This is a genomic window from Campylobacter concisus (assembly GCF_002165775.1).
Lineage (GTDB): Bacteria > Campylobacterota > Campylobacteria > Campylobacterales > Campylobacteraceae > Campylobacter_A > Campylobacter_A concisus_E.
In genome coordinates this window covers 112,868-170,538 of sequence record NZ_NDYP01000007.1, presented here as the reverse complement: position 1 = coordinate 170,538, position 57,671 = coordinate 112,868, and the positions used below count along the sequence as shown (strand labels likewise).

General features: G+C 38.2%; 55 protein-coding genes (2 of these 55 running past the window's edge). 42 read left to right on the top strand and 13 right to left on the bottom strand.

The genetic code is table 11. The annotated features are described in order from the left end of the window. From ruvC to B9N66_RS07360, 4 genes are all read left to right on the top strand, one after another. Positions 1-452 carry the 3' portion of a crossover junction endodeoxyribonuclease RuvC gene (ruvC, locus tag B9N66_RS07375; protein WP_180382088.1) on the top strand. 28 nt of this gene lie to the left of the window's left edge, so only the last 452 of its 480 coding nucleotides appear in the window; the start codon falls outside the window, past its left edge; its stop codon occupies positions 450-452. A gap of 17 nt (positions 453-469) precedes the next feature. Further along, entirely contained in the window at positions 470-1,159 is a 690-nt protein-coding gene (locus B9N66_RS07370) for an MOSC domain-containing protein (protein ID WP_087580503.1), read from the top strand. A gap of 134 nt (positions 1,160-1,293) precedes the next feature. Then, positions 1,294-1,809, top strand: a complete 516-nt coding sequence (gene luxS / locus B9N66_RS07365; RefSeq protein ID WP_072595298.1) for an S-ribosylhomocysteine lyase — start codon at positions 1,294-1,296, stop codon at positions 1,807-1,809. 1 nt (position 1,810) lies between these two features. Continuing rightward, the gene (locus tag B9N66_RS07360; RefSeq protein ID WP_087580502.1) at positions 1,811-2,917 is read left to right on the top strand and encodes a DNA adenine methylase; all 1,107 of its coding nucleotides are present in this window, start codon (positions 1,811-1,813) and stop codon (positions 2,915-2,917) included. Positions 2,918-2,969: 52 nt separating this feature from the next. Here B9N66_RS07360 and thyX read toward each other — a convergent pair whose 3' ends face one another. From thyX to B9N66_RS07345, 3 genes are all read right to left on the bottom strand, one after another. Beyond that, positions 2,970-3,599, bottom strand: coding sequence for an FAD-dependent thymidylate synthase (gene thyX / locus B9N66_RS07355; RefSeq protein WP_087580501.1), 630 nt, complete (start codon positions 3,597-3,599; stop codon positions 2,970-2,972). A 118-nt stretch (positions 3,600-3,717) separates the two neighbouring features. After that, the gene (flgE, locus tag B9N66_RS07350) at positions 3,718-6,192 is read right to left on the bottom strand and encodes a flagellar hook protein FlgE (protein WP_072595320.1); all 2,475 of its coding nucleotides are present in this window, start codon (positions 6,190-6,192) and stop codon (positions 3,718-3,720) included. Positions 6,193-6,313: 121 nt separating this feature from the next. After that, positions 6,314-7,681 (bottom strand): Na+/H+ antiporter NhaC family protein, encoded by a 1,368-nt coding sequence (locus tag B9N66_RS07345; RefSeq protein ID WP_087580500.1) that lies wholly within the window; start codon positions 7,679-7,681, stop codon positions 6,314-6,316. 119 nt (positions 7,682-7,800) lie between these two features. On the opposite strand from B9N66_RS07345, the gene pyrE reads away from it, so the two are divergent. The 15 genes from pyrE to B9N66_RS07270 all read left to right on the top strand — a co-directional run bounded on the left by pyrE (position 7,801) and on the right by B9N66_RS07270 (position 23,449). Next, complete coding sequence (gene pyrE, locus B9N66_RS07340; protein ID WP_087580499.1) at positions 7,801-8,409, top strand: orotate phosphoribosyltransferase; 609 nt, start codon at positions 7,801-7,803, stop codon at positions 8,407-8,409. Positions 8,410-8,652: 243 nt separating this feature from the next. Next, positions 8,653-9,342, top strand: a complete 690-nt coding sequence (locus B9N66_RS07335; protein ID WP_072595294.1) for a response regulator transcription factor — start codon at positions 8,653-8,655, stop codon at positions 9,340-9,342. Continuing rightward, the gene (locus tag B9N66_RS07330) at positions 9,332-10,759 is read left to right on the top strand and encodes an ATP-binding protein (RefSeq protein ID WP_087580498.1); all 1,428 of its coding nucleotides are present in this window, start codon (positions 9,332-9,334) and stop codon (positions 10,757-10,759) included. Before B9N66_RS07335 ends, B9N66_RS07330 begins: the two co-directional genes overlap by 11 nt. Positions 10,760-10,854: 95 nt before the next feature. Then, positions 10,855-12,921: a multiheme c-type cytochrome gene (locus B9N66_RS07325; protein WP_021090404.1), complete on the top strand. Its 2,067-nt coding sequence runs from the start codon at positions 10,855-10,857 to the stop codon at positions 12,919-12,921. A 44-nt stretch (positions 12,922-12,965) separates the two neighbouring features. Beyond that, entirely contained in the window at positions 12,966-13,724 is a 759-nt protein-coding gene (locus B9N66_RS07320) for an FKBP-type peptidyl-prolyl cis-trans isomerase (protein ID WP_072595292.1), read from the top strand. Positions 13,725-13,745: 21 nt separating this feature from the next. Further along, positions 13,746-14,417, top strand: a complete 672-nt coding sequence (locus B9N66_RS07315; protein WP_072595319.1) for a 4Fe-4S dicluster domain-containing protein — start codon at positions 13,746-13,748, stop codon at positions 14,415-14,417. Between the two features lies 1 nt (position 14,418). After that, positions 14,419-15,384, top strand: coding sequence for an NrfD/PsrC family molybdoenzyme membrane anchor subunit (nrfD, locus tag B9N66_RS07310; RefSeq protein ID WP_087580497.1), 966 nt, complete (start codon positions 14,419-14,421; stop codon positions 15,382-15,384). Positions 15,385-15,398: 14 nt separating this feature from the next. Next, on the top strand, positions 15,399-18,014 hold the full coding sequence (gene ccsA / locus B9N66_RS07305) for a cytochrome c biogenesis protein CcsA (protein WP_087580496.1): 2,616 nt from the start codon (positions 15,399-15,401) through the stop codon (positions 18,012-18,014). 8 nt (positions 18,015-18,022) lie between these two features. After that, a complete protein-coding gene (locus B9N66_RS07300; protein ID WP_087580495.1) occupies positions 18,023-18,847 on the top strand; it encodes an SEL1-like repeat protein in 825 nt (274 codons plus the stop codon). A gap of 73 nt (positions 18,848-18,920) precedes the next feature. Continuing rightward, the gene (locus B9N66_RS07295; RefSeq protein WP_087580494.1) at positions 18,921-20,042 is read left to right on the top strand and encodes a nitrous oxide reductase accessory protein NosL; all 1,122 of its coding nucleotides are present in this window, start codon (positions 18,921-18,923) and stop codon (positions 20,040-20,042) included. Between the two features lies 1 nt (position 20,043). Then, a complete protein-coding gene (locus B9N66_RS07290) occupies positions 20,044-20,229 on the top strand; it encodes a hypothetical protein (RefSeq protein ID WP_084109948.1) in 186 nt (61 codons plus the stop codon). Then, entirely contained in the window at positions 20,219-21,328 is a 1,110-nt protein-coding gene (locus tag B9N66_RS07285) for an ABC transporter permease (protein WP_084109947.1), read from the top strand. The genes B9N66_RS07290 and B9N66_RS07285 overlap by 11 nt, the downstream gene beginning before the upstream one ends. Then, positions 21,325-21,993, top strand: coding sequence for an ABC transporter ATP-binding protein (locus B9N66_RS07280; protein ID WP_087580493.1), 669 nt, complete (start codon positions 21,325-21,327; stop codon positions 21,991-21,993). Before B9N66_RS07285 ends, B9N66_RS07280 begins: the two co-directional genes overlap by 4 nt. Then, the gene (locus tag B9N66_RS07275) at positions 21,990-22,943 is read left to right on the top strand and encodes a hypothetical protein (RefSeq protein WP_087580492.1); all 954 of its coding nucleotides are present in this window, start codon (positions 21,990-21,992) and stop codon (positions 22,941-22,943) included. Before B9N66_RS07280 ends, B9N66_RS07275 begins: the two co-directional genes overlap by 4 nt. Further along, positions 22,940-23,449: a hypothetical protein gene (locus tag B9N66_RS07270; RefSeq protein ID WP_087580491.1), complete on the top strand. Its 510-nt coding sequence runs from the start codon at positions 22,940-22,942 to the stop codon at positions 23,447-23,449. The genes B9N66_RS07275 and B9N66_RS07270 overlap by 4 nt, the downstream gene beginning before the upstream one ends. Positions 23,450-23,498: 49 nt before the next feature. Here B9N66_RS07270 and B9N66_RS07265 read toward each other — a convergent pair whose 3' ends face one another. The 6 genes from B9N66_RS07265 to rsmA all read right to left on the bottom strand — a co-directional run bounded on the left by B9N66_RS07265 (position 23,499) and on the right by rsmA (position 29,131). Beyond that, positions 23,499-24,047, bottom strand: coding sequence for a tetratricopeptide repeat protein (locus B9N66_RS07265; protein WP_257639805.1), 549 nt, complete (start codon positions 24,045-24,047; stop codon positions 23,499-23,501). Further along, positions 24,022-24,228 carry a hypothetical protein gene (locus B9N66_RS09970; protein ID WP_257639804.1) on the bottom strand — a complete coding sequence of 69 codons (207 nt, stop codon included), beginning with the start codon at positions 24,226-24,228 and terminating at the stop codon, positions 24,022-24,024. The genes B9N66_RS07265 and B9N66_RS09970 overlap by 26 nt, the downstream gene beginning before the upstream one ends. A 200-nt stretch (positions 24,229-24,428) precedes the next feature. After that, positions 24,429-25,202, bottom strand: a complete 774-nt coding sequence (locus B9N66_RS07260) for a pseudouridine synthase (RefSeq protein WP_087580490.1) — start codon at positions 25,200-25,202, stop codon at positions 24,429-24,431. A 1-nt stretch (position 25,203) separates the two neighbouring features. Next, positions 25,204-26,157, bottom strand: a complete 954-nt coding sequence (locus B9N66_RS07255) for a KpsF/GutQ family sugar-phosphate isomerase (protein ID WP_087580489.1) — start codon at positions 26,155-26,157, stop codon at positions 25,204-25,206. Positions 26,158-26,166: 9 nt separating this feature from the next. Further along, the gene (locus B9N66_RS07250; protein ID WP_180382086.1) at positions 26,167-28,323 is read right to left on the bottom strand and encodes a ribonuclease J; all 2,157 of its coding nucleotides are present in this window, start codon (positions 28,321-28,323) and stop codon (positions 26,167-26,169) included. Further along, entirely contained in the window at positions 28,289-29,131 is an 843-nt protein-coding gene (gene rsmA / locus B9N66_RS07245; protein WP_087580517.1) for a 16S rRNA (adenine(1518)-N(6)/adenine(1519)-N(6))-dimethyltransferase RsmA, read from the bottom strand. Before rsmA ends, B9N66_RS07250 begins: the two co-directional genes overlap by 35 nt. 106 nt (positions 29,132-29,237) lie before the next feature. Here rsmA and B9N66_RS07240 point away from each other — a divergent pair, with 106 nt between their 5' ends. The 4 genes from B9N66_RS07240 to rlmN are packed head-to-tail and all read left to right on the top strand — an operon-like array spanning position 29,238 to position 35,087. Continuing rightward, complete coding sequence (locus B9N66_RS07240) at positions 29,238-32,522, top strand: DEAD/DEAH box helicase (RefSeq protein WP_087580488.1); 3,285 nt, start codon at positions 29,238-29,240, stop codon at positions 32,520-32,522. Next, entirely contained in the window at positions 32,519-33,274 is a 756-nt protein-coding gene (gene hisF / locus B9N66_RS07235) for an imidazole glycerol phosphate synthase subunit HisF (protein WP_087580487.1), read from the top strand. The genes B9N66_RS07240 and hisF overlap by 4 nt, the downstream gene beginning before the upstream one ends. Further along, positions 33,274-33,954 carry a purine-nucleoside phosphorylase gene (locus tag B9N66_RS07230; RefSeq protein ID WP_087580486.1) on the top strand — a complete coding sequence of 227 codons (681 nt, stop codon included), beginning with the start codon at positions 33,274-33,276 and terminating at the stop codon, positions 33,952-33,954. The genes hisF and B9N66_RS07230 overlap by 1 nt, the downstream gene beginning before the upstream one ends. Next, entirely contained in the window at positions 33,951-35,087 is a 1,137-nt protein-coding gene (gene rlmN / locus B9N66_RS07225) for a 23S rRNA (adenine(2503)-C(2))-methyltransferase RlmN (protein WP_087580485.1), read from the top strand. The genes B9N66_RS07230 and rlmN overlap by 4 nt, the downstream gene beginning before the upstream one ends. Positions 35,088-35,361: 274 nt before the next feature. Here the strand turns inward: rlmN and B9N66_RS07220 are convergent, their stop codons facing one another. Further along, positions 35,362-36,276 carry a pseudouridine synthase family protein gene (locus B9N66_RS07220; protein WP_087580484.1) on the bottom strand — a complete coding sequence of 305 codons (915 nt, stop codon included), beginning with the start codon at positions 36,274-36,276 and terminating at the stop codon, positions 35,362-35,364. Positions 36,277-36,463: 187 nt separating this feature from the next. Here B9N66_RS07220 and purB point away from each other — a divergent pair, with 187 nt between their 5' ends. From purB to B9N66_RS07150, 17 genes are all read left to right on the top strand, one after another. Further along, on the top strand, positions 36,464-37,795 hold the full coding sequence (purB, locus tag B9N66_RS07215) for an adenylosuccinate lyase (RefSeq protein ID WP_087580483.1): 1,332 nt from the start codon (positions 36,464-36,466) through the stop codon (positions 37,793-37,795). Positions 37,796-38,116: 321 nt separating this feature from the next. Further along, positions 38,117-40,492, top strand: a complete 2,376-nt coding sequence (locus B9N66_RS07210) for a ribonucleoside-diphosphate reductase subunit alpha (protein WP_087580482.1) — start codon at positions 38,117-38,119, stop codon at positions 40,490-40,492. A 56-nt stretch (positions 40,493-40,548) separates the two neighbouring features. Continuing rightward, the gene (locus B9N66_RS07205) at positions 40,549-41,664 is read left to right on the top strand and encodes a hypothetical protein (protein ID WP_087580481.1); all 1,116 of its coding nucleotides are present in this window, start codon (positions 40,549-40,551) and stop codon (positions 41,662-41,664) included. Positions 41,665-42,054: 390 nt separating this feature from the next. Beyond that, entirely contained in the window at positions 42,055-44,157 is a 2,103-nt protein-coding gene (locus tag B9N66_RS07200; protein WP_087580480.1) for a ribonucleoside triphosphate reductase, read from the top strand. Positions 44,158-44,167: 10 nt separating this feature from the next. After that, positions 44,168-44,338 (top strand): anaerobic ribonucleoside-triphosphate reductase, encoded by a 171-nt coding sequence (nrdD, locus tag B9N66_RS09600; RefSeq protein ID WP_021091903.1) that lies wholly within the window; start codon positions 44,168-44,170, stop codon positions 44,336-44,338. Between the two features lie 84 nt (positions 44,339-44,422). Beyond that, positions 44,423-45,097, top strand: coding sequence for an anaerobic ribonucleoside-triphosphate reductase activating protein (locus B9N66_RS07195; protein WP_087580479.1), 675 nt, complete (start codon positions 44,423-44,425; stop codon positions 45,095-45,097). A 74-nt stretch (positions 45,098-45,171) separates the two neighbouring features. Continuing rightward, positions 45,172-46,317 (top strand): iron-containing alcohol dehydrogenase, encoded by a 1,146-nt coding sequence (locus B9N66_RS07190; protein WP_087580478.1) that lies wholly within the window; start codon positions 45,172-45,174, stop codon positions 46,315-46,317. A 29-nt stretch (positions 46,318-46,346) separates the two neighbouring features. Next, on the top strand, positions 46,347-46,988 hold the full coding sequence (locus B9N66_RS07185; RefSeq protein WP_087580477.1) for an NAD(P)H-binding protein: 642 nt from the start codon (positions 46,347-46,349) through the stop codon (positions 46,986-46,988). Further along, on the top strand, positions 46,985-47,641 hold the full coding sequence (locus B9N66_RS07180; protein WP_257639803.1) for an SDR family NAD(P)-dependent oxidoreductase: 657 nt from the start codon (positions 46,985-46,987) through the stop codon (positions 47,639-47,641). The genes B9N66_RS07185 and B9N66_RS07180 overlap by 4 nt, the downstream gene beginning before the upstream one ends. Before the next feature lie 172 nt (positions 47,642-47,813). Continuing rightward, positions 47,814-49,250: a subtype B tannase gene (locus B9N66_RS07175; RefSeq protein ID WP_087580476.1), complete on the top strand. Its 1,437-nt coding sequence runs from the start codon at positions 47,814-47,816 to the stop codon at positions 49,248-49,250. Positions 49,251-49,265: 15 nt separating this feature from the next. Next, the gene (locus B9N66_RS09965) at positions 49,266-49,622 is read left to right on the top strand and encodes a putative quinol monooxygenase (RefSeq protein WP_257639802.1); all 357 of its coding nucleotides are present in this window, start codon (positions 49,266-49,268) and stop codon (positions 49,620-49,622) included. Positions 49,623-49,654: 32 nt separating this feature from the next. After that, positions 49,655-49,945 carry a putative quinol monooxygenase gene (locus B9N66_RS09960; protein WP_257639801.1) on the top strand — a complete coding sequence of 97 codons (291 nt, stop codon included), beginning with the start codon at positions 49,655-49,657 and terminating at the stop codon, positions 49,943-49,945. A gap of 7 nt (positions 49,946-49,952) precedes the next feature. Further along, a complete protein-coding gene (locus B9N66_RS09720) occupies positions 49,953-50,111 on the top strand; it encodes a hypothetical protein (protein WP_180382077.1) in 159 nt (52 codons plus the stop codon). A gap of 119 nt (positions 50,112-50,230) precedes the next feature. Then, positions 50,231-50,791 (top strand): NAD(P)H-dependent oxidoreductase, encoded by a 561-nt coding sequence (locus B9N66_RS07165; protein WP_087580475.1) that lies wholly within the window; start codon positions 50,231-50,233, stop codon positions 50,789-50,791. Continuing rightward, a complete protein-coding gene (locus tag B9N66_RS07160; RefSeq protein WP_087580474.1) occupies positions 50,788-51,012 on the top strand; it encodes a DUF2798 domain-containing protein in 225 nt (74 codons plus the stop codon). The genes B9N66_RS07165 and B9N66_RS07160 overlap by 4 nt, the downstream gene beginning before the upstream one ends. A gap of 93 nt (positions 51,013-51,105) precedes the next feature. Beyond that, a complete protein-coding gene (locus B9N66_RS07155; RefSeq protein WP_002940712.1) occupies positions 51,106-51,750 on the top strand; it encodes a ferritin family protein in 645 nt (214 codons plus the stop codon). Between the two features lie 111 nt (positions 51,751-51,861). Further along, positions 51,862-52,152, top strand: a complete 291-nt coding sequence (locus tag B9N66_RS07150) for a DUF5339 domain-containing protein (RefSeq protein ID WP_002940734.1) — start codon at positions 51,862-51,864, stop codon at positions 52,150-52,152. Positions 52,153-52,181: 29 nt separating this feature from the next. Here B9N66_RS07150 and rmuC read toward each other — a convergent pair whose 3' ends face one another. Together rmuC and ilvD are read right to left on the bottom strand one after the other, a co-directional pair. Next, positions 52,182-53,750, bottom strand: a complete 1,569-nt coding sequence (rmuC, locus tag B9N66_RS07145) for a DNA recombination protein RmuC (RefSeq protein WP_087580473.1) — start codon at positions 53,748-53,750, stop codon at positions 52,182-52,184. 80 nt (positions 53,751-53,830) lie between these two features. After that, on the bottom strand, positions 53,831-55,504 hold the full coding sequence (gene ilvD / locus B9N66_RS07140; RefSeq protein ID WP_087580472.1) for a dihydroxy-acid dehydratase: 1,674 nt from the start codon (positions 55,502-55,504) through the stop codon (positions 53,831-53,833). 243 nt (positions 55,505-55,747) lie between these two features. On the opposite strand from ilvD, the gene B9N66_RS09595 reads away from it, so the two are divergent. Both B9N66_RS09595 and B9N66_RS07135 read left to right on the top strand, forming a co-directional pair. Further along, positions 55,748-55,951: a hypothetical protein gene (locus B9N66_RS09595; protein ID WP_141083438.1), complete on the top strand. Its 204-nt coding sequence runs from the start codon at positions 55,748-55,750 to the stop codon at positions 55,949-55,951. A 76-nt stretch (positions 55,952-56,027) separates the two neighbouring features. Beyond that, on the top strand, positions 56,028-56,378 hold the full coding sequence (locus tag B9N66_RS07135; protein ID WP_087580471.1) for a hypothetical protein: 351 nt from the start codon (positions 56,028-56,030) through the stop codon (positions 56,376-56,378). A gap of 35 nt (positions 56,379-56,413) precedes the next feature. On the opposite strand, the gene B9N66_RS07130 is transcribed toward B9N66_RS07135, so the two are convergent. Continuing rightward, a protein-coding gene (locus tag B9N66_RS07130) for an aryl-sulfate sulfotransferase (protein ID WP_087580470.1) crosses the window boundary here: on the bottom strand, positions 56,414-57,671 show its 3' portion. It continues 512 nt past the right edge of the window; 1,258 of the gene's 1,770 nt are visible here — the last part of the coding sequence; its start codon lies off the right edge, out of view; the stop codon is at positions 56,414-56,416.

The window sequence follows — 57,671 nt, the reverse complement described above, 5'->3', positions numbered from 1 at the left end:
CAGGCACGAAGAATTGTGGTTATGCAATACTTGAAAAAAATAAATTTAAAACTACTCTTCTTGAAGCAGGACTCATAAAAATAAAACCAAACACACTTCAGTATCAGATTACCGAGCTTTGCGAGGGGCTTGATCTCATCTTTAAAAATCATAAATTTGACGAGGTTGCGATCGAAGATATATTTTTTGCTTACAACCCAAAAACGGTTTTAAAGCTCGCTCAGTTTCGTGGAGCACTTAGCCTTAAAATTTTACAGCTTCATGGTGATTTCGCCGAATACACACCGCTTCAGGTGAAAAAAGCTGTCACTGGCAAGGCCAAAGCTGATAAAGAGCAAGTGGCGTTTATGGTGAAGAAAATTTTAGGTATAAACAAAGAGATAAAACCACTTGATATCACCGATGCGATCGCGATCGCGCTAACTCACGCAAATAATTTAAGAATAAGCTAAATTTTGACAGGAAAAATATGGCAATAGTAAAAGCATTATTAATCGGCGAGGTAAAAAACTATGGCTCGCAAAGTGCGACTGACAAGCTAAATACACCTTGGAGCTCAGCTATATTTAAAGTAGCTCAAAATGGTGAAATTTTTGCAAATGAGCTTGGCTTTGTGGGCGATAGCGTCGCTGATACGAAGCATCATGGCGGCCCAGAAAAAGCTATATTTGCAAATTCGTTTTCAAACTATGCTCAGTGGGAGAAATTTTTAGGATTTAAAAATATGGCTTACGGAGCTATGGGTGAGAATTTGTGCATTGATGGGCTTGACGAGAGCAATGTCTGCGTGGGCGATATCCATAAGGTCGGCTCACTAGTCCTTCAAGTATCGCAGCCAAGAAAGCCATGCTTTAAGCTCTCAAGAAGATGGGGCAATGAAAATATGGCTACTCACATCTTTGAAACAGGCCTTACAGGCTGGTACTACCGCGTAATAACACCAGGATCGTGTAAAGTGGGCGACGTAATAGAAGTTGTAGAAAAAGATCCAGTTCATATGAGCATTTTAGAGATAAACAGGCTCTTTTACTCGCCAAATAAAAATTTAAATTTACTTGAGAAATTTAACTCTCTTACCACTCTTCCAAAAAGTTGGTATGGTGACATGGAAAGACGTATTCAAGGTATTTATAGTACGGAATATATGAGAAATTTATAATATTAAGTAAAATTTTTATTATTTTAATACCCACAAACATTCAAATATTACAAGGCTTATGTAAAATTTTATATGAGCCTTTAAATTTTAAACATTTTTTACGCTAGAATTACCAAAAATTTAAAGGAGAATATATGCCACTACTTGATAGTTTTTGTGTAGATCATGTAAAAATGCAAGCCCCAGGAGTAAGACTAGCAAAAAGTATGAAAACGCCAAAGGGCGATGATATCAGCGTTTTTGACTTGAGATTTTGCAAGCCAAATGAAGAAATTTTGCCAGAAAAGGGCACTCACACTTTAGAGCACCTATTTGCTGGCTTTATGAGAAACCATCTAAACGGCAACGGCGTAGAGATCATTGACATTTCGCCGATGGGCTGTAGGACTGGCTTTTATATGAGTGTCATTGGCACACCTAGTGAAGAAGCCGTAAAAAAGGCATGGCTTGCTTCTATGAAAGACATCTTAGAGGTCAAAGACCAAGATAAAATCCCAGAGCTAAATAAATTTCAATGTGGCACTTACAAGATGCACTCACTTGATGAAGCTCATGCCATAGCAAAGAAAATTCTTGATCTTGGTTTAGTCATCATAAATAACGATGAGATCAAGCTTGATGTTGATGCTATGGGACTAAAAAAGCACTGATTTGAAGCCAGTAAAACAAGAAAATCAAGCCTATCTAAAAGAGCAAATTTTAACCTATCTTGGTAACAAGCGCTCTCTTTTAGGCTTTATAGATCTAGGCGTAAAATACGCAAAAGACGAGCTTAAAAAAGAGAAGCTTAGCTGCTGTGATCTCTTTAGTGGAAGTGGCGTGGTGGCTAGATTTTTAAAGCAAAATAGCGAATTCCTAGTCGCAAACGACTTGGAACTTTACAGCTTCATCACAAACTCATGCTATTTGCAAAACGCCACAAATGAGCTAATAGATGAGATAAATTTCTGGCAAAAAAGACTTGAAAAAGAGATAGAAGATAATCTTTCTGAAGGCTTTATAACAAGGCTTTATGCCCCGCAAGATGATAAAAATATCGCTTTTGGCGAGCGGGTCTTTTACACAAGAAAAAATGCTATCTTCATTGACACTGCTAGAAGGCTTATAGATGAGCTAATGCCGGCTGAGATGAGAAAATTTTTCATAGCTCCACTTCTTTATAATGCAAGCGTGCATGCAAATACAAGTGGAATTTTTAAAGGTTTTCATAAAAATAAAGAGGGTATCGGTCAGTTTGGTGGACGAGGGCAAAATGCCATATCAAGGATCACTTCTGATATAAATTTGACTAAGCCTATTTTTTCAAATTTTAGTGTGCCTTTTGAGGTCTATCAAAAGGACGCAAATTTGCTCGCAAAAGAACTTGACGACCTTGATCTAGTCTATCTTGATCCACCTTATAATCAGCACCCATACGGCTCAAACTACTTCATGCTAAATCTCATCGCAAGCAACACTGAGCCAAGTAAAATTTCAAAAGTTTCAGGCATTGCAAAGGACTGGAACAGATCAGTCTTTAATAAAAAATCATCAGCAAGCGAGGCATTTTTCGAGTTGATAGCAAATTTAAAGGCAAAATTTGTACTAATTTCGTTTAACTCAGAGGGCTTTATCAACCAAGATGAATTTGATCAAAATCTAAATAAAATGGGCAAGGTTCAACTATTGCGCCAAAAGTATAACGCCTACCGTGGCAGCAGAAATTTAAAAGCTAGAAACATCCACGTAGACGAGCTTCTTTACGTTTTACAAAAGTAAATTTAGCGCTCGTTTCATCACTTCTAAATCACAAATCGCGCTAACTCAAATATTAGTTTTGCTCATCTTCTGGCAAGCATTTTTCAAAGATAAATTTATGCTCTTCGGGTAGCACAGCATAGATAGCATTTGCTAAATTTCTTATCTCCCAAAGGGCTGATTTTGAGCTTCTTAGAGAGATGAAATTTTGCAAGCTTCTAGCATTTATGCTCCATGTAAGCTCTGTCTTATAGCATTCTGGCAAGCAGTATTTGACGATGTCAAGGCTTTTTGTAGTTGAGGCTAAAATTTCACGCAAATTTTCAAGTGCTTTTATACTTGCGTTATCGACTAGTTCGTCATTTGTTAGTACAATAAATTTAGCTGCACGCTCAAACTGCCCTACTTCAAATTTTTCCTCTTTTTTTAGCTCTTTTAGCGTGTAGCGAGTTGATTTGACGCTTAGACTTGCCAAGCGGTGACGAGCTAGCTCTTGAAGTAGCGCACGAGAGATACCTTGGATGTAGAAGTTGTAGTATAGGTGCTCTAAGGTCGAGGCGTGTTTAAATTTATTGCCTACTCTATCTATTAGCTCAACATCTTTTTCACCACCGTTGTCGCCTTTGTCAAAGCTTTGCCAGCATGTGCGGATCGCGTGAGAGCAGATATTTAGTGGAGTGTGATTTAGTAGTGTTACTTGCATTTTTTCTCTTTTGTAAAATTTTTTAACATTTTACAAAAAGAAGGCTGATTTTATTTGTAAATTTAAAGCATAAATTTCAAAGGGAGACAAACGCTCCCTTTTGTAAAAGTCTTAGTTATTATTGTTTTAATTGAAGAAGTGTATTTAGCATCTCGTCACTTGTTGTGATCGTTTTTGAGTTTGCTTGGAAACCTCTTTGGATAACAATAAGATCTGTTAGCGCACGGCTTAGATCGACGTTACTAGCTTCAAGTTTTGAAGCTGCGATCGTTCCCTTATCGCCTGTACCAGCTGCACCGATAACTGCTTCACCTGAGTTTGCAGTTTGTGAAAAGACATTTCCGCCCTCGCTTTGAAGACCTTCGTTGTTTGTAAAGGTAGCAAGTGCTACTTTAGCCAGACCAAAGCTTTGGCCATTTGAAAATGAGCCTATTATCGTTCCAGTCTCATCTATTTTTATGCCGTTTAGAGTGCCACCTGTGTAGCCATCTTGTGAGATTGACTCAGTTGATGAGTCTTTATCAAAGCTTGTTAAGCCGTTAAAGTCAGTTCCCAGACCAAAATTTAAGCTAATGTTTTGGCCACTTTGTGAGCCGTTGTTAGCTGAAAATGTTATCGTTGCTGGATGAAAACTTGCAAGTGAGCCATTTGCGTTAAATCTAGCTGTTCCAGTTATAACATTATCCGGACCTTCACCTGTGTAGTTTATCTTAGCTGGCTCTGGCACTTGTATAACCATGCTCCACTCAGTTCCACCATCTGTTGTAGTGCCTGTCTTTGTCCATTTGATACTAACTGTGTGTTTTGAACCAAGTGAGTCAAAAATTTCTGCCGTTGAGCCGTGGCTTGACATCATCATCTTTCCACTTGCTCTTAGAGCTTGGCCCGGGCTTAGTGCGCCATCAAGTGCTTTCATAATAGTTGTAAGTCTAACATTTTCATTTATAGCCGAATTATTTGTACCTTGAGCTGGCTTTGTAAGTCCAGTCGTAGTCATGTAAAGTGCATGATCTGCTACTTCATTTGATGGATTTTCTAGTTGAAATTGACCTAGTTTATTTACAGTAATCTTTGTGCCATCATTTAAATCATCAGCAAGTTTTTTAAGTGCTTCGATACCAGCTGCGTGTTTTGCATCTGGAGTACCAGTTGCAGCGTTATAAGCATTATTATAAGCTGTTTGGCATGTTGTATCAGCTATAGCTGCTCCACCAGTACCCGGAGTTATATTATGAGCTTCTGTTGCTTGTTTTATAGCATTAGGTACAGCTGAGTTTACTCTTATTTGACCGTCTCCATTGTAGTCAACGTAACTCCTTGCATCTTTTTGCATAGCAGCACGAAGATCTTCTGTTGTAGTTACTTGCCTTTCTTTCGCATCATTGTATTCGTGAACTGCTGTTGTTTGTGAGCTCGTATAGACATATTGATAAGCTGTGATAATATCTCGATTTTTTAAACCACCATTTGCCACTCCCATTGCTGTCGTTGCTGCTACTAATTCATCACCAGTATTGACAGTTAAGTGAATATTTTTTGTCTCTTTTGTAGTACCTGAGTTATTTCTATTTATAAGTGTTAGTTTATTACCTTCTGAAATTTCAGCTCTAACGCCAGTTTTATTATACTGAGCGTTGATAGCAGCTGCAACATCGCTTATGTTTGTTACATCTCCGGTTATATTTACACCATTTAATGTTATATTTAATTTTTTTGTAGTTCCATTATTAGTAAGTGAACCAACATTATTTGGTGATTTACTTCCTATTTCAAATTTTTCAGTTTTAGCATTTGCATAGCTCACCCAGATACCTTGTCCATCTCTTAAAGCAAGACCATTTCCAAGCTCATCAAATGTAACACCAAGATCGACGCCACGCTCTGTTAAGCTTTGTTCTTTTCTTGAGTTTGTATAAAACTGATCATTATTTACATCATTTTCATTGTGGACTTCATTTGGATCTAAAATCCCGTCATTGTTATAGTCACGTCCACCAGCAACTGAGTCTAGTGAATAAATAGGCGTACTTCTTTGTCCTATGGTATTGCCTGAGTCAAGGTTGCCTTTTATCTTTACTTCTGTTGTTGCTCTTGCTGGAGTAGTAAGACCCTCTTTTATCACAATATTTTTTATCGGTCCAGTTGAGTCAATAGTGCCAGTCTCTTCATCTCTTGTCCAGCCTTGAACGACATAGCCGCTATTGTTTACAAAATTTCCAGCTTTATCACGGACAAAGTCACCATTTCTTGTATAGTATCTTGTAGTTCCGCCATCTGGAGATACGACAAAGAAACCATTTCCTTGAAGTGCAAGGTCTGTTTGCTTATCAGTAGATGTTAATGTGCCTTGCGAGAAAATTCTTGTAGTTGAGTTTATAGTCGTTCCTAGACCTATTTGCATAGCATTTTGACCGCCTAGCTGACCTTGTGGAGCGGTAGCTACTCTTGGAGTTTGGCTTAGTATATCAGCAAAATTTGCACGGTTGTATTTATAACCATAAGTATTGACGTTTGCGATATTGTTGCCTTCTACGTCCATGGCTATCTGGTGGGCTTGTAGGCCTGAAACACCAGACCAAAGTGATCTCATCATTGACTTATCCTTTTTGCATTTTAAATTTTTATATTTTTCAAAAGCAAAAGATGTTCCAAAAATTTATATTGATAAAAAGTAGAAGAAATAAAAAGAAATTTGGCGTTAATTACGCCAAATTTTATCCAAGTATCATTGCACCTACGATGCCACCGATGATAAGTGGGATATTGAAAAATACAAATGTAGGCACACAAGTATCATATATGTGGTTGTGTTCACCATCAGCATTTAGACCGCTTGTTGGCCCAAGTGTGCTATCGCTTGCAGGACTTCCAGCATCTCCTAGAGCCGCAGCTATGCCAACTAACAAGATGATGGCTGGTACGCCAAAACCAAGATTAAGACAAAGTGGTACGTAGATAGAGGCTAAGATCGGTATCGTACCAAAGCTAGTGCCTATACCCATTGTTACAAGTAGACCAATAAGAAGCATCAAAAATGCTCCGCCTATCTTGCCGCCAGATACTAAGCTAGCGTATTTTACAAGCTCGTCTATGCCGCCACTCTCTCTTAAGATAGTGCCATAACCTGCCGCAACTAGCATGATAAAAGCGATAAAACCCATCATAGCAAGGCCGTTATCCATGATCTTATCTACTTTTTTATATTCTATTCCGCCAAAAACTACCATAACCAAAAGTCCAAGTAGTGCGCCAAGAGGTAGCAGCTCAGTATAAATTTGCACACCAAAAGCCACAACTGCACCAGCTAAAACTGCCCACTCTTTTTTAGTCATCTCAAGGCTTTTTGCACGCTCGATCTCATCAAGCTCTTCTTTTTCAAATTTTGAAGTTTTATAAGCTCTTTTCTTGCCGTAAAAAAGTATAGCGAGGATAAGTCCGATAAGCATAGAAGCGCCGCCTATCCACATAACAGAAGATATATCAGAAATAGATGTGGTTATGCCGTTATTTGCTAGCTCTTTTTTTAAGATATTGTGAAAAAGCAGACCAAAGCCAACGCTAAGGCTTACATAAGGCGCTTGAAGACCAAATGTCAAAGCACAAGCCACGGCACGTCTATCTATCCCCATTTTGTTCATAATAGCAAGAAGTGGTGGGATCAAAATAGGTATAAAAGCTATGTGAACTGGGATTAAATTTTGAGATAAGCACGCTATAAATGCGATAGTTAGTATAAAAATCACTTTATTCGAGCTAAGGAATTTACTCAAAGCATTTATCAAGATAGCAGTTAAATTTGTATTTGCGATGGCGGCTGCTAAAGCACCAAGCAAAATATAACTAAGCGATGTTTCAAGATTGCCTTGCATACCGCTTATGAGGCTTTGTGTAGTCTCTTTTAGGGCTGTAAAGAGGCTATCGATCCCACCTACAATGCCACTTTCAAATCCACTAAATCCATGCTTATACATTACTCCCGCAACAAGAGCAGAGATAAGGATAGAAAGCAAAATGTTAAAACGCAATAGACAAAGTATCGTCATTACCAAAATGCTAAAAACAACAGGGTTAAAAATAAGCATGAGCGTCCTTTTTGTAAGAGTGCGAAGATTATACAAATGTGTGGCTTATTAAATTTTAAAAAGAGTGGCTTAAGTGGGCTTGTGTTAAAATTTTGAGTAAATTTTAAAAGGAAAAAACGATGAATTTAGAGAAAATTTATAAAGATGCCGGAGCATATTTAGAGGGACATTTTTTACTAAGTAGCGGTAATCACTCGCAGTTTTATCTTCAAAGCGCAAAGGTACTTGAAGACCCAGCTTTGGCTGGAAAACTAGCTGACGAGCTTGCCCGTGTGATAGAGAAATTTGGCATTGAATTTGATAGCGTTTGCTCGCCTGCACTTGGTGGAATTTTAGCTGGTTATGAGCTCGCACGTGCGGCAAAGAAGCGTTTTATCTTTACAGAGCGAGTTGAAAAGATAATGAGTCTTAGACGTGGCTTTGAGGTAAAAAAAGGCGAGAAATTTATCGTTTGTGAGGATATCATCACGACTGGCGGTTCGGCACTTGAAGCGGCACGTGTGATAGAGAGCCTTGGCGGTGAGGTAGTTGGCTTTGCAGCGCTTGCGAACCGTGGCTTTTGTAAGGTCACAAATTTAGGCAACGACTCAAAACCAAATGCAAAACTACCAAGCGATAAGCCGTTTTTTGCTTTAGGAAATTTTGAGTTTGAAATTTATGAGCCTGAGCATTGCCCACTTTGTAAAAATGGAAGCAAAGCGATCAAACCTGGAAGCAGAGGCAACTAAAATTTATACTATAAATATAGCTATCTTTCTTTTTTAAAATTGATCGGTAGCTAAATTTTTATAAAAATCCAAAAATAGTACTCATAAAAAATTTTAATCAAGACTTCAAATCACTTCAACAAAAATTTATAGTTTAATTTTTAAAAGTAATCTATCTTTTATATCGGTATGAATTATTTTTTAGATAATCTTATTTTTTAAGCTACCAAGTGATAATATCTGCTCAAAAAGCGAGATGAGGCTATGCAAGAATATGATATTTTAGATGTTTTATCAAACAAAAAGGTCCTTTGCCTTGAAGATGAAGAGGCGATTTTAAAAAATATTTGTGCTTCTTTGGAGCTATTTTTTGCCGAGGTAAATGGCGTAACAGATGGCTATGATGCACTTGAGCTAGCGATGAGCGATGCTTATGATGTTTTGGTGCTTGATATAAGCGTGCCAAATATCGATGGCCTAGAGATTGCTAAAAAAGTAAGAACCATAAATCAAAAAATTCCTATCGTGATCTTATCAAGCCATGTCGAGCAAGAGTATTTGTGGAGAGCGGTTGAGCTAAAGATCACAAGATATCTTGCAAAGCCATATGATAAAAAGTCATTTATAAAAGCCCTAGAAGACGTTGCTTTAGAGCTTGTTGGACGCAAGCCGACTCTTAGGCTAAATGATGAATTAGAATACGATTTTGGTAAAAAAGTACTTTATATAAATGGTGAAATTTCTCATCTAAGTAAGAGTGAAAGTAGGCTTTTAGAGTATTTTTTAAATAACAAAAATCAAACTATAACTTATGAACAAATTTTTGATTATATTTGGGAGTATGAGCAGCCAAGCAAAGAGGCGATAAAGACGATCGTAAAAGAGCTTAGAAGGAAGCTTGGCAAAGATGTGATTAAAAATTTATACGGTGTAGGTTATCTTTGTGAAATATAAATTTCAGCTAATCGTTAGTGTTTTTATCTTTGTTTATCTCTTAATATCCGCGCTTGTTTTAAATTTTTATAATAATCTTGCAATGAAAGATGCAAAAAAAGAGGCGTATTATGTGCTTGAGAGTATAAATTCTGTAAGAGAGTACATTGCAGGCGTTCAGCGTCCGCTAATAGAGCAGCTAAAGCATGACGGCATTATAAAAGAGGATTTTTTTGACGAGAGATTGCTCTCATCTTCGTATATAAGCCGTGAAATTTATAATATCCAAAAGAAAAAATACAATCTTGACTTTGACTATAAACTAGTCGCCATGGCGCCTTTAAATAAAGCTCATGAGCCAAATGAATTTGAAGCGCAGGTGTTAAAAGGCTTCAAAGAGAATAAATTTAGTGAGTTTTCAAAGATTATAAAAGATGAAAATGGCTCACAATTTTTTGTAGGGCTTCCTATAAAAAGTCAAAATACATCTTGCCTAGCCTGTCACAATATCGAAAGTGCTCCAAAACAGATGCTGGATCGTTATGAAATTTCAAATGGAAAAATTTCTGAGGCAAGTGAGATGATGGCAATGTTATCTTTTAAAATCCCACTACGTGCCATTTTTTCTTACCATTTAAAAGAGGTTGTCATCATAATGAGCGCGATAGCCTTTGTATTTGGGATATTTTTGCTACTTGTTTATAAGATGCATAGGCGTGGCGAAGAGAGTAAAAGACAGACTGAGCAGCTAATGATACATCAAAGCCGCCTAGCCTCAATGGGCGAGATGATAGGCAATATCTCACATCAGTGGAAGCAGCCTTTAGCTCAAATCAGCTCAGCTTTAATAAATTTAGAACTCTATCAGGAGCGAAAAAAGCTTGATGAAGCAAAAATTTATGAGTTTATAGAAGAGACTAGCAAACAGATAAATTTTATGTCTGAAACGGTTGATGATTTTAAAAACTTTTTTAAGCCAAATACTTTAAAAAGGGAGTTTAGCGTAGAGAAAGTGGTAAATCAGACCATAAAAATTCTAAACGCCTCACTTAAGAAATATCAAATCGAAATAGAGATCGATATAAGAGAAAATTTTACGATTTTTGCAAATTTTAATGAAATAATCCAAATTTTAATAAATATTATAAATAACGCAAAAGATGCATTTAAACAAAGCTATGTAAAGCCAAGAATAATAAAAATTTATACTTTTATAAAAGATAATCGTAAAAATTTATGTGTGCAAAATAATGCAGGAGCGATAAAGGCTTCGTTTTTAAAGGTTATCTTTGAGCCACACTTTAGCACAAAAGAGTCTGGCAGCGGGCTTGGTCTATATATGAGCCGGCTAATAGCTAGCAAAAATAACGCCCTAATCTTTGCTAGAAATGTAGATGAAAATAGTATTACATTTACAATTAGTTTCGAAAATTTATAATTTATTAAAATTCCCCCTTTTCTACCCTTTTTTGGTGTTAGTATTATCAGTATGAAATCATTTTGATTTTAGGATAAAAATTTAAAGGAGGGCACATGAGAAATCTACAAAAAGCCTTAGCTGGTTTGCTCATGGGTGTTAGCATCTTCGCTTCACAAGCCTGTTGCGAAGAGCATAATATGCAGATGTCCGATAAAGCACGTGATGTTATCGCAAATCCTAAAGGCACACTGCAAAGTAGAGGTGTTATCTCCTTGCAAGACTACGTTGTAGAAGAGCAAGAGATGTATAACTGGCTATTTAAAAACCACCCTATTTTTACGAAATATGGTGGTAAAACCGTCGGTAAAATGGTCGTTCATGACCGTGGCTTAGAGTGGCTTGCCGAGGGACATGGCTTTGATATGTCAAAGCTTAGTAAAAGAGATGGCGGTAAGGGCTATAGCTCTATGATGTATAGAATTCCAGCCACTTCATCACTTCAATTTCCTAACAAATTTGTAGGACCAGAAAAGTGCGGTGAGTGTCACCCAGCCCAGTATGAAGTATGGAGTAGATCTCGCCACGCAACTACTATGCGTTTCCCTGGCGAGCACCCAGAGGTTAATAACAACCTAACTGAGCCAGTATTTGACAAAGATACCGCTTCTATCCTTCCAAAAGGTATTACTCCAGATGTTATCTACGCAACTGTTGGTCACTTAAGAACCAAAATGGGCTACGTTGATGCGTGGCTACTTCGTGGTACTTACTACGTTGAGGGTGGTTTGCTAAGAGATGGTACAGGTCAGATCGTAGCTGGTGGTAACCAATGGCAAAGAACATGGGCGTTAAATTTAGACGACGCAACTGTTAAAAAGATAAAAGAGCTTGTTCCAGAATTTCCTGGCACTCTTGAAGAGTACGGCGATAATGGCGGATATGTTAGAGGTCTAGCTTCATACGCCGCAAAACATAAAAAATCAATGTTTTTCCAAGCAAACTCATCATATTGTGAAGTTTGTCACCCGGTTAAATTCGATTTCAAATCAAAAGCAGAATTTTACGCAGCACTTGGTAATGCTAAAGAGCTTCAAAAACACACTATCTCAAAAGGCGTAAGCTGTGAGGAGTGCCACGGAGCTGGCGGTCACCTTGATGGAGCTACAAATTTTAGAACATCAAACTGCGAACGCTGCCACCAAAGATTTAACTTTAGCCCAGATCTAGCTCGTGCTAATCCTCTTAATAATGGTAAGCTTGATCTATCACTTAGCTCTAAATTTAAATCAATGGGACCAGGATGCGGATCTGAGGGTTCACAATCATACTTTACGGCTCACTATGATAAAGGTATGAGATGTGTTACTTGCCACGATCCACACGATAACACAGGCCCAGTTGTAGGCGATAAGAGCGTAACTGGTATGAACTATAACTCAGAACAAGGTTATCTAAGCTCATTCTATACTAAACCAAAAATTAGAAAAGAGTGTAAAGATTGCCACGAGACTCAAGCATATATCGCATCTAAAGCAGATACTCACAAAGACAACACTTGTGCATCTTGCCACATGCCATTTATGATGAGTTGTGAGAATTTCTATGCTGTTCAGTTCCAAGACAACGCTGGCTTTGATACTCAAAGAAGATCTCATATCTGGAAGATCATGGTTGATCCAAAAGAGAAATCTCTAGTACCAGGCGATGCTGCTAAAGGTCCAAGAGATGCTAAAGATTGGCACTTTGAGAGAGATAAAAATGGCCATAACTACGTTGACTTGATGTGGGCGTGTGCTAGAACATCTTGGGCTGATAAAGATATGAAAGATACCAAAGGCTGCCACAGCCCAGTATTATCTGAGCTAAAACCAACACTTCACTTCAAAAACCAAAAACAAGTTTATGATGAAGTTATGGGATGGCAAACTCCAGTTAAGAATGAATTCTCTGAAGTTAAGATTGGTATTGAAGGACTTTACTCACTACTTGAGACTAAAAAACTTGATGCAAGTGATAAAGTAAGAGTTTATGAGCTTATCCAAAATGCTCAAGAGATCATCGATATGGTTGAAAAAGATGGTTCGTGGGGTATGCACGGATTTAAATTTACTAAACAAAAACTCGATGCATCAAAAGAGTATATAAAAGAAGCTCAAAGAATTTTGAATAAAAATTTATAGCATTTAGGGGCTAGTTTTAGCCCCTTTAATCTTAAGGGTTTGATATGAAAAATAAGGTTTTAAAATTTACGCTACTTCTTAGCTTAAGTGCTTCTGGTTTGCTTGCAAATGTAGATTCAAATGAGTCTTATGCTATGGGAGCAACAAGTGGCGGATATGTTTTAAAAGGGTTACTTGAACAAAAACAAATAGGCATTAGCTACGATGCTGAGGCCGTTATCAAAGGTTTTAGTGATGCACTAAAAGGAGAGCTAAAACTAAGCGATGATGAGATAGCAAAGCTACTAAATAAAAGAGCTGAAAATTTAGACAAGATAGTAAAAGAAAAAGAAGCCGCCATACTTAAAGAGAATTTAAAGCAAGGCAAGGCTTTTATGGATAAAAATGCAAAAAATAAAAATGTAAAAACGACAAAATCAAAATTGCAATATGAAATTTTAAAATCAAGCAAAAAGGGAGCGACTCCAAAACAAGAAAGTATCATCATAGCAAACTACAAAGCTAGCTTTATCGATGGTAAGGTCTTTGATGAGACAAAAGAGGCTCCAGCTCATCTTTCTATGCTAAATTTGATCCCAGGTCTTGAAGAGGGCTTAATGCTCATGAAAGAGGGCGATAAGTTTAAATTTGTTATCCCGCCAGAACTTGCGTACGGCGATAGCGGCATGGAGGGCATACCTGGAGGCGAGACTATCGTTTTTGAGATAGAGCTTGTTAAGGTCTTAAAGCCAGGTGAGTTAGCCGAGGCTGCAAAGAAAATTCACGAGAAAGAACTAAATGAGGGCATCAAAAAGCCTCATTAAGATATAAAAATGGAGTTAAAAATGCAAAATCAAAAAAATAGAAGAGCCTTTTTAAAAAGCATGGTAGTTGTGGCTGCTGGTGCTGGTGCGGCAAGTAGTGGTTTTGCTTTTAAGAGTGAAGAAAGTGTAAAAAAACCACACTTTGGTATGATATTTGACCAAAATAAATGTGTTGGCTGTACAGACTGCGAGATAGCTTGCAGAAAGGTAAATTTAGTCCCAAAAGGACAGATGAGACTTTTTATAGAAGATAAGACTAATCCTAAAAATTTACTCGATAAAAGATTTGTAAGAGTATCTTGTCAGCAGTGCGTCGATGCGCCTTGTGTAGCTGTTTGTCCGACCAAGGCTTGTCATAAAGACGAAAAAACTGGCATACAAACTACAAACATAGATGATTGTATCGCCTGTAAATACTGCATCGTAGCCTGTCCATATGATGTGAGATATATCGATAAGGTTACGCACTCAGCTCAAAGCTGTAACTTTTGCGTAGATACAAATTTAAAGGACGAAAAAGAGCCAGCTTGCGTAGAAGCTTGTAGATATGAAGCGATCGTCTTTGGTGATCTTAACGATGAAGATTCTCACATCAGCAAGCTACTAGCCGTAAAAGATAGCATAAGGCTAAGAGCAGAGCTTGGCACAAAACCAAGCCTTAGATATATTCCTAAAGTAAAAATGGGGGTGTAAGATGGATGGTGCATTAAATTTTACTGCAACATTTTCGCATGGAGTAGAGTGGGGCTGGCCGATCGCTGTTTATCTTTTGCTAGCTGGTATGAGTGGTGGAGCGCTAATCGCTGCTATACTTTTAAAACACTATAAAAAGCAAGAGAACTTTAGCCCATTCTTTAAGGCTGCTTCGCTTTTAGCATTTGTTAGCATCATGCTTGGTATGGTTTGTTTAATAGCTGATCTTGAAAAGCCACTTTTATTTTGGAAAATTTTGATTAATTATAATTTCACATCAGTTATGTCTATCGGTGTTGCTGGACTTTGTGTATTTATACCGCTTAGCTTTTTGATGTGCCTTTATGCATTTAATGATGAGATTTCAAATTTCTTAGCTAAAAGTTTAAAGTCCTTTAGCGCTCTTTTTGCACTAATAATGAAAATTTTAATACCACTTTATCCATTTTTAAGTCGTATTTGTCTTATTTTTGCTGTAATAATTTGTGCTTATACTGGATTTTTGATCTCAGTTTTGATTAGATTTCCACTTTTAAACACAGCTGTGCTTCCAGCTTTATTTATAGCTTCAGGACTAAGTGCTGGTATAAGTGGCAGTAGCTTGGTCGCAGCAGCTTTATTTAAAGAAGATCCACATTCAAGCGACCTTCATTCGCTTCATAGCGTAGAATTTAGCGTTTTGGGAGCTGAAATTTTACTCATTTTAATGCTTTTTGTATCGCTTTTACTTGGTTCAAGTTATCAGCAAAATGCAGCTGTTGCTTTTTATAGTGGCGTTTGGGCGAAATTCTTTTGGCTTGGTGTTGTGCTAGTTGGCTTTATTGTGCCTTTTGTTTTAAATTTTGCATTTGGCAAAAAAGTAGCTAGTCTAAAATTTAGCTTTTATATCAGTTCATTAGCGGCTGTTATCGGTGTTTTACTGCTTAGGGTGTTTATACTTTATGCGGGACAAACTTATAGCATTTAAAGTAGAGGCGAGCGATGAGAATTTTAAATATCTACCGCTTGTCTTTGATATTATTATTTATTCTTGCTTTTGGTGCAGGGCTTGCGACTTTTTTAGAAAATTTTTATGACACACAAACGGCCAGAGTGCTTGTTTATGAAGCGCTTTGGTACGAGTGTGTTATGTTTGCTTGTGCCATTTGTTTAGCCATTAGTATCGTAAAAACCAAGATGTATAAAAAATTTGGCGCATTTTTGATACATCTTGCTTTTATCGTTATCTTCATCGGAGCTGCGCTTACAAGGTATTTTGGCGAAGAGGGCGTTATGCATCTTAGAGCTCTGCAAAGCTCAAATATAATGCAAAGCGTCAAGCCTTATCTTAGAGTCGAAATGCTTGGAGAAAATTTTAGTTATCCATTAAGATTAAGCTTATTTGGTAAAAACGACTTTGAGTTTAAAAATTTTATAGATGGCAAAGAATTTATAATTAACTTGCTTGGATATAAAAAAGATGAGAAAAACGCTCCAGCTACGCTTAGTTTGGAGATAAGCTTTAACGGCGAAAAAAAGAGTATTAAACTAAAAGGTGGAGCTGGATATGAGCTAGACCCTAGTGTGCTAAGTTTTGGTGGGCAAGAGGTGAAATTTTACTTTAGCTCAAAGGCTTTAAATTTACCATTTTCATTAAAGCTTGACGAGTTTATTTTAGAGCGATATGCGGGGCTAAATAGTCCATCATCTTATATAAGCAAAGTAAGTATCGCTGGCGGTAAGTACGACATCTCGCTAAATAATCCACTAACGATTGATGGCTATAAAATTTTTCAGTCTTCATACGATCCTGACGAGCTTGGAAGTGCTTTTGAGATCAGTCGTGATCCTGGCAAAATCCCAACTTACATAGGATATTTTTTGCTTTGCCTTGGCTTTGTGGCAAATTTATTTAGTAAAAAGAGCCGATTTTTTAGGCTACTAAATTTCATAAAAGGTTCGCAAATCGCATTTTTGGCTGTTTTGCTTTTAAATGCTACTCCAAATTTTGCTAATGAAAATAATAAAAATTTAGACGCTCATGCAAGTAAATTTGCTAAAATTTTGACTCAAGCTAATAGTAGAATCGCTCCAGTAAGCTCTTACTCAAGAGCTGTGATAAGTAAAATTTCAACCAAAACCACGCTATTTGGGCTTAGCAGCGAGGAGCTAATGCTCTCTTTTGCCATCTTGCCAAAAGAGTGGATGGATAAAAGGATAGTAAAGATCACAAGTGAGCGTGTGGGCGAGCTTTTGGGAGTTAATGAGAAATTTGCTAGTTTTAACGACATTTTTAACGAAAATGGCGAGTATAAGCTGGCTAAATTTGTAGAAGCTGCAAATGAAAAATCCGCCTCAAAAAGAGATAAATTTGACAACGATGTCATTAAATTTGACGAGAGATTAAATGTCTTATATCTTGCACTAAAGGGAGAAATTTTAAAATTTATACCAGCTAAAAATGGCGATAAATTAACATGGCTAGGCGTAAATGAAGCCTTTGGCTCAAGTGAAATTTCAAGCGAGCTTAAAAGCGTTTTAGGCGCTTATATAGAAAATTTAAGCCTTTGTGTAAAAAATGGCGAGTGTACTGGGGCTGATAAGAGCTTGGAGAAAATTTCAAGCTATCAAAGAAGCACTCTAGGCTCCCTTGCGCCAAGCGAGGCAAAGGTGGAGCTTGAAGTGCTTTATAACCAAATGGAAATTTTTAAATTTCTTATATATTTTTACATGATCCTTGGGCTAGTTTCGCTCGCTCTTGGCTTTTATAGGCTATTTTCTGGAAAGAAATTTAGATTTGAAAAAGCGCTTAGCCTTGCATTTTATTTTGGCTTTGCGGTGCATTTGTTAAATTTAGCTCTTCGTGCTTATATCTCAGGGCATGCACCTTGGAGTGATGCCTATGAGAGCTTAGTGTATATCTCGCTTGCAAGTGTACTAGCTGGAGTTTTATTTTTTAAACATCAAAGCTTTGCTCTTGGAGCTGCTTCACTTTTTGCAAGTGTTAGTTTGCTTGTAGCTCATCTAAATTTTATAAATCCACAAATAACAAATCTAGTCCCAGTTTTAAAGTCATTTTGGCTTAGTGTGCATGTAAGTGTCATTACGGCAAGCTATGGCTTTTTAGGTTTTAGCTTTGTGCTCGGGCTTCTTGGGCTTCTTTTAATGGCTATAAAAAATCAAAAAAACGAGCAAAAGCTCAGCGAGCAGATAAGATACCTCGCCGCAACTAATGAGCTAAGCCTCATCATAGGACTTAGTTTGCTAACTATTGGAAATTTCCTTGGCGGCGTCTGGGCGAATGAGAGCTGGGGTAGATACTGGGGCTGGGATAGCAAAGAGAGCTGGTCGTACATTACGATAATTATTTATGCTATTGTGCTTCATTTAAGATTTATCCCAAGATTAAAAAATATTTTTACCTTTTTAGTAGCTAGCGTGCTCTCTTTTGGTTCAGTTATTTTTACCTATTTTGGTGTAAATTTCTATCTAAGCGGACTTCACTCATACGCAAATGGCGATGGATTTAGCGTTTCGAATTTGCTTTATTTGCTTTTAATGCTTTTAGCTTTGCTAATCGCCTTTGCTTATAGAGGTAAGGATATAAAAGAGATTTAGGAGATATGATGAAAAAGAGTTTAGTTTTATTGTTTGCTTGTTTGGGACTATTGAATGCTGGCTATATCAAAGAGGCTTTAAGCGCAAAAGACGATCACAATAAGCTAGCACAAATTTATGAAGATGCTTGTGATAAAGAGAAAAAGGCATCAGGCTGCTACAATCTAGCTGTGCTTTACAGCAGAGGTGATGGCAATGTCAAAAAGGACGAAGCAAAGGCAGCAATGCTTTATGAAAAAGCTTGTGATCAAAACTTCTCTATGGCTTGCAGCAACCTTGGCTACGTCTATGAAAAAGGCAAAGGTGTGGAAAAAGACCTAGCAAAAGCAGTTAAATTTTATGAAAAAGCATGTAGCGACAACGAGGGTTGCACGGAGCTTGGCTTGCTTTATGCAAATGGCGCCGGCGTGACAAAGGATCTTAAAAAGGCAAAAGAGCTTTACGAAAAGGCTTGCAAGGCAGGTGATGGCATAGGATGTAGCAATCTCGGCTATCTATATGCGCAAGGTGAAGGTGTCGAGAAAGACTATGCAAAAGCCAAAGTAAACTACGAAATGGCTTGCGCAAACGAAGCTGGCATAGGGTGTGATAATCTTGGCTTTTTATATGTTTATGCACAAGGCGTTGATCAAAACCTCACAAAAGCCACAAAACTTTATGAGCAAGCGTGTATATATGGATATGAAAAGGGCTGCAATAATTACGCTATCATGCTAGCTGAAGGTAAAGGTGTGAAAGAAGATGTAGAAAAAGCGCGTGAAATTTTTACTAGAAGCTGCAAAAATGGCTTAAAAGAAGCGTGCGAGAATTTAGAAATTTTAGGAAAGCATTGATGCTTGATAAAGTTAGCCCAGTGGCATTTAAAGCTTATAAATATAAAAATAAAAAATACTAAAGGAGATAATTATGATTTTACGTTCTATCTTGAGTTCAGCACTACTAGCAACCATACTTTTTAGTGCTTCTACAAATGAACAAGCCGTCAAAATGAAACCGATGTTTCAAAGCGTGGATCCTAGCAAGGCTACACTAGTAGGAAATGGCGAGGGCAAGGAGTACTGCGCCGTTTGTGGAATGAATTTGGTTAAATTTTATAAGACCAATCACGTATATAACGGCAAGCAAGTAGCATCACTCCACTGCCTATACGAGCTAACAGAAGGCAAGATCCCAAGCGACGCACAAGTCGTTGATACTAAAAATTTAAATTTGATCGACGTAAACAAGGCATTTTACGTAGTTGGTAGTAGCGTCAAAGGCACAATGACTAGAAATAGCAAATATGCCTTCTCAACCGAGGCTGACGCAAAAGAATTTCAAGCAGAAAATGGCGGCGAAATAATGAACTTTGCTAAAGCTTACGAGATCGCTGGACAGGATTTCGAGGGTGATAATAAAATGATAAAAGCTAAACGTGAGGACGGCGTTTACGCACATGGTAAGGAATTTTACGAGGCAAACTGCGATAAAACTGATCCAAAAAGCTTTAAAGCTATCTCTGAGCTAAAAGCTCATCTTAAACAAGTATGTGACTCAAAAGAGGCCAGCAAAGCTCCAGAGTACGACAAACACCTACAAGCTGCCGCTTTGTATCTATGGGACGCTCCGGCAAATTTAGGTACTAGCAACCAAGCCTCAAAAGCTAAACAAGAAATAAAAAAACCTGAGAGAATAGTCGTACCAAAGGGCACAAGATGTGCGGTATGTGGCATGCTTGTCAAAAATTCTCCATGGGCGACACTCATCAAAGCAGATGGCAAGGATTATTATTTTGATGATGTAAAAGATATGGCGCAATTTTACTTTGCGGATGGCAAAATGAAAGATGCTTATGTGAGCGATTATTACACGCTAGAAAAGCTTGATGCAAAAGATGCGTTTTATGTTCACGGCTCAAACGTTTATGGACCAATGGGCGATGAGTTTATTCCATTTAAAGACGAAGCAAAGGCAGAGAGCTTTTTAAAAGATCATGCTGGCAAAGGTGTCATAAGATTTGACGAGATAAAGAATTTTATCGGTAAATAATGTGAAATTTCTAGTTTTTTTGGCGTTATTTTTTGGACTTTCTTATACGCTTTTAGCGGCACACTATCTTAGCTTTGATCATAAAGCAAAGCAAGATGAGCTAAGAGAAATTTCTAAGATAACAAGAGCAAATGCTGCTTTTAGTTTTAACCAAAAGGAGCAAAAAGGCTTTGTCTATGATAGGTAAAAATTTTATAAACTACGCCGTGGTTCTGCTTTTTAAAGATAGGAAGGATCACCTTTTTAGCTTTTGCCTCTTTGCACTCATTATCTTTGTGCTAAGCTCGGTACTTTTCATCTCTGGATCGATCCAACATGATCTTATAAATTTAGTAAAAGATAGATCAAGTATAGTAGTGAGTGCATTTCGTGCTGGCAAAAATGATCTCATGCACCCTGGCTATATCTACGATATCTCGAAGATTGATGGCGTAAGTGATGTAAAGGGTGTAGTTGATGGAGAGTACTACTTCGTGCAAAAGCGTGTTTGGTTTCATCTATATGAAGATGATAGCTTAAAAGAGGATGAGATGATCGTCGGAGAAGGTGTCAAGGCAGCGATGAATGAACTTTACTACGATGAGAGCTTTAATTTTCTAACTGAAGAGCGCATGATACCAGTAAAGATATTAAAGACTATGCCGGTACAAAGTGGTTTAATCTCAAATAACGCTATATTTTTGCATCCAAATACGCTAAGAGCTATCTTAAATTTAAAAAATGAAGAGTATACAAAGCTCTACGTTGAGGTACCAAACACAGATGAGATCAGTGAAGTAGCTTTAAAGATAGAGAATTTATATCCAAATTCTTTCGCTCTTAGTATAGAAGATGAAGTGGCTAAGGTTAGGCACCTTTATTATTATAAGGGTGGAATTTTTATGAGCATTTACGTTAGTGTTATGCTTATATTCTTTGTCTTGCTTAAAAACCAAATTTCACTCGCCTATGGTAGTAAAAAGCGTGAAATAGCTATTTTAAGAAGCATTGGTTTTTGTATAAAAGACATTATATTTTTAAAATTTATACAAAATTTTATCGTTAGTGTTAGCGCTTTTTTACTCGGTGTTATGCTGGCTTATCTCTTTGTTTTTGTATTAAATGCTCCACTTTTAAAAGGGATATTTTTAGGTGATGAGCTTTTAAATTTTACAAATTTCACGCCTATTTTAGAGTTTGACAAGCTCTTTTTGATCTTTGTTTTTGGTGTGATACCATTTTTGGCGTTTGTACTCATACCTTCATGGAGAGTAGCAAGTAGTGACATAAATGAGGGGCTAAAATGATAAATATAAGAGGTGTTAGCCTAGTTTATAACCAAAACAAACAAAATGAGTTTTGTGCTTTAAGAAATATAAATTTAGATATTAATGACGGCGAGCTAGTAATACTAAAAGGCATTAGTGGAAGCGGTAAAAGCACCCTACTTTCTCTTATCGCCCTACTTCAAAAGCCAACTAGTGGAGAAATTTTGATAGATGGCACTAACATTGCAAAGCTACCTGATGCTTTTTGCTCTGAGCTTAGACACAAAAGACTTGGACTTATCTTTCAAAATTTTAACCTCATTGAGGGGCTAAGTGTATATGAAAATTTACTAGCTCCATTTGCTCTAACAAATTTCAAGGCAAATGTGCGAGACGAGATGATAAAAAAGGCTCTAAGCCTCGCAAATATCGCTCATAAAAAAGATGAGAACGTATCAAATTTAAGTGGTGGTGAGCGTCAAAGATGTGCGGTAGCTAGGGCTTTATCTATGGATGCTGACATCATCTTGGCTGATGAGCCAACGGCAAATTTAGACAGACAAAATGCACGTGCTTTTTTAGGCTTACTAGAGTCTTTTAAGGCTCTAAAAAAGAGTGTTATTGTCGCTACTCACGATAGCATTTTTGATGAGCTAACTGTCACAGATAGGGTTGTTTCTTTACAAAACGGAGAGATAGTATGAGTGTCTTTTTATCAAACGCCGTTATTGCCTTTTTGTTAGCGGAGTTTGTACTGTTAGTTTTGATGAGTATTTCGCTCTTTTACGTCGTTAGGATCGTGAGGTCGTGGGACTATAACGCACTAACATCGCTTCAATACTCGCTTGAAAAACAAAACTACCTTGTAAATACGATCTTGCTTTTTTGCGTCTGTATCAAGATCGTATTGTTTATATTTTTTGCACTTTGCCTAAATGAACTCTCTGATATTGTGCCTGGTGCTATGTGTTCAGCTGGCGTGATCGGCTCAAATAAATTTGGTGGCATATTGATGCTCACTAAAATTTTGCTCATCTTTGGGCTTGGTATTTGGCTGGTTATAAATAAGCTTGACTTGCAGGCTCTAAATTTCCCTTATCTAAAGAGAAAATATGCCATTTTTATCTGCCTTTTTGTTATGATACTACTTGAGCTTGGTATAGAAATTTCGTTTTTTTACAATATCCCACTAAAAGTGCCGGTCTTTTGCTGCTCTGTCACTTTTCAAGCTCCAAAGCTACCATTTGGCTATACAAATTTTGGCTTAGTAAGCGTATTCTACGTACTATTTTTTGTCATTTTGGTGCTAAATTTTTTAAAGCAAAGCATGGCAAGCTTTGTGGCAAATTTGTTGTTTTTGGTGCTTAGTTACTACGCCATTACCTACTTTTTTGGCCTTTACGTTTACGAACAACCAAACCATAAATGCCCATACTGCATGCTAAAAGATGACTATTTTTATATTGGCTACCTCATCTGGGGCAGTTTGTTTCTCGGTGTATTTTACGGTCTTATGCCATATCTTGTTGAGATTATCACAAAGACAAACTACTCACACAAGCTTAAATTTTCATCAATATGGCTAAGTGTTTGCGTACTGATATGCGCGCTTTATGTCCTAAAATATTATTTGTTAAGAGGATTTTTATTTTGATAAAACAAATTTTTTCTTTGTGTTTGTTAGCTCTAGTCTTAGCCGTACTTGCCTATAATGCCGACATAAGTGATGATAAAATTTTGGTTTTAAATAACGGCAAATCAGAGCCGATCGAAGAGCTAACACCAAATAAATATATATGTTATGAGAGTAGGACACTTATCGCTGATAACAACGACACAGCTCAAGCCATCATGCCAAATGGCAATATCTACTTCTTTAACGATATTACAAATTCTTTTATCTGGTATATGGCAGAAAAAGATAAAGAAAAGATAAAGCTATATGTATACACAAAGGATACAAACCGCTATATCCTAGCACAAGACGCTTGGTACTCAAGGGTTGACATCACACCGATGGGATATGGCATAGGGGCATATGAGTTTCACACCTACGGCATAAATGACAACTATTTTAAAGAGGTCTTGTTATACGCAGCACGTGGTGAGACGCTCATAAATCCATACATAAACATCTTGCTTTCAGAAAATAAGATATAAATTTGCGAAGCACTAAATTTGTTAGAGTTCACTAGGTTGTTTTTGGGTATTAAAAGCCTTTTTCATTTAGTTTTTTATAGGCGTCACATCCATTTTGATCTCCTAAATCACATGCTTTACCAAAATACTCTTTCGCAGTGTGGTAGTTTTGTCTTAAGCCTTGTCCATTATTATACAAAGCCCCTAAGTTATAACAACCTTTGATATTGCCACCATTACAAGCTTTTTTATATAGTTCAGCTGCTTTATGGTGATCTTGTCTTAAGCCTTGTCCATTGTTATATAAAACTCCCAAGTTATAACAACCCTTAATATCTCCACCATCACAAGCTTTTTCAAGTAACTTTGCTGCTTTAAGGTAATCTTTTTTTACTCCTTGACCATTTATATACAAAAATCCTAAATTGTGACAACTCTCGGGAAAATTGTTGTCACAAGCTTTTTTATACAGTTCTGCTGCTTTAAGGTAATCCTGTTTTACTCCTTGTCCACTCTCATAAAAAACTCCTAAAATACTACAACTCTCAATATTCTTACCATTGCAGGCTTTTTCAAATAGTTCTGCTGCTTTGTTATAGTCTTGCTTTACTCCTACCATTCATATATAGTATTCCTAAAACACCACAACTATCGACATAACCGCTATCACAAGTTTTTTCAAACTGCTCGACTGCTGTTTTATAGTCTCCTCTAATATAAGCTTCAGCTCCTAGCTGCAAAAGATCTTTGGAAAAACCAACAGATAGCAAAACTACAAACAAAAAGATAATTTTTTTCATTTTTACTCCATCTTTTACAAAATTCTTAAACAATATTTTGTCCTTTTAAAACTTAGACTATTGTTAATTATCCATTTATCTTTTAGTGGATACGCAAGGTAAATTTATACGTCTTTTAGTAAATTTTTGCAGTTTTGGTGAGTGTTTGTAGTGGAAATGTTTAGCTTGCCTCTCTTTATTAGAGAAGGCAAAATAAAATGTTAGTATCTAACGTTATTAATCTTTAAAAAGTCTCTTAGGTCTTCGTATTCGCTGTTTTCAAAGTAGCGCCATTTGCCAGGCTTTAGCATATCAAGGCTAACACGACCAAAGCTAACCCTTTTTAGATCCATTACTTCAAGGTCAAAGTAGCCAAAGAAGCGGCGAAGCTCCCTATTTTGTCCCTCATTGATGATGACTTTTAGTTTTGTGTAACCACCACTTGAGCCAAAGACTTTATAGGCTAGAAATGGCTTAAATTCCATTGATTTTATAGTGGTTTTTGCGTGCGCGCCTTTGGTGGCGTCCTTGGCAAAAAAGCCATTTGTCATCGCCTCTATCACCTCTTTTGAAATTTCACCCTTTACCTTTAGATAGTACTCTCTTTCTATATCGCTATTCATTAGCGCTGTGGCGATCGCTGGAGCGTCGGTTAGTAAAAGTAGCCCCTCGCTTGCGTAGTCTAAGCGTCCCACGCTAACAAATTTTGCAAATTTCTTATCTAACGTGTCATATATCGTCTTTCGTCCGCGGTCATCTTTCTTGCTAACTAGCTCACCCTTTTGTTTGTGATAAACGATAACGGTAAATTCTTTTTTTAGCTTTATCAAACGGCCATTTATACGCACTTTGTCATCTTCATCTACGCTCGTAGCAAGGTCGCTAACCACACGCCCTGCTATGCTAACCTTGCCAGCTTTTATCAGCTCATCTGCCTCACGGCGTGAGTAGTTTGTGTTATGTGAGATAAATTTGTTTAGTCTTGTTTTTTCCATTTTATAGTCCTAAATTTGCAAGGTCGTGGATGTGTAAAACGCCCACAGGCACGCCATTTTCTACGACGGCTAGAAGCTGAATTTTATACTTTTCTATGAGGGCTAACGCATCTACGGCTAACATCTCTTTGTCGTTTATCTCTTTTGGATGCATGGTTGCAAATTTCATCGCTGGCTCTTCTAGGTCAAAGTCCTCTCTCATAAGTGCGCGCCTAAGATCGCCGTCACTTAAAAGAGCGTCTAGCACGCCATCTTTACCGACTATGAGAACTGTGCCAAGCTTGCCATGCGTCATCGTATCGATCGCACTTTTTAGGCTTGCATTCCAGCGGACTATCGGTAAATTTTCGCTTCTCATCACGTCTTTGACCTTCAAAAATAGCCTCTTGCCAAGGCTACCACCTGGGTGAAAATTTGCAAAGTCCTCTTTTTTAAAGCCTCTCTTTTGCATCAAACAAACAGCTAACGCATCGCCAAGAGCTAACGTTAGCGTGGTTGATGCCGTTGGGGCGGCATTTAGCGGGCACGCCTCTTTTTCTACATTTATATCTATAAAAGCGTCGCTAAATTTACCAAGCGAGCTTGTCTTGCTCCTTGCCATGGCGACGATTTTCACGCCAAAGCGCTTTACATGAGGCAAAATTTTGACAAGCTCATCGCTCTCGCCACTAAAGCTAATGGCTAACAAGACATCATCTTTTTCTATCATGCCTAGATCTCCATGCATAGCCTCTGTCGGGTGTAAGAAAAAGCTTGGCGTGCCAGTGCTTGCAAGCGTAGCAGCGATCTTTGCTCCCACATGACCGCTCTTGCCTACGCCTGTTACTATGACCTTGCCCTTTGCGTTAAATATCAAATTTACAGCATCTTCTATCTCTACGCTTTTAGCGTGTCTTAAAAGCTCGTTTGCTTCTATCTCTAAGACTTCAGCGGCGATTTGGTTCATTGTCTGCATAAATTTCCCTTACATTAGATAGATGATCGGCACGATAGTCGGGTACTTTTTGACCTTTCTAAAGATGTGCTTTCTGATCACTTGGCGCACTTGTGACTCAAGCAGTCTGCTATCTTTCAAAAGCTCTTCTTTGACGTTGCTTAGGTACTGCTCTAGCACGCCCTCCATCTCTTTTCTAAACTCAGCGTCTTGCTTGTCACCCACAAGGCCGTAGCTGATGACGCGAGGCTTGTTGATAAGCTTTGCGCCGTGACGTGAAATTTGAGCGATTATCATAACAACCCCTGCTTCTGCTAGGTTTTGTCTGTCGATCACGACGTCATCTGCGATTTGTTTATTTATTTGATTATCTATGAAAACTTTGCCGGTTTTTACCGTTTTTACACGTTTTAGGTATTTTTGACAAACCTCCATCTGATCGCCGTCGCTCATTAGATAGATATTTCGCTCATCCACACCACAGCTAATGGCTGTCTCTTTGTGCTTTGCGATGTGGTTGTACTCGCCATGCACTGGCAAGAAAAATTTTGGTTTTATGAGGCGAAGCATCAGCTTTTGCTCTTCTTGTGCTGCGTGACCGCTGACGTGGATCTCGCTAAAGTCTTGGTAAGCGACGCTCGCACCTGATTTTAGTAAGAAATTTAGCACCGTTGAGACGCTGTTTTCGTTGCCTGGGATAGCTTTTGAGCTGATGATTATCTGATCGGTCGGCTTTATCTTTATATATTTGTGCTCATCTGTCGCCATGCGGTAAAGCGCGCTCATAGTCTCGCCCTGGCTGCCAGTAGTGACGATAAGCACCTCGTCATCTTTAAATTTACCAACCTCGTTTGCATCGATAAAAATTTTCTTATCAAGCTTGATGTAGCCAAGCTCCATCGCAGTGTATAAATTTCGCTCCATTGATCTGCCGATGACACAGACTTTGCGGTTGTATTTTAAACCCCACTCGATCGCTTGATAGACGCGGTGGATGTTTGAGCTAAATGTGCTCATGATGACGCGCCCTTTTGCTTTTGAGAATATCGCATCAAAGGTCTTGCCAACGCTGCTTTCACTCTTTGTAAAGCCCTCTTTATAGCTGTTTGTGCTATCGCTCATCAGACAGAGCACGCCACGCTCGCCATAATACGCTAGTCTGCCAAGGTCTGTTGGGTAGCCATCTATCGGCGTGTGGTCGATCTTGAAGTCGCCTGTGTGGATGATCGTGCCAGCCTTTGTCGTGATCGCAAGTGCAGAGGCGTCGATGATAGAGTGCGTTATGTGTATCCACTCGACTTCAAAGTCGCCTATAAGATATGGCTTTCTCTTTTCTACTGAGCGGAAAAGCGAGCGCTCTTGTTTTAGCCCGTGCTCTTCAAATTTATTATTTATCATGCCAAGTGGAAGCGGTGTGGCGTAGATAGGAAATTTAAACTCTTTATAAAAGTAAGGCACCGCGCCGATGTGATCCTCGTGTGCGTGAGTGATGATGACGCCTTTTATCTTATCTTTTATCTTGCGAACGTAGTCAAAGTCTGGGATGAGGATATCCACGCCGTGCATGCTCTCGCTTGGAAAGCTCATGCCGATATCAACGATGATGGCGCTAGTTTCTGTCTCAAAGACCGTCATATTGCCGCCGATCTCGCCAAGACCGCCAAGTGGTGTTATGCGAATTTTATGCTCGCTTGAATTTAGATATTTTAGTGGCTCAAGTCTTAGCTCGTGAGTGGCTTTGTTTGCCTCCATCGCGCTTGCGATGTCTTGCTGCCACTGCTCGTTGCCGTTTAGCTTGGCTGGTAAATTTTTCTTTGGCTTTTTAGCCTTTTTTGGTTTATCTTTTGACTCTTTTACTTCAGCTTTAGTCTCATTTACGCTGTCATTTTTTGACTCTTGTGGCTGCTTAGGCTTTTGCTCTTTTGCTTTGCCATTTTGTTCATTTTTGTTTTGGTTTTTATTGTTTCTTTGTTTTTTTGGGCGAGAATTTTGGCTCTTTGGCTCGGCGTGCGCTTTAGTTTCAGCTTGCTCTGCTGCAAAGAAGTTATCTATTACGCTTTTGCTTGCTAGTGAAGTTTGCTCGGTAGTTTCGCCTTCTTGTTTTGGTTTATTTTTTGGTCTAAATCTTCGTCTTTTGTTGTTTTTGCTTTGGTTAGTTACAACTTTCTCTTCGTTTTTGTCGTTCATTATCTTCCTTTAATCTTTCAAATACTTTTAGATAAGAATCGACATCTAGCTCGTGTGGACGTAAATTTTGGTTTAAAGCTAGGCTTTCAAAAATTTCTTCTAACGCATTTTTGTCAAAATTTGTGGATAAATTTTTCAAAAGCGTCTTTCTTGGCGAAACGAACGCAGCTCTTAAAAATACTTTAAAAGCCTCGTATTGTTTTGCATCTTGGAAAATCCCGTCTTTGCCAAAAATCTTTTTTGTTTTTTGTAGTTTAATGACTGAAGATGTGACCTTTGGAGGTGGATTAAAAAGCTTTGCATCCACATCGAACAAAAGCTCACACCTGCCTTGAAGTGAAGCGAGGATCGATAAAGCGCTAAATTCTTTATCCTTGCTCTTTGCACTAAATTTAAGAGCAACCTCTTTTTGTATCATCACGATAAGCCCAAGGCATTTTTCGTCATCTATTGCATTTAGTATCATCTTCGTAGCAACATAATAAGGCAAATTTGCGACCAAAAAGTAGTTTTCGCTACTTAGTCCGCCCTCTTGCTGCCACTGCTCTAATGCATCTTTACAAAAAAGTTTTAATTGTCCATTTTGGATCTCATTTGCAAATTTGGCCTTTAAAATTTGAAACAGCTCACAATCTATCTCAAAACAGGTTGTCTTGTAAATTTGCAAAAGTCTAAATGTCAAATCACCTAAGCCAGGCCCAATCTCAACGACGTTTGCTACGTCATTGGGTATCGCTTGGATGATCTTATCTAGTGTCGCTTTGTCCTGTAAAAAATTCTGTCCAAAGTGCTTTTTTGCCTTTATCATAGCCGCGATATTAGCCAAAAATTACTTATACAATGATTACAAGTTTAGTTTAATCATATATAAAATGGATTATAATCACTAAATAATAACGAAATAGGGCATAAATTTGAGCAAAGCAAATACCTTAAAATACTTTTTATTATCACAATATTTAGAGCCAAAAACCTTAGACGAGCCAAAAAAGACAAATACGAAATTTAAAAAATCAATAGACCTTGAGATTGCAAATTTCGATGAGAAATTTCTACAAATTTTAAGAGCATTTGATTGCTCGCTTTTAAAAAATGGTATAGAAATTTCAATTTATGGTGGTATTTTTGAGACTGACTTGCTTGCCATTTATATCTCAAAGCTGGCAAAGGTGAAATTTGAAAAAGAGCAAATTTTAGATGAGCTACGATCTGAGCAAACGAGCTTTGAAAAGGCATTTTGTTATAAATTTAAGCTCGCTGGTGATTTGGTATTTTGTAAAGATGATCAAAATTTTGCTTTAAAAGATGTAGATTTAGATGATGATTTAACTCCGTTTTTTACACCAAGCTCATCTGATGATCTTTTCATCTCAACAGCTCCTTGGGCAATGGCTCGCCTAAATCATCTAAAAGAGATAAGCCAAAGCGACTTTAACAAAGAATGCGAGCACATAAAAGACAAGCTATCTATCTATAAAGAAAAAATGGAATTTGGTAAATATATAAAGCTTATAAACGATGAGCTAAAAAGTGCACTTAAAACACCATTTTGTAATGATTTTTTAAGGCTTGAAATAAAGATCATAAATCCAAATTTTAAAGAAAATGATAGCCTTTTAAATAGCTTTTTTATAGATGATATAAATTTGCTTATCAAATTTTACGAGTCAGGTAGGACGCACGAGCTAACGGATCAATTTTTAGACGAGGGCAGTGAGAATAAATTTGAGAGGCTTGATGTTAGAGATGGGCTAAACCAAAGGGCGGTTAGGGACTTTTTTAGGGCTGAACTCTACCCAAGATCGGCCTTTGCAAGTGATTACGCTTTAAATTTCTCGCAACAAATGGCGTTAAACAATATCATGGAGAAATTTAAAGAAGGAAGTGGTGGGATTTATAGTGTAAATGGCGCTCCAGGCACTGGAAAGACGACGCTTTTAAAGGATGTGATGGCTGAGGTCGTGACGCTTAGGGCGATAAAGCTCGCGCAAATGAGCAGGCATGATATTTTTGAGCCAGTTTATGACAGCGACAAAAAAGTGCTTTATTTTAAGCTAAATGACGAGCTGCAAGGCTACGAGATGGTCGTTAGCTCTTGTAATAACGGTGCGGTTGAGATTTTGAGCAAGGAGCTAAGCCAGCTAAAGAGCATAGGGGGCTATGCGGGCGAGATTGATTATTTTAAATTTATAGCCACGAGGCTACTCTCTGCTGATGAAAAGACTAAATTTGGTGAAAAGTCATTTATATCAAAGCCAGCTTGGGGACTGTTTTGTGTGGCGCTTGGTTCAAAACAAAACAAGTCAAATTTTGTTTTTAATGCGATTAATGGCGTAAAGATCGAAAAAACACATAGTCAGTTTGAAGATATTTCAAAAGAATTTAAAGAATTTATAGAACGAGATGGCTTTTTAATGGGGCTTGGCAAATACTTGGCTACCGGCGAAGGAGTTGATGATTTTGACGAGGCGAAGGAGAAATTTAATCAAGCCCTACATGAAGTAAATCTACTTTTTAGTGAGATCAGGATCAAAGAAGAGGAGCTAAAAAGTATAAATAGCGAGCTTATAAATATTGATAAAAGACTTGATAACTATAATTCAGCAAGGCAAATAGACGAGCTTTTAAAGCCACTAATAGATGAACTGGATTTGAGCAAAAATGAGCTAGAGCAAAAGGCTACGGAAGCTAACGAGCTAACAAAGCTTATCGGACAAAATGAAATTTTACAAGAGTATCTGAGTGCGCCTATAAAGCCATCATTTTTTATTTTCCAGCAAATTTTAAAGACACAAGCTTTTGAAAAATATAACAATGAAGCGCAAAAAGTTAGTGAGATAAATTGCCAAATAGCTGAGCAAAATTTGAAAGCGAGCAAGCAAAATAGTGAAAGTAAAGAGAAGAATGAAGCAAAATTAAACGAACTAAAAGCTCAAATAACTCAGCTTGAAGAGAAAATTTTAGAACTTAATACCAAGATAGACCATCTCAACAAACTTAATGGTGACTTTATTAGACGTCAAAAATTAATTGGCAGAAGTGAAGAACTTGATAGCTTTTTAAACGGTAGCTTTAATCAGAGTAATGAAGAAATACAAAAGAGTATGCCATTTATGATAGAGCTTGGCGTAGATGAGAAATTTCATAAGACAAAGCTTTTTAACGCAAGAATCAAGCTTTTTAAAGAAGCGCTTAATCTGCATAAAGCCACTATCTTTGCTTGCAAAGAAGCTGTTAGAACAAATTTACGAGCTCTTAGCGTTGTATTTAATGATGAAAAAATGGCTGAGAAAAACGGGCTCGAGGCTAAAGATAGACGTGAAATAATAAAAGGATTATTTTTACTAACGCCAGTTGTTAGTTCTACTTTCGCATCTTTTAATAATACCTTTAAAGAGCTACTAAATGGCGATATAGGTTTGCTCTTAATAGATGAAGCAGGGCAGGCAAATTTAACTAACGTATTAGGCGCATTGCTTCGTTCAAACATGGCTGTTATAGTTGGTGATCCACTTCAACTTGAGCCCGTTGTAACATTACCGCCAGCTTTAAATAATGCTATTTTACGCTACTGCGATGCAAAGGATGAGTTTAATCTACTAAAATCATCAGTTCAACTTCGAGCCGATAAAGTACAAAATATTGGTACATATATAAAAGGAGAGGGTAAGTTCATTTGGGTTGGTTCGCCACTTATCGTTCATAGAAGGTGCGCCAACCCTATGTTTAAAATTTCAAACGAAACAACATATGATGATATGATGATACTTGGTAGAAATAGTGAAAGTAAACTTAGTGATCCTAATATCAAAACAGAATGGATTGATGTTAGTAGTGATGAATGGATAGGTAATTATAATAAAGCCGAAGGTATGATCGTTAAAGAGCTTTTAGATGGTAAGCTAGCCAAGCTAAAAGATGGTGTTAAAATAATAACACCTTTTAAAGATGTTTGTAAAAATTTAAAAGGGGCTGGTACCATTCACACTATGCAAGGCAAAGAAGCCGATGTTGTTATCTTTGTTCTTGGTGGTGCCACAAAAGGTGCTAGAGCATGGGCTGCTAGTACGCCAAATTTACTAAATGTAGCACTAACGAGAGCAAAAGAGGTTGTTTATATAGTTGGCAACCGAGAAAATTGGTCTAATTTGCCATATTTTGAGGTAGCAGCTAGAAAAATAGATAAAGGACAGATTTGAATCATTTTGCAAAACGCATAATCCCATGCCTTGATGTAAAAGATGGCAGAGTCGTAAAGGGTGTAAATTTCGTAGGGCTTGTCGATGCTGGAGATCCAGTCGAGATAGCTAAAAGATACAATGACGAGGGTGCTGATGAGCTTTGTTTTTTAGATATCACTGCCTCTCATCTTGGGCGTGATACGATAGTCGATGTCGTAAAAAAGGTCGCAAGTAAGCTTTTTATCCCACTAACAGTTGGCGGAGGCATACGCACGATCGATGATATCTCTCGCCTTTTAAATGCTGGCTGCGATAAAGTAAGCTTAAATTCATCAGCTATACAAGAGCCAAATTTGATTGATGAGGCAGCTAAGAAATTTGGCTCGCAATGTGTCGTAATTGCGATCGATACGAAGAAGATCGAAAATGGTTATAGTGTTTTTATAAATGGTGGCAGGATCGATACCAAAAAAGATGCCTTTTCTTGGGCAAAAGAGGTCGAGTCGCGTGGAGCAGGGGAGATATTGCTAACGTCCATGGACAATGACGGTGTCAAACAGGGCTTTAATCTGGAGCTAACAAAGATATTTAGTACGCTTTCTATACCAACTATCGCAAGTGGCGGCGCTGGTAAGATGGAGCACTTTAAAGATGCTTTTGAGGCTGGAGCCGATGCGTGTTTGGCTGCTTCGATATTTCACTTTGGAGAGATCGAGATAAAAAAGCTAAAAGAGTATCTCAAAACAAATGGCGTTGAGGTTAGGCTCTGATGTTAGTTATCTCTGCAGGAAAAAACGAAATCTTTGACTTTGCTTTACCAATGGGTGTGGGACTAGTTGATATGGCGATAAATTTGACAAAATTTTTGCAGAAACGAGCATGTATTGGAGCCGATGAAAAGGGTATAAATTTAAAAAATATCGATTCGTACTATCTTGCAAAGATCGAGGCTAAATTTGCAAACTCATCAAATCCAGAGCTACAAAGCCTAAGCCAAAATTTGTCAAAAAATCCTGAACGAAATTTGTATCAAATGCCAGAAAAAATAGTTTTCGTTGGCTCAGCTGGTCTTTATAAAGATGGTGAAATTTTACAAATTTATGAAAGCTCGATTGGGGCAAATGTTGAAATTTCTAGCGTAGAAAATAGATCTTACTCGCCTATCGAGTGTGAAATTTCTTCTATCGTTTCACGTGGAACTATCAAAATAAATTCGTCAAATTTCATAACTACAGACAAAAATTTGGCTCATAAGATGTTTGAAAAGGGTTATTTTTTAGAAAATATGGAGTTTTTTTCTGTTCTAAAAGTAGCTCAAATTTTTAAAATTCCAGCTTATGGAATTTTTGTAGCGACAAATTTTTGTAATAAAAATGCACATGCTGATTTTGTAAAAAATCACGCAGAGGCCAAGAAAATTCTAACAAAATATATAAAGGAAAATATGTGATAAATTTGCTTGATCTTAGTATTGATGAGCTAAAAGAGTTAGTTTCTCCACCATTTAGAGCAACACAAATATACGAGTGGATATATAAAAAAAATGCAACCGAATTTAGCCAGATGCTGAATTTGCCTAAAGATATGCGTCAAGATCTAGCTGAAAAATTTTATATTGATCCTTTAAAATGTGTAAAATTTGAGCAAAGTAGCGACGGCTCGATCAAGTATCTTTTTGAGCTAAAAGATGGGCTAAAGATAGAGAGCGTTTTGCTGCCGATGAAAGAGGAGATCAGCGACGAAGATGGTAAGATCAGTCGCCATGCTCGTTATACTGTTTGTGTTAGTTCGCAAGTCGGCTGTAAAATGGGCTGTGCTTTTTGCCTAACAGCAAAGGGCGGCCTTGTTAGAAATTTGACTGCTGGCGAGATTGTGGGACAAATTTTATGGATAAAAAGAGAGAATAAGATACCTTATGAAAGACGCATAAATGTCGTTTATATGGGTATGGGTGAGCCACTTGATAATCTTGCTAACGTTAGTAAAGCGATCAAAATTTTAGCACTTAATGAGGGTCTAGCCATATCGCCGCGTCGTCAAACCGTTTCAACTAGTGGACTTGGCAGCCAGATAAAAAAGCTTGGCGAGATGGATCTTGGGGTATTGCTAGCCATATCACTCCATGCTGTTACTAATGAGCTTAGAAGCCGTCTAATGCCGATAAATAAGGCGTATAATATCGAGGCTGTTATGGATGCTGTTAGGGGGTTTCCTATCGATATGCGAAAGCGTGTGATGTTTGAATATCTTGTTATCAAGGATTTAAACGATAGCGTGAGTGATGCTAAGAAGTTGGTAAAATTACTTCATGGTATAAAAGCGAAGATAAATCTTATATATTTTAACCCACATGAGGGCAGTGAATTTGGACGACCTGAGCTTACCAGCATGCTAAAATTTCAAGAATATCTAAGAGATCACGGTGTTACTTGCACGATCAGACAGAGTAAAGGCCTTGACATAAGTGCGGCTTGTGGGCAGTTAAAACAGCGAAATGAAAATGCAAAATTTAAAGCTATTTTCAGCGATAAAAATTTAAAAATACATTCGCTTGAAGATAATAGTAAAGCCAGTGTGAGTTAGAATGAGTGTACTTGATATAGCCGAAATAGTCTTTGTTGCTGTTGTGGTTTTACTCGGATTAGGACTTATTTTAAAAGTTTTAAAAGATGAAAAAGATAGGTATAAATTCTGAGCCTTAATATTAAGAAAAAATCTAGCTCTCATAAAGAAATAAAATAGAATACTAATTACATAAACTACAAAATTATCATTGTGGTATCTAAAAGCGATAAACTTTGGCAAAACGTAGGTAAGGGTTTATGAGAAATAGAAATTTATTAAAAAAATTTTTGGACTAAAGTAAACCTTCTTTTGCAAATCTATAAAACTCGCTTTCAGCGTCAAATTTACTTTTTATGGTGTAAAAAATTTCATCAAATTTAAAAGAAATTTTATCTGAGTGAAGCAAGAGTCTTTTTGCTCCAGTTAAATTTATCCGTTCACGCTCGCTCATCTCTTTATCTAAAATTTTCTCGATCTGCGGACGTGACAAACCATAAAGTGGTTCGCCAAGGATCTTGTGTTTCACATGAAACAAATGCAACCGAATTTGATGTTGCCTACCAGTGAGTGGGATAGCCTGAACCAAAGTCGTATCGATATCGTCAAAATACTTTATAGGCAAAATTTTAGTCACAGCACTCTTGCCATTTTCACAAATTTGCATTCGCATTTTCACATCGTCGTAGTTGTTCGCCAGATCCATCTTAGCATCGATCGTAAATTTTCGCTCGATCTTGCCTTGCACCATCGCGACGTAGCTTTTATAAACCTCTCTATTTTCAAAGATTTTCTTTAGTTTTATCGTAGATTTTCTATCTTTTCCCACGACTATTACGCCGCTTGTTTCAAAGTCCAGCCTATGCGCCACGCTCGCATCTCGCCCAAAAAGCGTGTAAATTTCATCATTTAGCGAGTATTCGCAGTGCCTGCCGTTTGGGTGGCTCAGCACCCCACTTGGCTTGTCAAAGACGGCAAAGCTCTCGCACTCAAAGATCGGCTTTAGTCCCTTTGGTGTCGCCTCATAGTCGATCAAAAATACATCACCAGACAAAATGGCATTTTTCTCGCTCACGACACTGCCGCCACAGATCAGCCTACCTTTGTCGATGAGGCGCTGGGTTTGGCTCATGCTAAAGCCGTTTTGCAGTAAAATTTCATAAGCTTTTTGGTAATCTGCAGTGGCGATAAATTTATTTACATAGGGCAAAAATGATCCTTTTGAAAAATGAGCGAGCTATATTAAGCCCAAATTTATAAGCGTATAACCGACATTTCAGCCCGGATTTTATATAATCAAAACTTAAATTTAGAGAAATTACATGACGTGATTTCTGGCTCAAAAAGCCAAATTTATACTTTCAGGACAAAAGCAAACTAATACAAAAGGTTCAACAATGGTCGAAAGATACTCACGTAAAGAGATGGCTGAAAAGTGGAGCATACAAGCAAAATACGATGCTTGGCTCAAGGTAGAAAAAGCTGCTGTTAAAGCTTGGAATAAGCTAGGTTTCATAAGCGACAGCGACTGTGAGAAAATTTGCAAAAATGCTAAATTTGAAGTGGCTCGTATTGACGAGATAGAAAAGACGACAAAGCACGACGTCATCGCATTTTTAACAAGCGTCAGCGAGAGCCTTGGCGAGGAGAGCAGGTTCGTACACTACGGCATGACTTCAAGTGACTGTATCGACACAGCCGTCGCACTTCAGATGAAAGAGAGCCTAGAGCTCATCATCAGCGACGTAGAGGAGTTCATGCAGGCGGTCAAAAACAGAGCAAACGAGCACAAGCACACGCTTATGGTCGGCAGAAGCCACGGCATCCACGGCGAGCCAATAACTTTTGGCCTTGTGCTTGCCATCTGGTACGATGAGATCGCAAGGGCACTAAAGCTCATCAAGGATGCAAAAGATACGATAAGTTACGGCAAACTCTCAGGCGCTATGGGAAATTTAGCCCACGCTCCGATGGAATTTGAAGAGCTAACATGCGAGGAGCTAGGTCTTAAGGCTGCCCCAGCGTCAAACCAAGTGATCCAGCGCGACCGCTACGCACATGTGGTAAGCGCCATCGCAGTTCTAGCTTCTACTTGTGAGAAGATCGCAGTTGCTATTAGGCATTACCAAAGGACTGAAGTTTACGAGGCAGAGGAGTATTTTAGCCCTGGACAAAAGGGCTCAAGCGCGATGCCGCATAAACGCAATCCAGTCCTTAGTGAAAACATCACCGGTCTTTGTAGAGTACTTCGCTCATACGTCACACCAGCTCTTGAAAATGTCGCCCTTTGGCACGAGCGCGACATCAGCCACAGCTCGGTCGAGAGATTTATCCTGCCAGATATGTTTGTCACGGCTGATTTTATGCTGGTTCGCATCAAAAATTTGATAGCAAATTTAGTCGTATATCCAGAAAATATGATGAAAAATTTAAATTTAACAGGCGGACTAGTCTTTTCACAGCGCGTGCTTTTACAACTGCCGCAGCGCGGAATCTCTAGAGAGGACGCATACAAGATCGTTCAGCGCAATGCCATGAAGGTCTGGGTAGACTTGCAAGAGGGCAAAAAAGCGATCGACGAGCAAGGTCACAGCCTATTTTTACAAAATTTGCTAAACGACGAGGACCTAACTAAGAGCCTTAGCAAAGATGAGATCAAAGAGTGCTTTGACTACAACTACTACACCAAAAACGTAGATAAAATTTTTGCTAGAGTCTTTGGCAAATAAATTTAAAAGCAAGGGGTAAAATTACCCCTCCCCCCCCTTTTTTTTTCTACAGCTACCGCAAAAAACTATAATGTTAATTACTAGCTAAGGAGATGGCATTTGCTTGCAAAAACATGTAAATTTGAGTGGCATAAATTTAGCGAAAAAGGCAATCCAAAACGTTATTATATTGCTTTGAGAATTTTAGATTAAAGCACTTGGCGAGCTTTACTTTTCTCATTTTGATAGTTAAATTTGTATTTAAAATAGTTTGCAGCAAAGAGAGTTTTTATCTCTTTTTGGATAAAATCCCACATTAAAATTTAACACGGAGAGATATTTTTGAAAGTTATAAAACGCAATGGAAGAACCGAAGAGCTTGATATAAGTAAGATTAAAAAATATACAAATGAAGCCGTTTTTGGCCTTAACAATGTAAGTCTTAGTGAACTTGAAGTAGACGCGAAAATCCAGTTTAGAGATATGATAACGACTGAGGAAATTCAGCAAACTCTTATAAAAACAGCAGTTGACAAGATTGACATCGATCGCCCAAATTGGACATTTGTCGCTGCGAGGCTATTTTTGTTCGACCTTTATCACAAAGTGACCGGCTTTAACGGCTACAATCACTTAAAAGATTACCTAGTAAAAGGCGAAAAAGTAGGCCGCATTATCCCGGGGCTAAAAGAGAAGTATGACCTAGAGGATCTAAACGCCTACATCAAACCAGAGCGAGACCTTCAGTTTGCATATCTTGGTATCAAAACACTTTATGACCGCTATCTTATCAAAGACAAGAATGGCATGCCAATCGAGCTTCCACAACATATGTTTATGGCGATCGCGATGTTTCTTGCGCAAAATGAGCTAGACAGCCAAGGCTGGGCTAAGAAATTTTACGACCTTATCTCTAAATTTGAAGTGATGCTAGCCACGCCAACGCTCTCAAATGCAAGGACTACACGCCACCAGCTAAGCAGCTGTTACGTAGGTAGCACGCCTGATAATATCGAGGGAATCTTTGATAGCTACAAAGAGATGGCATTACTTTCAAAATTTGGTGGCGGCATCGGCTGGGATTGGAGCAAGGTACGTGCGATGGGTGGCAGTATCGACGGACACAAAAACGCAGCTGGCGGCATCATTCCATTTTTAAAAGTGACAAACGACATCGCAGTAGCGGTCGATCAGCTAGGCACTAGAAAAGGTGCGATCGCTGTTTATATTGAGCCGTGGCACATGGACGTGAGTGATTTTCTTGATCTTCGTAAAAACTCAGGCGAGGAGAGACGTCGTGCGCACGAGCTATTCCCTGCGCTTTGGATAAACGACTTATTTATGAAGCGTGTCAAAGAAAATGGCCGCTGGAGCCTCTTTGACCCAGCTCAAGTGAGCGACCTTTGCGACCTTTACGGCGAGGAGTTTGAGAAGAGATACTTAGAGTATGAAAACGACGAAAATATACAGAAAAATACCATCCTTGCAAAAGAGCTTTGGAAGAAAATTTTAACTAGCTATTTTGAGACCGGCATGCCATTTTTATGCTTTAAAGACAATGCCAACAAAGCAAATCCAAACGACCACGAGGGCATCATCAGAAGCTCAAATTTATGCACCGAGATTTTCCAAAACACAGCGCCAAACTACTATAAGATCAAGATCACTTATGAAGATGGCAGCGAAGAGCTATTTGATGAAGAAGAAGACGTCACGGTCGATAGCGGCATAACTAAAAAAGCCAAAAAGCTTAGCGCGCTTGATAGCCTAAAAGGCAAGCAAATTTTTATCGTAGAAAAAGAAAGCATCGAGGGCAAAACGGCAGTTTGCAACCTCGCAAGTATAAATTTAAGTAAGATAAATAGCAAAGAGGACATCGAGCGTGTCGTGCCGATAGCTATCAGGATGCTTGATAACGTTATAGACCTAAATTTCTATCCACACAAAAAGGTAAAACACACAAACCTATCATCTCGTTCGATCGGCCTTGGCGTCATGGGCGAGGCGCAAATGCTAGCTGAGAAAAACGTAAAATGGGGCAGCTATGAGCATTTGGCGCTCATTGACAGCATAATGGAAAACATAAGCTATAACGCCATCTACGCTAGCTCAAATTTAGCCGTAGAAAAGGGTGTATATCCAAAATTTGAGGGCTCAAAATGGAGTAAAGGCATCATGCCGATAGACACCGCGAACGAGAACGCAAAAGCGCTTTTAAACGACAAAGGCGGGCTATTTGACGAAAATGTCTGTGACTGGGACAAGCTAAGAGAGAAAGTCAAACGTGACGGCATGAGAAACGGCTATCTAATGGCAATCGCTCCAACTAGCTCGATCTCGATCCTTGTTGGTACCACTCAGACTATCGAGCCAGTCTATAAACGCAAGTGGTTTGAGCACAACCTAAGCGGTATGATCCCAAATGTCGTGCCAAATTTAAGCCCAGATACTTGGCAGTTTTACACGCCAGCTTATGAGCTTGATCAGAGAATTTTGATAAAAGCAGGCGCGATCCGCCAAAAATGGATCGATCAAGGTCAAAGTCTAAATATCTTCATGAGCTTAGACAAAGCAAGCGGCGGATATCTAAGTGAAATTTACACGCTTGCATGGGAGCTTGGACTAAAATCAACCTACTATCTACGCTCTGAAAGCCCAGACAGCGAAAAGCTAAACGACGTAGCTGACCGCTCGATCGAGTGTGAGGGATGTCAGTAGAGAACTTTTTATAATAAGACATTTGATTTGTTTTCTTGTTTAGGAGTAAGAAAGCTATGAAAGTATGGCTATTATATTTTATAAAATGTATTTATAAAATTTTAAAAAATAAAGATACTTATTCTATTCTTGGTAATATTGCAACTATTATTGTTGCAATAACTGCCATATATGGGTATATTTATACAATTAAGCCAACATTTGAAATGAAAATGCTAGAAAAACAAGTAGCTACATTAAATGAAAAAGAACAAAATATTACTGTTGAAAATCAAAAAATTAGCAAAGAATTATTAAAGAAGTCAAATGAACTTAATTTGACTAATATTAGAATAGCTGAACTTAATAAGAAAGAAAACGATCTTAAAAACACCAATAATGCCTTAATTAAACAAATGGAAGAATATGAAAAAAATGTACAAGATTTAAGAAGTAAAGAACTGGTTTATAAACAAAATTTAATAGACTTAAAAAAATTATATACCAATACAACGATTGAATATATCTCCTATAAAAGCATGTTAACCGATTTATTTGATGATAGAAATGTATCTAATATTTTTAAAATAAAAAATATTAACAATATTGATCAAGATTTAAAAAAATCTCTGATATTGCCTATTGATAGAATAAAACAACAACTTAATAAATTATATGAATATTTAGGCAATGCTAAAAGTAGCTCAGAAAAAGATATTTATGAAGATATAATCAAAAGATATTTATCTAATATGAAAAAATATCAAGAAATCCTGTTTATTCAAGAACCTGATTATAAACTATGGAAAGATAGTTTTTTAAAAGCAATAGAGACAAAGCAAAAATTTGTAAATATATGTAAAAAAGATTATGAAAAAGAATTTATAGAAATTAACATAAAAAATAGTAATTGGAATGATAATGATTTAAAATATATGCGAGAAAGTGGTGAGATAACAAAAGCAGTAGAAAAACATAGCGATTGTGAAAGGAATATTAACTTTCATATAGAATATTTATTTTTTGAAAAATGGTTAGAAAATCAAAATATTATTTCAGACATAGGATTTGATATGTTGGATCTTGTATATGGAAAAATAGATATAAAACAGTTAAAATCTCATAAATTATTATCTCCACCAAGTGAAGCAGATATGGAAAAGTATATTCTGAGTATCTATAAAACTAAATAGTTGAATTGTTAATCTAATTAATATAATGAATTTAACAAAAGTAAATTAGTTGCCTCTATTAATTTTATCTAAATTTAAAAACGTATTAGCTAATGTAAATGTCTCTATCTATAAATTTCTGAGATTATACCCAAATAAGCTTGATTGACCTGCAAAATTCTAAATCTACTATTTTAAAAACTAAAACTAAAATAATTATTTAAGTAAAAGTAATCAAATTTTACTTTAAAATACTTAAAATACGCAAAAATATATTTAAGAAAACTTTCCAAAATTTTATATTTTTTGATAAATATTATTAAACAAAATAAAATAGTTATCTATTGTTTAAGCTTTCTTGTCCTATACTTTTAAACTTTATATTGAAAAATTTAGAAGAAAGAGCGAGTAATGCGTGAGATTTTGAAGAGAGATGGCACAAGACAAGAATTTGTAGCATATAAGATAGTAGATGCGATAAAAAAAGCATTTGCTAGCGAAAATTTAGCTTATGATGAGAAAGTTTTTACAAATGTTGTCCAAGATATCTTTCAAAAATCAAGCGCAATAACAGTCGAAGACATCCAAGATGCGATCGAAAAAGAGCTATTTAATAGCGGATATTTCGACGTTTTAAAGAGCTTTATGCTCTACCGCCACACTCATAAGCTCCAACGTGAGCAAATTTTAGGCCTAAATGACGATACGACTTACATAAATTCAACTCAAACGATAAATGAGTATATAAATGGTACCGACTGGAGAATTTCTGCAAACTCAAATACAAGCTACTCAAACGCAGGACTCATTAACAACACCGCTGGTAAAGTCATCGCAAACTACTGGCTAGACGCTGTTTATAGCAAAGAAGAGGGTCTTGCTCATAGAAATGGCGACTACCACATCCACGACCTTGACTGCCTTACAGGGTATTGTGCTGGCTGGAGCCTAAGGGCTTTGCTAAACGAGGGTTTTAACGGCGTTCGTGGTAGGGTCGAGAGCAAAGCGCCAAAGCACTTTAGAGAAGCACTTTATCAAATGGCAAATTTCTTAGGAATTTTGCAAAGCGAGTGGGCTGGCGCTCAAGCTTTTTCTAGCTTTGACACCTACCTTGCGCCTTATGTTTTCAAAGATGATCTAAGTGACGCTGAGATCAAAAAGGCGATCACTAGCTTTATTTTTAACTTAAACGTTCCTGCGCGCTGGGGACAAAGTCCATTTACAAACGTAACTATCGACATCACTTGCCCAAGCGACCTAAGAGATCAGATCCCAACGAGCGATGATATACACCTCTTTACAAATGTAAAAGATGAAAAAATTTTGAAAAAAGCAAACGGGCGTGGCAGAAAAAATTTGATCGATATGACCTACAAGGACTTCGAGCCTGAAATGGCACGCATAGATAAGGCATTTTACGAGGTTTTAACAGCTGGCGATAAGTGCTCGCAGCCTTTCACATTTCCTATACCAACGGTAAATATCACAGAGGATTTTGACTGGGATAGTGAAGTAGCGGATGTACTCTTTGAAAATACTGCCAAAATGGGCTCAAGCTACTTTCAAAATTTTATCGGCTCACAATACACTTATGACGAAAATGGCAATAAGATAGAAAACGAAAAAGCCTACAAACCAGGACATGTTCGCTCTATGTGCTGCCGTTTGCAACTTGATCTAAGAGAGCTTTTAAAACGAGGTGGTGGTCTTTTTGGTAGTGCTGAGATGACAGGCTCAATCGGCGTCGTCACTATAAATTTAGCTCGCCTAGGATACAACTTCAAAGGCGATAAAGTCGCACTTTATAACAGGCTTAGCTATCTTTTAGAACTTGCTAAATCAACACTTGAAAAGAAGCGTAAATTTATCCAAGAGATGTATGACAGAGGGCTTTATCCTTATACGGCTAGATATCTAAAGCACTTTAATAACCACTTTAGCACGATCGGTATAAATGGTATGAACGAACTTCTTAGAAATTTCACAAATGACAAAGAGAATATCTCAACAAAATTTGGACGTGATTTTGCTATTGAGATGGTTGAGTTTTTACGCGATAAGATAAGGACATTTCAAGAAGAAACTGGAAATTTATATAACCTTGAGGCAACACCAGCTGAAGGTACAACATACCGCTTTGCCAAAGAGGATAAAAAGCGCTATCCAGACATCATCCAAGCAGGTGGCGGGGAGAATATTTACTACACAAACTCAACCCAGCTTCCAGCAAATTTTACAGATGATGCTTACGAGGCACTTGATTTGCAAGATGATCTTCAGACTTCATACACTGGTGGCACAGTATTTCACCTTTATATGAAAGAAAGGATCAGCTCACCTAAAGCTTGCAAGGAGCTTGTAAAGAGCATAATCTCAAATTATAAGCTTCCATATATCACGATAACGCCAGTATTTAGCGTTTGTTCAAAGCATGGATACATTGCTGGAGAGCATGAATTTTGTCCGCTTTGTGATGCAGAATTAATAGAAAAAGAGAAAAACAATTCCAAATAAGGAGAGGAAAATGACAGAAAAAGAAATTTTAGAAAAAGTACAAGACAAACGCACAAAATGCGTAGTCTATACTCGTGTTATGGGTTATCATCGCCCAGTTGAGAGCTTTAACCTTGGTAAAAAAGGTGAGCATAAAGAGCGTATTAAATTTGATGAATACGCAAGTTGCTGCAAAAGATAATCACCGCAGCCAATAAAAACATAAAAACTCAAATAAAAAAGGCACAATCTTCTGTGCCTTTTAAATCTCAAAAGGTCCATAAATTTGCATAAAGTCTTTAGTATAACGCCATTTACTACGCTTGATTATCCAGACAAAGTGGCTGCGGTAGTTTGGTTTGCAGGCTGTAATATGCGATGCGTGTATTGCTACAATATAGAAGTTGTAAATTCAAATGGCAATATAGAAATGGATGAGGTTTGTAGCTTTTTAGACCGCCGTATAGGTAAGCTAAATGGCATCGTCTTTAGCGGTGGCGAATGCACAGCAAATCCTTTGTTTTTAAAACTTGCAAGAGAGGTTAAGTCAAGAAATTTTTGCCTAAAGGTCGATACAAATGGCTCTCATATTGAGATTTTAAAAGAGGCGATAGGCGAAGGGCTGATTGACTATATCGCACTTGATTTTAAAGCGCCAAAAGAGAAATTTGTTGGCGTAACTGGCTCAAATTTATATGAAAAATTTATTAGCACGCTAAAATATCTGCTTGAGATAAATTTTGATTTTGAAGTAAGAACAACCGTGCATGCAGATTTTTTAGATGAAGCAGATATTTCTTTGATGTCTGAAATTCTTTATAACCTTGGATATAGAGGCAATTATTATTTGCAAAAATTCCTTAGTACAGGTGAAAATTTTGGAAATTTAGTTGATGCTAAAAGTAGCTTTGATCCGAAAAAAATCATCTCAAAACTTCCTATCAAACTAAGAAATTTTTAAATTTCTACTCATTATTTTTAACAAAAATTTTTGCTTTGCAAAACTATAATCATTAAAACTAATAAGGAGAAACTATGCAAAATTTTAGCTTTTTAAACCCTACAAAAATAGAATTTGGCAAAGACAAAGAGCAAAATATCGGCAGATACATGAAAGAATTTGGCGTTAAAAAGACGCTTATCATCTATGGCAGCGATAGGATCAAACAAAATGGTCTTTTTGACCTAGCAGCAAAGAGCTTAAGTGCAAATGGTGTCGAGTTTTGCGATATAGGTGGCGTGAAGTCAAATCCAGTGTTAAGCAAGGTAAATGAGGCTATAAATTTAGCTAAAAAAGAGGGCGTCGATAGCGTGCTAGCCATAGGCGGTGGCTCGGTGCTTGATAGTGCCAAAGCCGTGGCTGCTGGAGTTAGATATAACGGCGATGTTTGGGACTTTTTTACTGGCAATTGCCCAAAAGAGGCGCTAATGATCTTTGACATCATAACGCTTGCTGCAACTGGCTCAGAGATGAACGGCGGCGCAGTCGTCACAAACGAAGCCACAAAAGAGAAATTTGCCATGCACGGCGCTTGTCTTTACCCAAAAGTGTCGGTGATAAACCCACTTCTTCAAGCAAGCGTTAGCAAGGAGTATTTGGTCTATTCGGCTTCAGACATCATTGCTCACAGCATAGAGGGCTACTTTACAGCGAGTATCCAGCCTGAGATCATAAATTTATATGTCGAAGCAAACATAAAAACCGTTATAAAAACGACAGAAATTTTACTAAAAGAGCCAGGTAATTACGATGCTAGAGGGGAGTTTGCTTGGGCTGCGACTATGGCGCTAAATGGCTTAACTTACGTTGGCACAGCCGGCTACTCATATCCAAATCACATGATCGAGCACGCCATAGGTGCGGTCGTGGACTGCGCGCATGGGGCTGGGCTAAGTGTGGTCATGCCAGCTTGGATGAAGTGGTATAAAAGTAGAAATTTAAAGGCATTTAAGCGCTTTAGCAAAGAAATTTTTGGCGTAGATGACGCAGACGTGGCCATAGAGAGGCTAAAAGAGTGGTTTAGCAAGATCGGCACACCAACAAGCCTAATTGAGATCGGCGTAGATGAGTCAAATTTAGACGAGATCATGGCGCTAGTTTATGACTACGCCAAGGGCAGGGGCTTGGAGCAAATTTATACAAAAGAGGCAATAAGTGAAATTTTTGCCTTAGCGAGATAGAATTTATCTAAATTTTACAAAGGAAAGATATGAAAAAGATCGCCCTTATAGCTGGAGCTAGCGGTGCTGTGGGAAGTGAAATTTTAAAAGATTTATGCGAGAGTGAGCACTATAGCAAGGTGGTTGCTCTCGTTAGGCATGAGCTAGAATTTACTCATGAAAAGCTTGAAGTAAAGATAGTAAATTTTGATGATTTTAAAGATGAGGTGCCGTTTATAGCTGATGACGTATTTTGCGCGCTTGGCACGACGATGAAGGCGGCAAAACACAAAGAGCAGTTTTATAAAGTCGATGTGACCTATCCGATAAATTTCGCTAAATTTGGCTTGGAGTGCGGTGCAAAACGCTTTGTCTTGCTCTCGGCTGCAGGGGCAAACAGAAAGTCAGGCTCGTTTTACCTAAAGGCAAAAGGTCAGGCAGAAGCGAAGATAAAAGAGCTTGGATATAGCTCATTTCATATCGCTAGGCTGCCACTTATCGAGGCTGAGAGAAAGGAATTTAGACTAGGTGAGTATTTGGTGATAAAGGCGTTTAAATTTATCCCAAAAGGCTTTTTTGACGAGTATCGTCCGATGAGAGCGGCTGATATCGCTAAAGTGATCGTGCAAGTAGCGCAAGATGACCACAGCGAGGGTATCAAAATTTATAGCCCTATGGAGTATGCTAAGTGAAAAGATACATCGCCATCACTGGAGCAAGCTCAGGCATAGGAGCGGCCGCGGCAAAGGCATTTGCAAGGCGCTGGGAGAATTTGATCCTTGTTGCAAGGCGTGGCGAGCTTTTAGAAGAGCTAAAAGGTGAGATAGCTAAATTTGCAAATGTTGATGTGGTTATAGAGCTTTGCGATCTCTCAAAGCAAGAAAATGCCATATCTCTTTGGCGTAATTTAGAAAAATTTGAGCTAAAAGCGCTTATAAACAACGCTGGCTTTGGCGGCTATAACAAGGTCGGCGAGCAAAATTTAGAAAAAATCACACAGATGATAAATTTAAATATCACTGCGCTTGTGACACTCTCAACGCTCTTTACGAAAAAGTATAAAGACAAAGATACACAGCTTATCAATATTTCCTCGATAGGTGGCTACAAGATCGTGCCAAACGCCGTCACATACTGCGCTAGCAAATTTTTCGTAAGTGCCTTTAGCGAGGGACTTTACCACGAGCTAGCACAGGATAAGCAGGCAAAAGTGCTAGCTCAAGCTGCCACAAAGACAGAATTTGGCATGGTAGCAACTAGCAAAGAGAGCTACGACTACGACAAAGTGTTTAAAAAGTACCACACGAGCGAGCAGATGGCGGAGTTTTTTGCTTCGCCTTTATGATAGCCATTACTGCGTTGGCTCGGTCGATAGAGATAGCTTTGAGTTTTCACTGCACCAGCCTAAATTTGACTATGCGGTCAAGTATGAGCCAAAAGATAACTAGGCGCTAAAGCCTTGGTAGCCTACGCCAAGACTAGTAAAGCAAAAGTAGGACAAAATAAAAAGGCAGATCATGAAATGCGTTAGAGTTGCTATTTTAGGGGTTTGTTTAGTAGGCGCTTGCTTTGGCGGCGAGCTTAAATTTGATGAAAACAAATTTGAGTTAAAAAGCGTGCAAGTTGGCGATAGGATGCTTAAATTTAGAGCCTATGAAGGCATAGTCTATGTGGCAAAGCCAGTTAGCGACTATCAGGTCTTAAATTTTTACGTGCCAGAGGGTAAATTTAGCGACCAAAAGGCAGCTATTTTTATGCCAAATGCGATTGGTGGCTACATGCCAGCAATGCCTTCAAAGCCAGAAATTCAAAACGAAAAGCCAAATGCCACCCTTGAAGCGCTTCTTAGAGGTTACGTCGTGGCTAGCGTTGGCGCTAGAGGCAGGACGCTAAAAGATGGTGAGCGCTTCATCGGCAAAGCCCCAGCCGCGATAGTCGATCTAAAAGCGGCCGTTAGATATCTTAAATTTAACGATAAATTTATGCCAGGCGACGCAAATAAGATCATCTCAAACGGCACGAGCGCAGGCGGCGCGATGTCGGCACTTTTAGGCGTTAGCACGGGGGCAAAAGAGTACGAGCCATATCTTGACGAGCTAGGTGCTGCAAAGGCGGACGATCAAATTTATGCCGTCTCAGCCTACTGCCCTGTTACAAATTTAGAGCATGAGGACGAGGCTTATGAGTGGATGTTTGGGGATCTGGATAAATTTGAAAGGATAGACTTTGCAAGCCTTGACGCGGCTAGCTTTAACGACAGGAGCAAAAAGCCAAAGATGATCACAGGTGAGCTAAACGCCACACAAAAAGAGCTCTCACGCGAGCTAAAGAGTAAATTTCCAGCCTATCTAAACTCGCTAAATTTAAAAGACGCCAAAGGCCACGCTCTAAGCCTTGATGAAAATGGCGAGGGTAGCTTCAAAGAGTATATAAACGTCCTCATTTCAAGGGCATTTACCGCTACAAAAAGCAGCGACAAAAACACGCTCACACCAAAATTTATAACTCTTGACACGCAAGGTTGCCAGCTTGGATATACCTTTAAATTTGAAGATTTTATCGCTTCTCTAAAACGTGCTAAAGCACCGGTTGCCTTTGACGGACTTGCACTGGAAAATCCTGAAAACGATCTATTCGGCGATAGCAAAATGCCTGCAAAGCACTTTACTAATTTTGCAAAAGAGCGAAGCGAGGGCGAGATGGCGGAGGCTAGCGTCATAAAGATGATGAATGCTATGAACTACGCTAAAAACAAAGAGGCGGCGAAATTTTACCGCATAAGACAGGGCACAAACGACACCGACTTAGCGCTTGCCGTGCCTGCTATGCTCGCACTATCGCTTAAAAATGCTGGCAAGGAGGTTGATTTTGAAGCAGTTTGGGGGCAAAGGCATGGCGGTGACTACGACCTTGATGAGCTTTTTGCTTGGATGAAAAGAGTTGAACAGAGATAAATTTAAGGAAATTTGATGATAAAAAAGCTATTTTTACTAGCGATTTTGGCGGTTTTTGCCTTTGGGGCGGAGGCGAAAGTGAGCTTACACGAGCTGCTTTCAACGCCAAATAATAAGACTTTGCTAAAAGAGCTTGGCAGAGAAAATATTCTAAACTCAAAGAGTGAGCCAGGCACACAGGCGATATTTTTCATGAGCGCAAAGAGTAAGCCGGAGCTATTTTATGTGCTTGAGTTTTACAAGGACGAGACGGCTTATAAAAAACACGTAGCCTCAGCGCACTACAAGAAATTTGCAAGTGCGAGCGCTGAAATTTTAGCTAGTAAAAAGGCTTTTAGCGTAAAAAATGGGCCGCTTTTTCTAAAAATTTAACGCCAGAGCGCCTAAAAGATGCCTATTTTCACATGACGAATTTAAGCCTAAAAGCAAAAAGCGATGCGAAATTTGAAAAGATCATTAAAAAATATATGCAAAAAAGCGTAGATGACGCTGCATTTGCGCAGTTTGCCTTTAGTCAAAAAGAGGCACCTAATAAGTGGATCTTGGTTGAAATTTACAAAGACGAAGCTAGCTTTGAGAGCTACCGCCACAGCGAAAACTACAAGGCTTACGCCAAAGAGCGAGCTGGACTTATAGATGAATTTGATGGCTTTGCTCTCAAAAACGAGACTTCATTTAGCAAGGTAAAATTTTAGGAGATTTATGAAGAAAATTTCACTTTTTTGCGCCTTAGCACTTTTTAGCAGTGCGGCTTTTGCCCTTGATAAGGCAGGATGCGAGAGTTTAAAAGATGTGAAAATTTTAAACAACGAGATGATAGATGCGGTGTGGAACGAAAAGGATAAAGAGCATGCTAGCTAAGAGCAAGAGCTACGCTGGCAAGGAATTTTTGGTGTGCATATCCAAAGGTGGCTACATATGTGGGCGGTGACGCGAGCAAGGCAAGTAGCTTTGTTTGCAAGTAAATTTAAGGAGAGAAAATGAGTGAAATTTTAGTTGTATCAGGTCACACTGACCTTGAAAATTCTTTTGTAAATAAGATAATTTTGAGTGAGCTAAAAAAGTACGTGCCAGAGGCTAAATTTGACATATTAAGTGAGCTTTATAAAAACTACGCTATCGATGTAAAAGCCGAGCAAGAAAAGCTAGTAAAGGCTGATGTGATCGTGCTTGTTTATCCATTTTTCTGGTACGGCGTGCCGTCACTTTTACAAAAGTGGTTTGAAGATGTGCTAGTTCATGGCTTCTCTCATGGCAGCAAGGGAGATAAGCTACGTGGCAAGAAGCTGGTGCTTTCATTTACCTCTGGAGCGCCTGAGGAACTTTATAAAAAAGAAGCGCTTCAGCGATACGAGATAGAGGAATTTTTGCCACCACTTAAGGCACTAGCAAATACTTGCGGGATGGAGTTTGCAGGATATATTTATAGTGGAGGGCTTTCGTATCAGAGTAGGCACGATGAGGCAAAGTTTGCTTTGATGAGGCAAAAGGCGCTCAATCATGCAAAAAGACTAGGCGAGTTGATAGGTAAAATTTCATGATACCAGCAAAATTTTATAAATATGTTTTTGCGTTTATAATGTCAGCATTTATGGCGTTTTTTATGTCATTTGTGCTGACATATCTAAACCTTGGTTTTATTGATGGCTTTGTTAAAATTTGGCTAATCGCCTACGTAAAAGCCTTTGTAGTAGCTTATCCTGTGCTTTTGCTAGTCTCTCCATTTGTAACAAAACTCACACAAATTTTATGTAAAGAATAAAATAATAATATACGTTATCAATAAAAATTATTATTTACTTATTTTAATTATTTGGTTATAATCCACTCAAAATTTATCAAAATAGGAGTCAAAATGAGACAGTACGAAACATACAAATGCGAAAAATGCGGCAACGAAATCGAAGTACAAAAAGTTGGTGGCGGCACATTAACCTGTTGCGGCGAAGAGATGAAGTGCGTGACTGAAAATTTAACAGCGGTAAATTTGATGAAGGCATTTGCTGGCGAGTCACAAGCTAGAAACAAATATGAGCTTTACGGCGACCTAGCCAAAGAAGCAGGCTATCACGCGATAGCCAGACACTTTTACGAGGCAGCTGAGAACGAGAAATGGCACGCGAGGGCTGAATTTAAGAAATATCACGAGATGATGAACGATCCGATCGATAAGATGGATAAAAATTTACTTGACGCTGCAGCTGGCGAAAACTACGAGCATACGACGATGTATCCAGACTTTGCAAAGATCGCAAAAGAAGAAGAGCTAAGAGATGTTGAGAGGCTATTTAACGCGATCGGCAAGGTTGAAGTAGAGCATGAAAGAGAGTATTTAGAGCTTAAAAAGATGCTTGATGAAGAGGGCTTTTTTGAGAGCGACGAAGAAGATATCTGGGTTTGCGAGGTGTGCGGACACGTTCATAGAGGCAAAAAAGCTCCAGGCGCTTGCCCACTTTGCAAAGCTCCAAAAGAGTATTTTAAGCGCGAATTCTTAGGCTAAAAAGCCAAAAAATTTAGCCAAGGCGCTTGTCTTGGCTAAATTTAATAAATTTAAATCTATTTAAAATAAAAAAGTTATATAATCTCCTTAAATTTTCACAAGGAGAAAGAGATGAAAAAATCACTTTTAGTTTTAGCTACTCTTGGCTTTGCACTAAGCCTAAACGCTGCGGATCTTACAGATACTTGCAAGTCTTACTTCTCAGACATCGACAAAATGGTCGAAGCTTACAAACAAGCTGGTCAAGAGCAACAAGTAAAAATGTATGAAGATCAAAAGAAACAATCAATGGATCAACTAGCTTCTTTACCAAAAGAGCAACAAGACGCTACTTGCAAACAAGCTAAAGAGATGTTTGCTCAAGTAATGGATCAAATGAAAAAACAAGGTCTTTTAAAATAAATTTTATGGCTAGTTTTTCTAGCCATATCCTAATCCTCTTTTTCTAATTCGTTATTTACGCCGATCTCTTTTACTTCTATATCTTTTTGATCGTCTGGAGACAAACGTTTAAAATTTTCAAGTCTACTGATAAGACCATCTCTACCACTAAAACTTGATGCAAGGGCGTTAAAATGTTTATTTGCAGTATTTAGTGTATTGCTAAGCCTATTCATGTGCTCGGCCACATTGCGGACTTTATCATAAATTTTAATCGCACTCTTTACGATATTTTTGGCCTCTTCATTGCCACGCTCTATTCGCCATAAATTTGCCACTGTGCGAAGAATAGGCATAAGCGTAGTGTGAGATACTAGTATTACGCGCTTTTGAAATGCGTAGTCAAAAAGGGAACTATCAAATTTCATAGCCTCGATATATGCTGGCTCAATTGGTATAAACATCAATACAAAATCAGGACTATCAGGTACGATCTCACCGTAATTTTTGCTATTTAAGCTATCTATGTGATTTTTCATAGAAGCAATATGCTCTTTCAATGCTAATTTTAGCTCCTCTTCGTTGCTAGCTGTGATAGCCTTTTCGTAAGCTATAAGTGAGACTTTAGAATCAACTATTAGATGCTTGCCATCTGGTATCTTTACTATAAAATCAGGAATAAGACGTTTGCCTTCTTCGTTTTTGAAATTTTGTTGCGTCAAGTAATGCTCATCTTTTACAAGTCCAGAAGCCTCAAATGTGCGTTCAAGCTGTATTTCACCCCAGTTTCCAAGTGTTTTATTGCTACCTTTTAATGCAGTGGCTAACGAGTTTGCCTCTTTTGACATCGAGATACCAATTTCACTTATGTGTTTAATCTGTGTTCCTAGTGCGCTCATGCCTTTAACTGATTCGTCGTGGACTGCATTTACGCGCTCTTGAAAGGTTGAAATTTGCTCCTTTAGTGGCTTTAGTAAAAGATCTAAAGAATTTTGGCTATTTTGTGTGAAATTCGCACTTTTTTCTTCAAATATTTTATTTGCAAGATTAGAAAATTCTAAATTTAACTCATTTTTTACTTTTAATAAATTTGCCTCTTGCTCTTTTAGACTATTTTCTTTTGCTTCTATTTCATTTCTAAGCACAGCCATATCACGTTTTAATCTATTTTCTCTCTCACTTGCTTCAGCTAAAGCATTTTTATTTTGATTTAGCTCGGCTAGAGTTGCAGTGAAATTTGCCTCGTTATTCTTGGCCCTTTCATTTGCTGTACCGATACTCTCTTTAAGCTCATTTATCACGCGCTCCATCGCATCTTCGGCTTCGTCTTTTTGTGCTATTTTGGTTTTTAGCGCATCGATCTCACTGATGAGCTCGTCTATTCGCTCGTGATTTGACATAAGCCTTGCTTTTTGCTCGCTAATTAGTTGCAGATTTTCACTATTTTTAGATACTAAATTTGTTAGATTTGATGAAATTTCAAAATTTTCTTGCTCTTTTTGTGTCAAATTTCTTTTTAGCTCGAGTTTGTCTCTATTAAATGAATAGATGACAAATATCGCAATCAAAAATAGTACTCCTAAAAATATGGCAGCATAAAAATAGAAATCTTGTTGCATTTAGTATCCTTAAAAAAATGAAGAAATTTTAATATTTTTATAAAAGCAAGGAGGCTACTCCTTGCTTTTATAGTAAATTTTTATGCTTCTAGCACTGCTCCGTTGCTTGCATTCGTGACTAGCTTTTGATACTGCCTTAACCAGCGAGATGTTAGCGGTTTATCGACTGGCTTAAATTCCGCTCTTCTCTTTGCGATCTCGGCTTCGCTTAGGCGAACGTTTATCTCGTATTTATCGACGTCTATATCGATGATGTCGCCGTCTCGTAGCAAGCCTATCATACCGCCTTCAGCCGCTTCTGGGCTTACGTGACCGATACTTAGACCCCTTGTCGCCCCGCTAAAGCGACCATCTGTGATGAGCGCCACGTCTGCGCCAAGGCCTCGTCCCATGATGAGTGAAGTAGGGCTTAGCATCTCTTGCATGCCAGGGCCTCCGCGTGGACCTTCGTAGCGGATGACGACGACATCGCCTTTATCTACTTTGCCACTTGAGATGCCAGCTATAGCTTCATCTTGTGAGTTAAAGCAGACCGCTTTGCCGCTAAATTTACGCTCGCCAACGATGCCAGCTGTCTTGATGACACAGCCTTGCTCGGCTAAATTTCCAAATAAAATGGCAAGTCCGCCAACTTGCGAATAGGCGTTTTCTACTTTGTGAATGATACTCTCATCTTTGATGTCACTTATCTTTACACGCTCTCCCAAAGTTTCGCCACTAACTGTGAGATTGTCTAAATTTAGCATGCCATTATCTCTGCGTGAAATTTCTTTTATCACCGCATTCATACCACCAGCTCTACCGATGTCCTCCATATGCACATTTGGTAAGCTTGGGCTGATCTTAGCGATGTGAGCGATATTTTGGCTGATCTTATTTAGCTCTTTGATATCTAAATTTACGCCAGCCTCTCTTGAGATAGCTAGCATGTGAAGAACGGTGTTGCTGCTGCCGCCCATCGCCATATCAACGACAAGCGCGTTGCGGATCGCTTTTTCATTTAGTATGTTTCTGATTTTAAATTTCTCATCAAGTGCGATCTCACAGATTCTACGAGCAGCCTGTCTAATAAGCTCCTCACGCTCTGGAGTTAGCGCTAGGATAGTGCCGTTGCCAGGGAGTGCTATGCCCATCGCTTCACAAAGCGTGTTCATGGAATTTGCTGTAAACATACCGCTACAGCTGCCACCGCTTGGACATGCGTTGCACTCAATATCTTTTAGCTCAGCCTCGTCTATCTCTTTGGTCTCAAATTTACCAACCGCCTCAAACGCAGTCGCAAGATCAATTGGCTTGCCATCTTTTGTGTAGCCCTTTTTCATTGGGCCACCGCTTACAAACACGGTTGGGACATTGACCCTTAAAGCACCCATAACCATACCAGGGACGATCTTGTCGCAGTTTGGCATACAAACAAGTGCATCAAGTGCGTGAGCGTTCATCACGGTTTCGATCGAGTTTGCGATGATCTCGCGGCTAGGCAAGCTATATAGCATGCCTCCATGCCCCATCGCGATGCCATCATCCACGCCGATACAGTTAAACTCAAATGGAATACAGCCATTTTTGCAAATTTCATCTTTTAAAATTTGTGCGTATTTGTTTAAGAAAAAGTGACCAGGTATGATCTCTATAAAGCTGTTTGCAACACCGATAAAGGGTTTAGCAAAGTCATCGTCTTTTAGCCCAGTTGCACGTAAAAGTGAGCGGTGTGGGGCTCTTGTGTAGCCTTTTTTGATTATGTCGCTTCTCAAATTTGATCCTTTTTTAAAATTTGAGAGGATTTTATCACATATAAAGTATCAAAGATTTTAAAAAATTTTTACAAATTTAAAAATTTTTTTATTACATAAATAACACATTAAATTTTTAAAATTTATCCAAAAAGGATGAGCTAAATAGCTACGAAATTTCGGTAATTTTAATCAAAGCAGTATGCAAAATAATAACGTAAAAATATTATCAATGTGTTATAAATATTGATTTATAGGGCTTTATTGTACCTTGGTACAATTTACAAGACTTATGAAAATTTATACAATGCGATAAAATTTTTTAACAAGGATGAGAAAATGATCGCAAAAACAGAGGGCATAAAAGTGATGCCAATGCAAACTAAAATTTTAAATTCTGGCACAAACTTTTATGAAAATAACTTCACAAATACAACTTTAATTTTTCCTTTTTACGCGAAGAAGTAAAACAACTTCTAATCTCCAAAAACAAGAGCGATTTAGCTTTTATTTTAAATTTAATTTATAGTTAAGAGAGTTTTATATGCAAAGTGAAAAAACAGAAATTTTACTTGATGAAGTGAATGAAACAATAGATTCGATATTTAGAACCTGTAATAAAAATGGTGGAACAAAGAAAGCTTTGGAAAATAGAAAGCTAAATAAAGAAATTTTAAAAGATAAATTTGCATCGATCTTTTTAAAATTTGACCAGATAGGTGATGATAATTTTAAAAGCATAGTTCTTGCAAGCGATGAGACAAAAGAGTTAAGCGAGATGGTAAAAGCATTCGAAGCGGATAAAGATATAGACTTGCCAGAACTAGAGCGATCGATAAATTTTAACCTTACTAGAATCAAAGAAGCAATATATAAATTTCAAAACAACAACTAAAATCTGGTGCGAGAAAAATCTCACACCAGATACTGCTAATAACTAAATACCTCTGGATCAATAACCATCGCCCTATAAGCAACATCATCTCTTGAAGCAGAGTCCACATCCATCTCAAATTTGATCTCATTTGTCTTTGGATCGATCTCAACTAAGACCATTTTGATAGTCTTGTCAGGGCGAAGTAAATTTACATTTGAGCTTGAGATGAAGTAGGTATTTTTATCTTTTTGCCACTCGACGTTGCTAGTAACTGCGCTATAAAAGTCAAAGCCACGCTCTTTGCCAAACTGCCAAGTTTGTTCAACCGTGCCCTTTTTCTCATCTATCTTATATTCAACCGCGCGGGAGTATTTATCCTCTTTAAAGGCTGGCTGCTCCATGCCCCTTGCATCGCCATTGTCAAAGACACTTAGGTGTTTTATACTGCCTTTGTTGTCGTATCTTGGCGTTAGCCATGCGGTGTGCTGAGTCCATGACCAGTCAAATTCGCCCTCGCATTTTGAGTTTTCGCATTTTATCTTATTGCCTTTGCTATCGACTGGAGTTAGCACTTTGGCTTTAAATTCTTCACTCCAGCCCTCAGGCGAAGCTAATATCCATTTTACTTTTTTATCGCGTCCGATTTTAACGATGCCTTGGTGGCGAAGTGAGAGGATGATGCTATCGTCGCTCTCATCGTATGAGATAGAATTTACGTGAGCCCAGTTTCTACCTGTGCCAGTAGAGGTGATGTCGCCAAATGGTAGATCATTACTTATCTTTATCTCCTTTGCGTCCATGTCGATGTTTAGGCAAACAGCTCTTGCGTCAAGTGCTTTTATGAGGTTGCTGCGGTAGACGTTGTTGCCAAAAATTTCATTTAAATCCCACTCTTCGACCATCTTACCGGTGCTATCGACCTCTATGATGTGGTCTCTTATGGTGTGAGAAATTTTGCCATCTTTGTGGTGGTAGTTGTATTTGCCAACCCTAAGAAGTGCGTGATCATCCTTTAATGGCATAACTTCATGGCTTAGATCGATGTAGCCTCTTGGAAGCGGGCGATTATAAATTTCTTTTCCCATAAGGTCATATCTTAGATATCTTTGTGCCATGCCAAAGCTGATATCGCCGTTTTTTAGCTGATGAAAGCCCATCATCATGCCTCCATCCATCACTCTGCGCTCGCTGCGGTCGTAAAATTTCTGATAGTCAAGATACCATCTAACCTCACCTTTGGTGTCTACGATGTAGTTTTCGGTAAAGTCGTTCCAGCTAGCAGCTCCACCATTTTTCCAATCAAGCGGTTTA

What these genes read in the sequence shown, in the direction of transcription:
- B9N66_RS07370 (WP_087580503.1), top strand. Translation starts at nt 470, where the DNA reads ATGGCAATAGTAAAAGCATTATTAATCGGCGAGGTAAAAAACTATGGC.
- luxS (WP_072595298.1), top strand. Translation starts at nt 1,294, where the DNA reads ATGCCACTACTTGATAGTTTTTGTGTAGATCATGTAAAAATGCAAGCC.
- thyX (WP_087580501.1), bottom strand. Translation starts at nt 3,599, where the DNA reads ATGCAAGTAACACTACTAAATCACACTCCACTAAATATCTGCTCTCAC.
- flgE (WP_072595320.1), bottom strand. Translation starts at nt 6,192, where the DNA reads ATGATGAGATCACTTTGGTCTGGTGTTTCAGGCCTACAAGCCCACCAG.
- B9N66_RS07345 (WP_087580500.1), bottom strand. Translation starts at nt 7,681, where the DNA reads ATGCTTATTTTTAACCCTGTTGTTTTTAGCATTTTGGTAATGACGATA.
- pyrE (WP_087580499.1), top strand. Translation starts at nt 7,801, where the DNA reads ATGAATTTAGAGAAAATTTATAAAGATGCCGGAGCATATTTAGAGGGA.
- B9N66_RS07335 (WP_072595294.1), top strand. Translation starts at nt 8,653, where the DNA reads ATGCAAGAATATGATATTTTAGATGTTTTATCAAACAAAAAGGTCCTT.
- B9N66_RS07325 (WP_021090404.1), top strand. Translation starts at nt 10,855, where the DNA reads ATGAGAAATCTACAAAAAGCCTTAGCTGGTTTGCTCATGGGTGTTAGC.
- B9N66_RS07320 (WP_072595292.1), top strand. Translation starts at nt 12,966, where the DNA reads ATGAAAAATAAGGTTTTAAAATTTACGCTACTTCTTAGCTTAAGTGCT.
- B9N66_RS07315 (WP_072595319.1), top strand. Translation starts at nt 13,746, where the DNA reads ATGCAAAATCAAAAAAATAGAAGAGCCTTTTTAAAAAGCATGGTAGTT.
- nrfD (WP_087580497.1), top strand. Translation starts at nt 14,419, where the DNA reads ATGGATGGTGCATTAAATTTTACTGCAACATTTTCGCATGGAGTAGAG.
- ccsA (WP_087580496.1), top strand. Translation starts at nt 15,399, where the DNA reads ATGAGAATTTTAAATATCTACCGCTTGTCTTTGATATTATTATTTATT.
- B9N66_RS07300 (WP_087580495.1), top strand. Translation starts at nt 18,023, where the DNA reads ATGAAAAAGAGTTTAGTTTTATTGTTTGCTTGTTTGGGACTATTGAAT.
- B9N66_RS07295 (WP_087580494.1), top strand. Translation starts at nt 18,921, where the DNA reads ATGATTTTACGTTCTATCTTGAGTTCAGCACTACTAGCAACCATACTT.
- B9N66_RS07285 (WP_084109947.1), top strand. Translation starts at nt 20,219, where the DNA reads ATGATAGGTAAAAATTTTATAAACTACGCCGTGGTTCTGCTTTTTAAA.
- B9N66_RS07280 (WP_087580493.1), top strand. Translation starts at nt 21,325, where the DNA reads ATGATAAATATAAGAGGTGTTAGCCTAGTTTATAACCAAAACAAACAA.
- B9N66_RS07275 (WP_087580492.1), top strand. Translation starts at nt 21,990, where the DNA reads ATGAGTGTCTTTTTATCAAACGCCGTTATTGCCTTTTTGTTAGCGGAG.
- B9N66_RS07265 (WP_257639805.1), bottom strand. Translation starts at nt 24,047, where the DNA reads ATGGTAGGAGTAAAGCAAGACTATAACAAAGCAGCAGAACTATTTGAA.
- B9N66_RS09970 (WP_257639804.1), bottom strand. Translation starts at nt 24,228, where the DNA reads ATGAAAAAAATTATCTTTTTGTTTGTAGTTTTGCTATCTGTTGGTTTT.
- B9N66_RS07260 (WP_087580490.1), bottom strand. Translation starts at nt 25,202, where the DNA reads ATGGAAAAAACAAGACTAAACAAATTTATCTCACATAACACAAACTAC.
- B9N66_RS07255 (WP_087580489.1), bottom strand. Translation starts at nt 26,157, where the DNA reads ATGCAGACAATGAACCAAATCGCCGCTGAAGTCTTAGAGATAGAAGCA.
- B9N66_RS07250 (WP_180382086.1), bottom strand. Translation starts at nt 28,323, where the DNA reads ATGAACGACAAAAACGAAGAGAAAGTTGTAACTAACCAAAGCAAAAAC.
- rsmA (WP_087580517.1), bottom strand. Translation starts at nt 29,131, where the DNA reads ATGATAAAGGCAAAAAAGCACTTTGGACAGAATTTTTTACAGGACAAA.
- B9N66_RS07230 (WP_087580486.1), top strand. Translation starts at nt 33,274, where the DNA reads ATGTTAGTTATCTCTGCAGGAAAAAACGAAATCTTTGACTTTGCTTTA.
- purB (WP_087580483.1), top strand. Translation starts at nt 36,464, where the DNA reads ATGGTCGAAAGATACTCACGTAAAGAGATGGCTGAAAAGTGGAGCATA.
- B9N66_RS07205 (WP_087580481.1), top strand. Translation starts at nt 40,549, where the DNA reads ATGAAAGTATGGCTATTATATTTTATAAAATGTATTTATAAAATTTTA.
- B9N66_RS07200 (WP_087580480.1), top strand. Translation starts at nt 42,055, where the DNA reads ATGCGTGAGATTTTGAAGAGAGATGGCACAAGACAAGAATTTGTAGCA.
- nrdD (WP_021091903.1), top strand. Translation starts at nt 44,168, where the DNA reads ATGACAGAAAAAGAAATTTTAGAAAAAGTACAAGACAAACGCACAAAA.
- B9N66_RS07190 (WP_087580478.1), top strand. Translation starts at nt 45,172, where the DNA reads ATGCAAAATTTTAGCTTTTTAAACCCTACAAAAATAGAATTTGGCAAA.
- B9N66_RS07185 (WP_087580477.1), top strand. Translation starts at nt 46,347, where the DNA reads ATGAAAAAGATCGCCCTTATAGCTGGAGCTAGCGGTGCTGTGGGAAGT.
- B9N66_RS07175 (WP_087580476.1), top strand. Translation starts at nt 47,814, where the DNA reads ATGAAATGCGTTAGAGTTGCTATTTTAGGGGTTTGTTTAGTAGGCGCT.
- B9N66_RS09965 (WP_257639802.1), top strand. Translation starts at nt 49,266, where the DNA reads ATGATAAAAAAGCTATTTTTACTAGCGATTTTGGCGGTTTTTGCCTTT.
- B9N66_RS09960 (WP_257639801.1), top strand. Translation starts at nt 49,655, where the DNA reads ATGACGAATTTAAGCCTAAAAGCAAAAAGCGATGCGAAATTTGAAAAG.
- B9N66_RS09720 (WP_180382077.1), top strand. Translation starts at nt 49,953, where the DNA reads ATGAAGAAAATTTCACTTTTTTGCGCCTTAGCACTTTTTAGCAGTGCG.
- B9N66_RS07165 (WP_087580475.1), top strand. Translation starts at nt 50,231, where the DNA reads ATGAGTGAAATTTTAGTTGTATCAGGTCACACTGACCTTGAAAATTCT.
- B9N66_RS07160 (WP_087580474.1), top strand. Translation starts at nt 50,788, where the DNA reads ATGATACCAGCAAAATTTTATAAATATGTTTTTGCGTTTATAATGTCA.
- B9N66_RS07155 (WP_002940712.1), top strand. Translation starts at nt 51,106, where the DNA reads ATGAGACAGTACGAAACATACAAATGCGAAAAATGCGGCAACGAAATC.
- B9N66_RS07150 (WP_002940734.1), top strand. Translation starts at nt 51,862, where the DNA reads ATGAAAAAATCACTTTTAGTTTTAGCTACTCTTGGCTTTGCACTAAGC.
- rmuC (WP_087580473.1), bottom strand. Translation starts at nt 53,750, where the DNA reads ATGCAACAAGATTTCTATTTTTATGCTGCCATATTTTTAGGAGTACTA.
- B9N66_RS07135 (WP_087580471.1), top strand. Translation starts at nt 56,028, where the DNA reads ATGCAAAGTGAAAAAACAGAAATTTTACTTGATGAAGTGAATGAAACA.